The sequence below is a fragment of the Deltaproteobacteria bacterium PRO3 genome (assembly GCA_030263375.1).
Taxonomy (GTDB): Bacteria; UBA10199; UBA10199; order DSSB01; family DSSB01; genus DSSB01.
Genome location: SZOV01000015.1, coordinates 1 through 44,442 on the forward strand (window position 1 = coordinate 1; position 44,442 = coordinate 44,442).

The following is a 44,442-nucleotide window of genomic DNA, read 5'->3' on the forward strand; positions in this document are numbered from 1 at the left end:
AACTGTCCCGCCGTGGCCAATGCCGACCAGGCCGACCGCGACGAAGACGGCCGCGGCGACGCCTGCGAGAGCGGGACCAACCCCGGCGGCAGTATTCCTCCCGGCGCCTCCTTCGGCGGCGGCGGAGGCCTCTGCAGCCTCTCCCTGCTTGCCTCGCCGGCCGGCGCGCCCTGGTTCTACCTGGGCGGCTTCGCGACCCTGCTCGCGACCCACCGCCTGCTGAGGGGCCGCCGGAAGAAATAACCGGCCCGGAAAACTCTCTTTAAAAATCCGCCCCGAAGCTAAGCCTTCGGGGCGGATTTTTTTTGCCTTTTGCGAAGCCCACAACTATCCCCGGAATCGCCCGATAATTTTTCCAGCGAATCCCAAAGGATTCCCCGGCCTTATGCCGCAATGCGGCAAGGCCCCATAGGAGAGCTTTCCGATGCGGATCAAATCCCTTGCCTGTAGCCTATTTACCTTCGGCCTTGTCCTGGCCGCCTCCGGCGCCCGCGCCGAGGTCGACAACCGCTACTGCGTGGTCAAGTCGGCCAGCGACGATGCGGGCGATTTCAACAGCCTGCGCCGCAAGGTGGTGGAGGGCTTCAACCGCAGCGAAAACCGCATGTGCACCGAGAAGATCCGCTTCGACCGCGACCAGAACGGCGGTTCCTACATCGTCACCCTCGGCGCCACGATGGAGATCGACAACGAGAACGATCTCAACAAAGACGAGGACGGATTCAACTTCGTGATCGACGGCTCCGACGCCCTCAACGTCGAGATCCATGCCGAAAACCTCCCCGAATCGGACTGCGCCTTTCAGATCAACGCCCACAAGGTCAAGCTCTCGGGGATGAAGGTTTATGTCAAGAAATTGAAAAAAGCGGTCTGCACCGCCACGGGAGAAATGCTGGTCGACGACAGCGGCCTCACCATCATTGCCGAGGACGATCCCGACAAGGATCGCGTGGCCAACGAGGACGACAACTGCCCGGATCGGCTGAACCCCGAGCAAATCGACGGCGACAACGACAACGTCGGCGACGCCTGCGACAACTGCCCGCTGATCGCCAACGAGAACCAATCCGATTCCGACGGCAACGGCGTGGGTGACGCCTGCCAGCACGTGCCGACGCCGCTGCCGACGCCCTCCCCGACGCCTCCGCCCGCGTCGCCGACGCCGCCTCCGGCCAGCCCGACGCCGCCGCCGACCACAACTCCGGCCCCGACCGCGACGCCCGCGCCCACCGGAACGCCGGCCCCGACGGAAACCCCCATCGAGACCCCCGTGGTCAGCGCTCCGCCTTCCGACCCCAATGATTCCGACGGCGACACCGTCCCGAACGCCTCCGACAACTGTCCGACTATCGGCAACGGCGACCAGGCCGACGACGACGGCGACGGCATCGGCAACGCCTGCGATCCCAGCTCGAACGGCAGCAATCCGGGAGACAACTCCGGACCGATCGTCGACCTCGACGGCACCTCTACCGGCTGCGCCCTGCACGGCATGGGCGACATCGGCGGGGTCTTGAGCTCGCTGCTCTTCCTGGTGCCCAGCCTGGCCGGACTGGCCGCACGGCGCCGCAAGGGCTAGCCGGCCTTCGCGCGCACCCAGCTCAGCAAGTCGTTCGCGGAGATCACGCCGATCAGGCGCTCGTCCTCAACCACGAAAAGTTGGGCCCAAGACCCGCCCTTCATGGCCTCCAAAGCCTCCCAGGCGCTCTGTCCCGGTCCGATGCTGATTTTTTGAAAATCTCTATCCGTGAACTGCCCCACCCGGCCGTGAAGCCAATGTTCCCGGCTGAGACCCTCTAATTTGCCCAAGGGCAAGAAACCCACCAGGCGTCCCGCGGCCACCACGGGAAGCTGCGGGTAGACCTCGCGCCCGGCCAGCTCGCGCTGGAGCTGCTCCAGAGTGACATCGGGGTCCACCTGGACGAACTGGCGCTGCATGAGGTCGGCGACCTTGGCCGTCTCGAGCCTTTTCTTCAAGACGACCTGCTGCTCGCTCATGCTGGAGGCCTGCTTCAGGAAAAACCCGATCAGGATGTACCACAGTCCGCCGAAGGAATTGCCGGCCGCGAGGCTGAAGGCCCCGTAACCGATCAAGAGCCAACCGAAACCCCAGCCGATCTTCGCCGCGACGCGGGTCGCCCAGTCGAAGTCCTTCTTGATCGCCCAGAGAATGGAGCGAAACATCCGGCCTCCGTCGAGCGGAAAGGCCGGCACCAGGTTGAACAGGGCCAGGATCAAATTCATGAAGCCGAGATAATAGAAGATCAGCTCCAGCGCCCGGTTGACCTCGTGAATCTCCGTCAGGTGCCGCAGGTAGAAGAACAACAGGGCCAAGATCCCGCTGGCCACCGGCCCCACCGCCGACATCAGGAACTCGACGCGGGGCGACTCGGCCTCCTCCCGCATCTCGGCCACGCCGCCGAAGATGAAGAGCGTAATGCCGTCGATCGGCAGGCGGTAGTGCCGACCCACCAGGGAATGCGCCAGCTCGTGGAAGAGGATGGACAAAAAGAGCCCGATCGCCGCCACGAAGGCCATGGCCCAGTAGGCGCTCACCGGCATGCCCGGGTGATTGGCGGGAAAGTATCCGCCCGCCAAGCTGTAGGTGACCATGAAGAGGATCAGCAGCCAGCTCAAGTCGACGCGGATGGGGAATCCGAAGAGGCGGAAGATTTCGAGGCGTTTTCCGAACATGGTTCATCCTATTACGCGGCGAGTCATTTTTCCTAGGGAAATCAGCAACTTGCCATATCGGTTTTGAAATCGTACAATGGAGCCCTGGGGTGAATCATGGCGTCGGGAAACCTGGAAAAAACCGCGATCCCTCCCCTTGCGATCCTCGATCTCGAGGGCCGCGCCGACGCGCAACTCGAACCCAAGCTCAGCTCCGCCCAACTCAAGCAAATGTTCGAAGACATGGTGCGGGTCCGCGAGTTCGACACGCGCGCCATCGGCCTGCAACGCCAGGGTCGCATGGGAACCTATGCGCCGTCCACAGGACAGGAGGCGGTGCAGATCGGTTCGGCCGCCGCCCTGACGGCCGGCGATTGGGTCGCGCCCTCCTTCCGCGAGCAAGGCGTCCTGCTCAGCCGCGGCGTGAAGCCCACGACGATGTTCCTCTTCTTCATGGGCACCGAGGAAGGCAACCGGCTGCCGCGGAAATTGCGCAGCCTGCCCTACTGCGTGCCCTGCGCAAGCCAAGTCCTGCACGCGGTCGGCATCGCGATGGCCGCAAAATTCAAAAAGGACCCGGTCGCGGTGACCGCCTATTTCGGCGACGGCGCGACCAGCGAGGGCGATTTCCACGAAGGCCTGAATTTCGCCGGCGTCTACCAAACCCCCAACGTCTTTATCTGCCAGAATAACCAATGGGCGATCTCGACGCCGCGCACGATCCAGACGCGCAGCGAGACGCTGGCCGAGAAGGCGCTGGCCTACGGCTTTTCCGGGCGGCAGGTCGACGGCAACGACGTCCTCGCGGTGTACCGCGCGACCTCGGAGGCGGCGAAGCGCGCCCGGGAAGGCGGCGGGCCCACTTTGATCGAGTGCCTCACCTACCGGCTGGGGGTGCACACCACCTCCGACGACCCCAGCCGCTATCGGGACGAGGCGGAGGTCCAGGCCTGGCGGGCCAAGGATCCCCTCGACCGCTTCGAGAAATACCTGCTGCACAAGGGGGTTTTGGTCGCGGGCGATCGCGAGCGGCTCGCCGCCGAGATCGGCGAGCGGCTCAAGGCCGCGGCGGAGGAGGCCGAAGAGATCTGCCGCAATTTAAGCCCCGACGAGATGTTCACCTACATGTACGCGGACATCCCGGAATTTCTGAAACTCCAACGCGAGGACGTCCTCGCCCAGACGGTGTCGCTGGAGCCGGGCGGGAGGGCGCATGGATAAGCTCACCCTCGTCCAGGCCGTCAACCGGGCCCTGCTGATCGCGATGCAGGAGGACCCCGACGTCGTCCTGCTGGGCCAGGACATCGGCAAGGCAGGCGGGGTGTTCCGCGCCACCGAGGGCCTGCAGGAGCGCTTCGGCAAGGAGCGCGTCCTCGACACGCCGCTCGCGGAGGCCGCCATCGTGGGCTGCGCCGTCGGCATGGCGCTCTACGGAATCAAGCCGGTGGCGGAGCTGCAGTTCTCGGGCTTCGCCTACCAGGCCTTCCACCAGATCGAGCAGCACGTCTCGCGCTACCGCAACCGCACGCGCGGGGAATACCCCCTGCCGATGGTGATCCGCATGCCCTACGGCGGCGGGATCCGCGCCTTCGAGCACCACTCCGAGAGCCGCGAGGCCTATTACGCGCACACGCCGGGGCTCAAGGTCGTCATTCCTTCAACGCCGCGCGACGCGCTGGGCCTGCTGCGCGCGGCGATCCGCGATCCCGACCCGGTCATCTTCATGGAGCCGAAAAGGATCTACCGCAGCCTCAAGGAGGAAATCCCCGCCGACGCGCCGCTTGTCCCCATCGGCCGAGCCAAGCTGGTGAAGAGCGGCGAGGATCTCACCTTGATCTCCTACGGGGCCATGATGCCGGTGGCCCTCGAGGCGGCGGAGCAGCTGGGCGGCGACCATTCGATCGAGATCATCGACCTGCGCACGCTCAAGCCCCTCGACGAGGCAACCCTGGTCGCCTCGGTGCAGAAGACCGGGCGGGCGGTGGTGGTCCACGAGGCGCCGCGCGGCCTGGGCATGGGGGCGGAGATCTCCGCGCTGCTCATGGAGCGGGCCTTCCTCTCGCTGAAGGCCCCGGTGGCCCGAGTGACGGGCTACGACGTGCAGATGCCCTACTACCAGCTGGAGAACTACTACATGCCGAGCGTCGCCCGCGTGGTCCAGGCCCTGCGCGACACCCTCTCCTATTGATTTTGTTTGTATCGCGGCGGGACTTGCGAGATCCTTATCCCGTCGTATTTCTGTATCGCGAACGAGGTGTCCGATGCCGAAGGATTTTGTCTTTCCGGATCTTGGAGAAGGCGTCGCCGAGGGCGAGCTGGTCAAATGGCTCGTCAAGGAGGGCGACTCCGTGAAGGAAGACCAGGACGTCGCCGAGGTCGAGACCGACAAGGCCCTGGTCTCCATCCCCTCCCCCCACGCGGGGGTCGTTGAGAAGCTACATTTCAAGGAGGGGGACAAGATCCCGGTGGGCGCGGTGCTGATGAGTTTCCGGGACGGGCCCGCGGCCGCCGCGCCCGAGGCCAAAAAAGGCCCGGAGCCCAAGCCTGAACCAAAACCCGAGGGGATTCCAGACAAGGCGATCGTCAAGTCCTCGCCGCCTCCCGCGGGGGAGGCAAAGTCCGCCGCCTCAGGCCCGGCCGCCTCGAAATCGGCGCCCACCGCACCCGAAACCAGGCCCGCCGAGGACGCTTCTACTCCCGCGTCGCCCAAGCTGCCCGTCCTCGCCACCCCCTTCACGCGAAAACTGGCCCGCGAGCTGGGCGTCGACATCGAGCAAGTCCGCGGCAGCGGCGAGAACGGCCGGGTGACCGAAGAGGACGTGCGGCGCGCCGCCGCGCCGGGCGCGCCCGCCGCCAAGCCGAGCCCCCTCCCCGCCGCCAAAGCGGCCCCCGCGCCGGCACCATCGGCCGCTCCGGAGACGGCCGCGGCAGATTTCGAAAAATACGGCCCCGTCCAGCGCATCCCGATCAAAGGGATCCGCCGAAAGATCAGCGAGCACATGCTGACCGCAGCCCATCAAACCGTCATGGTTACCCACATCGACGAGGCCGAGGTCGACGCCTTGATGCAACTGCGCCAAGAGAAGAAAAAATACGCCGAGGAGCGCGGCGTCAAGCTGACGCTGCTCCCTTTCCTGATGAAGGCCTGCGTGATAGCGCTGAAAAACTACCCCTACCTCAACGCCAGTCTGAGCGGCGACGAGATCGTCTTGAAGGATTACTTTCACTTCGGCTTCGCGGTCGATACCGACGCGGGCCTGATGGTGCCGGTGATCCGCGACGTCGACCAGAAGAGCATCATGCGCCTGGCCACCGAGCTTGTCGACTTGAGCGAGCAGGCCCGCAAGCGCAGCATCCCGCTGGAGGCCCTGAAGGGACACAGCTTCTCGATCACGAATATCGGCAGCATCGGCGGCCGGGCCTTCACGCCCATCCTGCACTATCCGGATTCGGCCATTCTGGGCCTGGGAAGGACTTACCAAAAGCCGGTGGTGCGGGGCGGGGAAATCAAGGTCTCCAGCGTCCTGCCGCTCTGCCTGACCTTCGACCACCGAGTCACCGACGGGGCGACGGCGGCGCGGTTCACCAACGAGGTGATCAAGTATTTGAGCGATCCGGATTTGTTGCTTCTGGATGATGGGGATTGAGGGGGAGCGCCGAATCCGTAGGGGCCGTTCGCGCTTGTCCTCCGGAGGAGGGAACGGCCCCTACAGCAGGGACTTTGCGCAAAGGATTTTTTTCTATGGTTGTCGGTGACTTAACCGAATCCACCGAAGTCGCCGTCCTCGGCGGCGGACCGGGCGGCTATGTCGCCGCGATCCGTCTCGCCCAGCTGGGCAAGGAAGTGACCCTCATCAATGACGACGTCCTGCCCGGCGGCGTCTGCCTGCTGCGCGGCTGCATCCCCTCCAAGGCGCTCATCGAGGCCGGAAACCTCCTGCACCGCATCCCGGCCGCGGCCGCCATGGGCGTCCTGGCCGACAACCCGCGCGTCGATTGGCCTGTGCTGCAAAAGTGGAAGGATTCCGTCGTCCAGAGGCTCGGCCGCGGCGTCGAGCAACTGCTCAAACAGCACAAGGTCAAGACCCTGGCGGGCCGTGGCGTCTTCGTGGGCTCCCACAGTCTCGAGATCCGAACCGAGTCCGGACCGCGGCATCTCGCCTTCGAGCAGGCCGTCGTCGCCACCGGGAGCCGGCCGCGCCCGCTGCCCGACCTACCCTTCGACGGCGAAAAAATCATCTCCTCGGATCAGGCCCTCGCGCTCCCGGAAATCCCCCCTTCCCTCCTGGTCGTTGGCGGAGGTTACATCGGCCTGGAGCTGGGCGAGGTCTACGCCAAACTGGGAAGCCGGGTGACGGTCCTCGAGGCCCTGCCGGAATTGCTCTCCGGTACCGACCCCGCCTTGGTCCGGCCCGTGAAGAAGAAATTGGAGTCTCTGGGCGTGCAAATCCTGCTTAAGACGCAGGCAAAAAAAATCAATCCGAGCGACCGCGAGGTGGAGGTGGAATGGGCCTCGGAAGACGGGGCCGCTGGCCGGATCGCCGCGAGTCGCGTCCTCGTCGCGATCGGCCGCCTGCCGAACAGCGAGGGATTGGGCCTGGAGGCGCTCGGCATCGCACGGGATGCCAAGGGCTTCGTCAAGGCGGACGCGCAGCAGCGGACTTCCCTCGGGCACATTTACGCCATCGGCGACGTCGCCGGAGGCATTCAGCTGGCGCACAAGGCCAGCCGCGAGGGCATCGTCGCGGCCCACAACATCGCCGGCGAGGCCGACGCCTTCGACAACCAGGTGCCGGCGGTGATCTTCACCGATCCCGAGATCGCCTACGTCGGCCTGAGCGAGGCACAGGCCAAGGAACGCGGCATCGAGACCGCGACGGGGATGTTCGGCTTCCCCGCCAACGGCCGCGCCCTGACGCTGGACGACGCGGAGGGCTTCGTCAAGGTCGTGGCCGAAAAATCCTCGAACCGCATCCTGGGCGTCCAAATGGTCGGCCCCCACGTCTCCGAGTTGATCTCGGAGGCAACCCTGGGGCTGGAGATGGGCGCCTTCGTCGCGGATTTGGACCTCACCATCCACCCCCACCCCACCCTGAGCGAGGCCTTGCACGAGGCCGCGGAGGGGGTGCTGGGGATGGCGATTCACCGGTACCAGAAAAAGCCCCGCTGACCCGGCACACTCAGACCCCCGCGCCGCAATGATAGGCCTTTGTCGACGTCCACCCTGATGCGCCCTTGACCCCCCCGCAAAAGAGAGAATTCTCAATCATGGTCATCGTTATTTTTTTCAAGTATTTGAATTTCAATAATAATATCAATATCATAAACAAGTAAAATATTTGTATATACAAATTACATACTGCTTATTTACAAAAATAGTAGCAAAGACTATGCTCCACTCATGAAAACCAATCCCTTCCGGGACATGTTCCAGGAAATTTGCGGGAAGCTTGACGCCTTCATCGCCGACTACAACTCCCGTCTTTTGGAAGAAGGCGGACTTAGAATATCCCGGCAGGAGATTAAGGTCGTGGGGCAAGCGGCTTTGCTGCTGGCGGACTTGCCCTTTGCCGTCTCCGGCACCATGGACTTCGATATCTGGAATCCACTGCCCTACCTCGTACAGAAGAAATTGGACGCCTTGTTGTTCGAAAATAAAATGTACCTGGATCCGGACGGACCGAAGGCCTGGATGCCTCCCGATACGAAATTCCAACTCCTGTTCGACTTCCCGAAGCTGCAAGTATGGGTTGCGGATCCGGAATCGGTGATCGCCTCGAAAGCGAAATTCAATCGCGCCAAAGACCGGCCCCTCATCGAAACCTACCTCCGATTTTATCCGCAATCGAAAGGAAGGGTCGTCGGAAGATGAACGCGAATACGGAAAAGGTCGTGCAAAGGCTCGCCTACGAAGGATTATTGACCTCCAACACGGTGCTGCCCCGGAAACGACGCATCACCGTCCAAGAGGCCTTGGCCGCGGCTGAAGAAGAGCCGAGAATTTTGGAAGTCCTGCCCGCGGTGCTGCTCTACAAACCCTCGATCTTGGCCGGCCTTGAGAAAGACTTGAAAAAGGACCGGAAATTGGCTCGGCTAGTCGAGAATTTACGTCTCGGGACGAATCCGGAAATGGATTTCTTCGGCATCCCCGCGCGGGACTATCTCAAGGCCGCGGAGCATTTTCGGCGCTGCCTTTCCGAAAAAAAAGCCGCCCAGAAGTCCATGGTCTTGAACCTGAGAGTCTCTCCCGAGGAGCTTAAAAAAATAAAACGCCTCAGCGAAGCCATGGGCGGCATCGGGCTTTCGGAGACCATCCGGACTCTCATCCACGAAAAAGCCTTGTGACACGCATTTTCCGCCCGTGGGGAGCAAACCTTGCGTTCACCCCCACGTACGTCGGCAATCGCTCCGATGGTCATATCCCCTCCCGCTTCGCCTTGAAGTGCTCGAAGCGGTTCAAGGCGTTGAGGTAGGCCTTGAGCGAGGCCTTGACGATGTCGGTGTCGGTGCCGAGCCCTCGCACCTCGCGGCCGTCGTCCTTCAAGACCACGCTCACCTCGCCCTGCGCGTCCGCGCCCCCGGTGATCGCATTGATGTTGAAGCCGGAGAGCTCGCCGGCGAAGCCGGTCACCTTGCGCAAGACCTTGAAGCTGGCGTCCACCGGGCCCACGCCCTTCTCGGAGTCGGTCTTTTCGACGCCGTCGACCGCCACCGTCACCTCGGCCCGCGGCGAGCCGTCGGATTCGCTGGTCACGCTGTAGCGCTTCAATACGTAGCGCTCCTGCCCCCCGTGCTTCTGCTCGAAGAGGATCACCTCGAGGTCGTCGTCGAAGATCTCTTTCTTCTTGTCCGCCAAGGCCTTGAAGGCCTCGAAGGCCTTTTCGAAGTCGGCCTCCTCGAGTTCGTAGCCCAATTCCTGGAGGCGTTTGCGGAAGGCGTGGCGCCCGGAGTGCTTGCCCAGGACCAACTTCGACTGCGTCCAGCCCACCGACTCGGGCGTCATGATCTCGTAGGTGAGCTGGTTCTTGAGGAAGCCGTCCTGGTGGATCCCCGACTCGTGGGCGAAGGCGTTCTCGCCGACCACCGCCTTGTTGGGTTGGACCTGCACCCCGGTGATCAAGCTGAGGAGCTTGCTGGTGTGGTAGATCTGCTCGGTGCGAATCGCGGTGTCGCACTGAAAGAGCTCTTTGCGCACCTTGAGGGTCATGACGATCTCTTCCATTGCCGCGTTGCCCGCCCGCTCGCCGATGCCGTTGACGGTGCACTCCACCTGCCTCGCGCCCGCCCGGATCGCGGCCAGGCTGTTGGCGACCGCGAGGCCCAAGTCGTTGTGGCAATGCACGCTGATCACGGCCTGCCCGATGTTGAGGACCTTTTGTCTCAAGTGGGTGATGAGGTTGTAGAACTCCTCCGGATAGGTATAACCCACTGTGTCGGGGATGTTGACCGTCTTGGCCCCCGCCTCGATGACCGCCTGCACGACCTCCGACAAGTAGCCCCAGTCGCTGCGGGTGGCGTCCTCGGCGCTGAACTCGACGTCGGGTGTGTATTGCAAGGCGTGCTTCACCGCCGCGACGGCGTCCTGCAAGACCTGCTCGCGGCTCTTTCCCAACTTGTACTTGAGATGGAGGTCGCTCGTCGCGATGAAGGTGTGGATGCGCGGCTTCCGGGCCTCGCGGATCGCGCCCCAGCAGGCGTCGATGTCCTTGGGCGTCGCGCGGCTGAGCCCCGCGATCGCCGGCCCCTCGATCTCGCGGGCGATGGCCTCCACCGCCGCAAAGTCGCCCTTGGAGGCGATGGGAAAGCCCGCCTCGATGATGTCCACGCCCAGCTTGGCGAGCTGCCGGGCCATGCGGAGCTTTTCGTCCAAGTCCATGCTGCAGCCGGGCGATTGCTCGCCGTCGCGGAGCGTCGTGTCGAATACCTTGACCATTTCCATAAAAAAACCTCGATCGTTCGTCAAAAGACGGTTGTTGTCAGTATGCCGTCAAGACTCCCGGGGAGTCCAGTTTTCGCTGCCATCTGCTATTCGGCGCGAAATCCGTATCCGGCTCCCCGAACGGGTCCTGTCCGGGCTGCACCCCCACCGTGCTCGCAAGCCGCGCGCGGCGGGGGCGCCCGCACGCCCACCCGTTCGGGGAGCCGAAGCGGATTTCGAACTATTATTAATAGGCAAAAGAACCGCTCACGGTTTTGGCCTACTCTTTTTGGTTGGTGATGAGCCGCAGTTCCTGCGGCCCGGGGGGTGCTTCGTTGGCCTCGCCGGCCAGCAGCGGGCCCTCGCCGCGCGCCTTCTTGGACAGCTGAAAGACCTCTTCGACGAGGCCGGAGGCTACGTAGGCCAAGGCGGCGAAGAAGATCATCTCGTTGGGCGCGCTGGCGATCACGAAAAGGACGACCGCAAGCAGGACCAGCATGAAGAAGGACTCTTTGCGCTTGAAGTTGAGCTTTTTGAAATTGCGGTACGGCACCGTGCTGACCATCAAGAGGGCCAGGCCGATGGTGAGGCAGAGCAGCAAAACGCTGGAGACGTCGACGTCGCCCTTCCAGCGGTGGTGGAAGATCACGTAGGAGGCGACGACATAGGCCGCCGTCGGGATGGGCAGGCCCTGAAAGTGCTTCTTCTCGACGTCCGAGACCTGAACGTTGAAGCGCGCCAAGCGCATCGCGCCGCAGGCGAAGAACAGGAAGGCCGCGGCCCAGCCGATCTGATTGAAGTGGCTGAGCGTCCAGGTGTAGGCGAGGATCGCAGGCGCCAGGCCAAAGCTGGCCAAGTCGCAGAGCGAGTCGTACTCGATGCCGAAATCGCTGTGGGTGCGCGTGAGGCGCGCGATGCGCCCGTCGAGGCCGTCGAAGACCCCGGCCAACAAGATCATCCAGGCCGCGGTCAGGTGGTCGCCCTGGATGGACTTCACGATGGAGACGAAGCCGCAGAAGAGCGAGGCGGTCGTAATCATGTTGGGGAGGATGTAGATCCCCTTGCGGATGCCGACTCGTTTGACGCGGATTTGGTTCATTTCGTCTATCTCATTTCGGCCAGGGAGCTTTCCCCGGCGAACACCTTCTGCCCCGGCTTTACCAAGACCTTCCACTCCGGAGGCAGACATACCTCCATGCGGGAGCCGAAGCGGATCATGCCGTAGCGCTCGCCGCGGGAAACCGGCGTATTTTCCCGCAAATAGCAGACAATGCGCCTGGCGACAAGCCCCGCAATCTGGACGAAGGCCACTTTTCGGCCCTGGGGGGTCCTGAGGACGATGGCGTTTCGCTCATTTTCCAGGCTGGCCTTGTCCAGGCTGGCCACGAAGAATTTGCCCGGAAAGTAATGAATTTCCTCGACTTCTCCGTCGCAAGGGATGCGGTTGACGTGGACGTTGAAGGGACTCATGAAGATGCTGACCTTCTGGTGAGGCTCCTTCATATAGGCCCCGCTCGGGAGGCTCTCGATTTTCAAGACGGTGCCGTCCGCGGGGCTGACCAAGAGGTCGGTATCCGCCGGCGGGGTCCGAGCCGGGTCGCGAAAGAAATTGAGGCAAAACAGGAAGGCCAGGCCGAAGGCGATCGCGAGGGGCCAGAACAGCCAAGCGCCGATCAGGGTCAGGGCCAAAGAGATCAGCAAAAAGGGATAGCCCTCGCGGGCGATGGGCAAGGGTCCGCTCTTCATGATGGGCGACAAGGCGGCGTGGCTTACGGAGGATTCGGTGGACATATCAGCTGACCGCCTCGCCCGGGAAAGGCATAAGGACGTTCTTGCCCTTCTGCATGGCAATGTTGCCGGTACGCACGACCTCGAGGATCTCGAAAGGCTGAAGTTTTTTCAAGATGCCTTCCATCTCTTGGTGCTCGCCGACGAACTCGAGGATTTGGATCCTCGGGTCGGAGGCGTCGACGACCTTGCCGTGCGCCTCGTCCGCGAGCTTGGCCAAGTCGGCCTTGTTCTTGTCGCTGACCCGCAGTTTGACCAGCATCAGCTCGCGGCGCACGCAGGCCTCGCTGGAGACATCGATGACCTTGAGCACGTCGATCAGGCGGTTGAGCTGCTTGAGGATCTGCTCGATGATCAGGGCGTTGCCGTGGGTGATGATCGTCATGCGGCTGACCCGCGGGTCGGGGGTCGGCGCGACCGAGAGGGCGTCGATGTTGAAGCCGCGCCCCGCGAACATGCCGGAGACGCGCGCCAGCACGCCGAACTCGTTCTCGACCAGGACGGAAATGGTATGGGTGTTCTCGTGGTGGTTCATTTTTAAGCCAATACGATGTCGCTGACCGCGCCGCCCGCGGGCACCATCGGATACACGTTGTCCTCGAGCGTGGTGACGAAGTCGATCACCACGGGGCGGTCCCGCACCTTCAGCGCCTGCTCGATCACCGGCACGACCTCGTCCTTGACCGAGGCGCGCAGGCCCACGGCGCCGTAGGCCTCGGCCAGCTTGACGAAATCGGGCTGCACGTTGAGGTCGACCTCGGAGTAGCGGTTTTCGTAGAAGAGCTCCTGCCACTGCCGCACCATGCCGAGGAAGTGGTTGTTGAGGATCGCGATGATCACGGGCGTCTTCCACTCGACGGCGGTGGCCAGCTCTTGGATGTTCATCTGGACGCTGCCGTCGCCGGAGATGCAGATCACGGTCTTGTCGGGATAGGCCAGCTGCGCCCCGATCGCGGCGGGAAAGCCGAAGCCCATCGTGCCCAAGCCGCCGGAGGTGCACCAGCGATGCGGCTCTTTAAAATGGTAGAACTGCGCGGCCCACATCTGGTGCTGGCCGACGTCGGTGGTCACAATCGCCTCGCCCTTCGTCATTTGGTAGAGCATGTCGATGACGTATTGGGCCCGGATCTCTTTGGGCCCCTGCTGGTAACCCATCGGCGCCTTCTCGCGCCACTGCCGGATCTGCTCCCACCAGGGGCGGATCTGCTGGTGGTACTTCTGGATAAAGGCCGGGTCGGCCTCGGCCATCTTGAGCATCTCGCCCAGCACGTACTTGACGTCGCCGACGATGGGCACGTCGACCGCCACACTCTTGCCGACGTTGGCGGGGTCGATGTCGATGTGGATCTTCTTGCTGTGCTTGGAGAACTCGCTCAGCTTGCCGGTCACCCGGTCGTCGAAGCGGGCGCCCACCGAGAAGAGCACGTCGCACTCGTTGATCGACATGTTGGAATAATAGGTACCGTGCATCCCCAGCATCCCGAGGCTCAAGTCGTCGGTGCCGGGAAAGGCGCCTAAGCCCATCAGGGTCATGGCCACCGGGATTTTCGTGAGATAAGCGAATTTTTTCAGCTCGTCGGAGGCCCGGGAAAGCACCGCGCCGCCGCCGACGTAGAGGAGCGGCCGCTTGGCCTCTTTCAAGAGCTCCCAGCCCTTCTTGATTTGGCCGGAGTGCCCTTGGATGACGGTGCGCGGCGAGCGCACCTTGACCTGGTCGTAGGGAATATATTCGGCCTGATGAAGCTGCAGATCCTTCGGCAGATCGACCAGCACCGGGCCGGGCCGGCCGGTGCGGGCGATGTGGAAGGCCTCTTTCATGATGCGCTGGAGGTCGCGGACGTCCTTCACCAGGTAGTTGTGCTTGGTGCAGGGCCGGGTGATGCCGACGATGTCGGCCTCTTGGAAGGCGTCGTTGCCGATCATCGAAAGCGGGACTTGGCCGGAGATGACCACCATCGGGATGGAATCCATGAGCGCCGTCGCGAGGCCGGTCACGGTGTTGGTCGCGCCCGGACCGGAGGTGACCAAGGCCACCCCGGGCTTGCAAGTGACGCGGGCGTAGCCGTCGGCGGCGTGCACCGCCCCCTGCTCGTGGCGGACCAGGACGTGGCGGATCTCGGGATGCTTGTACAGCTCGTCGTAGACGTGGAGGATGGCCCCTCCGGGATAACCGAAGATGAGGTCGACCCCCTCGTCCTTGAGGGCCTGGATGAAGATTTGGGCGCCGGTGAGTTTCATGCTGTTTTTTGACCTTGTCGAAAAATCCTTTATGCCACGGCGGAGAAAGATGTCAAATCCGCAAACTCATTCAAGAAAAGCTCTCTCAAGCCCGCAGCCGGGAATCCTTAGCGCAGCTTCTCGAGGATGGCCTCGATCTTGGTTTTTCCCTTGAGTTTCTGAAGCTGAAGGCGCTTTTTTTCGAGCTTTTCTTCCGTATTGAGGTAAGGTTTTTTGGTTAATTTTTTTAATTTCTGTTCTAATTTCAGATGATTATCCCACAACTCTTTAAGCTCGGGATTATATTTTAAATGCCGCTGCAAGAGCGCCTCGTCGTGTTCGTCCATCCTTCACTCCTTTTGCTTGAGCCGGCGATTTTCGGCCTCGGAGACCCTGAGATAACGGACCTGCAATTGACTCCCCTCCACCGCCTTCCCTTCCCGGAATTGGCTTAAGGCCAAGCGCCCGACCTCCGCGGCGCTCACCCGCGCCGCCTCCCCGCCTTCCAATATGCGACCCAGGCCCGCGAAGCGCCCCGGATAAGCCGACAGGGCGTCCCCTAAAAACCATTTTTCGCCGGGGATCTCTCCCAAGTGTTGCAGAAAGGACTCGATCGGCCAAGCCCGATCCGCAAGGACCTTGACGGGGGCCTCAGGGACCCCGGCATAGGCACCCGCGTAGACCTCGCCGCAGCGGGCGTCCAGGCAGGCGATGACCGTCCGCCCCGCCGCCAGCTGCGGCCGGACCAAGGCCAACAGCGTGGAGACGCCGACGACCGGCTTTCCCAGGGCGCGGGCCAGACCCTTGACCGTGCTGATCCCGATGCGCAGGCCGGTGAAGGATCCCGGTCCGGCGCTGACCGCAAGCAGGTCGAGCTCGGCTAAGCGCCAGCCCAAGGCGTCGAGGGCGTTTTGGATGGAGGCGATCAGGGTCTCGCTGTGAGAAGGCGGCCGCGCCTCGAAATTTTCGCGCAGGCAGCGCTCTTCCTCGAGCAGGGCCACGCTTTGGCTTGCGCCCGAGGTGTCGAGGGCCAGGATCCGCATCAGAACCAGCCCTTCACCTTGTCGAAGATGTCCTTGAGCCCCCAGACGGCGTCGATGTCGTTGACGGTGACGACCACCATCAGGGTGAGCAGCATGAACATCCCGATCTGCTGAGCAATGAGACGCTTGCGCATCGAGAGCGCCTTGCCCGCGATCCCCTCGTAGACCATGAACAACAAATGGCCGCCGTCCAGGACGGGGATCGGCAAGAGGTTCAAAACCCCGAGTTGGATGCTGAGGAAGGCCAGGAGGTAGAGAAAATTCCCCAGCCCCTGCTGCGCGGCCTTGGCCGAGATCTGGGCGATGCGCACCGGACCGCCGAGTTCTTTATAAGAGGCCTTCAGCGTGACCAGGTCTTTGAGGACCTTGAAGGTCATGCCGAAGAGCATGAGGTTTTCCTTCACGCCCTTTTGGAAGGCCTCGCCCAGGCCATATTGCCGCTTCACGAAGTTGTCGGGGTTGGACGCCTTGGCCACGCCGATCACGTACTTGTTGAGGTTGGGGTTGAAGACCGGGCTGATCTTCAATTCGACCTTCTCGCCCGCGCGCTCGACGGTGAAGCGGCTCTCCTTGCCCTTGGATTGGTTGACCAGGTCGGCCATGGCGTTCCAATCGGCCACCGGCGTCCCGTTGATCGCGACGACCTTGTCGCCCGCCTTCATCCCCGCGGCGTGGGCGGGCGAGTCCGGCGTGAAGGCGCCGACCAGCGGGTCGACGTCGACGAAGAAGACCGGCTCGAGGCCCAAGTAGCCTCCCATGCCGCCCTCCAGGGCCTGCAGGGTCGCGGCCTTCTCCAAGGTCTGGTCGCCGCGCTTCAGCTGCAGCCTCACCTCGGTGCCCGCGGGCTTGCTGATCTCGCGCATCACCTGGTCCCAGCTGGCGGCCGGCTTGCCGTTGACGGCGAGGATCAGGTCGCCCTTCTCGACCCCGGCCTTGGCGGCGGAGGAATCGACCTGGACGCCCAGGACCTGCGGGGGCTGGGAGAGGTATTTCGGCTCTTGCCGGCCGATCATGAAGACGATCGGCATGAGGATGAAGGGCAAGAGGAGATTCATGCCCGGCCCGGCCAGGACGACCTTCATGCGGGTCCACAGCGACTTGCTGCTGAAGGCGCGGGGGTCGTCGAGCGGAACGATCTCGCCTTCTTCGAAGTCCTCCTGCCCGCTCATCTTGACGTAGCCGCCGAGCGGCAGGAGCGAGAGGCAGTACTCGGTCTCGCCGACCTTGAAGCCGATGTGGGGCCCGAAGCCTAGCGAGAAGCGCTCGACACGGATACCGCTGAACTTGGCGACCAGGAAATGGCCGAGCTCGTGGATGAAGATCAGGAGGCCGAGGCCGACTATGAAATACAGAATCGTCATAAATTTATAATCCTATCTAATTCTTCTCTTCTCAGGCCGCCGCCAGCTCCGAAGCCCGCTGTCGGGCCCACTGGTCGACGGCGACGATCTCCTCGAGGGACTTGGGCGTTACGCGCGCGTGGCCCTGCAGGGTCTCTTCCACCACCTTGGGGATCTGCAAAAAGGAGATCTTGCGGTCCAAAAATTGCTGTACCGCCACCTCGTTGGCGGCGTTGAGCACCGCCGGCATCGTGCCGCCCTCCGCCATCGCCCGCTTGGCCAATTTGAGGCAGGGAAACTTCTCCTCGTCGGGCTGGAAGAAGGTCAGGCCCGCCAGCTGCGTCAGGTCGAGCGAGGGCAGGTCGTTGGGCAGCCGGTCGGGGTAGCTGAGCGCGTAGGCGATCGGCACCCGCATGTCGGGCAGGCCCAGCTGGGCCATCACCGAGCTGTCCTGAAACTCGACCATCGAATGGATGATGCTCTGCGGGTGCACGCAGACCGCCAGGGCCTCGGGCGCGACGTCGAAGAGCCAGCGGGCCTCGATCAGCTCGAGGCCCTTGTTCATCAGGGTGGCCGAGTCGATGGTGATCTTGGCGCCCATCGACCAGTTGGGGTGCTTCAAGGCCTGCTCGACGGTGATGCTCGCAAATTCCTCTTTGGGCTTGTTGAGAAAAGGCCCTCCGCTGGCCGTCAGGATGAGCCGGCGGATGCGCTTGGGGTCCTCGCCGTTCAGACACTGGAAGATCGCGGAGTGCTCGCTGTCGACGGGGAAGATCTTGACGCCCCGCTGCCGGGCGGCGGCGTTCATGAATTCGCCGGCCACCACCATGGTCTCTTTGTTGGCGAGCGCGATGTCCTTCTTCGCCTGGATCGCGGCGTAGGTGGGCTCGAGGCCGGCGGCGCCGACGATGGCCGACACGACCGTCTGGGCCTCTGGATGGGTCGCGACGCGCACCGAGCCCTCGCGGCCCCAAAGAATTTCCGGGGCCTCGGCGCCCAACGCCTCGCGAAGCCGCACGGCGTCGGCCTCGGCCGTCACCGAAACCAAAGAAGGACTGAATTCGCGAATCTGCTCGAGCACCCGCTCGACGTTGCGTCCGCAGGCCATGGCCACGACTTGAAGCTGCTGCGGGTTGCGCCGGACCACGTCGAGGGTGGAGGTGCCGATCGAGCCGGTGGAACCCAAAAGGGCGATTTTCTTCATTCAGGATCTCCAGTACGCCGCATAGTAATAGACGATCGGCGAGGTGAAAAGCAATGCGTCGATCCGGTCGAGCAGTCCGCCGTGGCCGGGGATGAGGTTCCCGCTGTCCTTGACGCCGACGCTGCGCTTGAGCAGCGACTCGGAGAGATCCCCCAGCGGCCCGATCAACCCCACGCCGACGCCGACGATCAGGCAGTCTTGGATGCGGATCTGGCTCGAGATGAAGACCCGGCAGGCCAGGGCCCAGAGGACGCTCATGACGATGCCGCCGAGGAGTCCCTCGACGGTCTTCCCCGGCGAGATGTGGGGGGCGAGCTTGTGCCGCCCGAAGAGGCGTCCGGCGATATAAGCGCCCGTGTCGGCCCCGAAGGTCGAGCCCAGGACCAGGAAGAGCCAGAGCGGGCCGTCGGGAAGGTCGCGGATCAGACCCAAAAAGGACAGCAGCAGGCCGCAGTAGACCGCCGTCAGGAAGGTGGAGGCCACCTGCCCCAGCACCACCTCGATCGAATGGCGATGCCAGAGATAGAAGACGAAGCTCGCCATCAGGGCCGCGGGCACCGCGACGACCAGCGTCGCGAAATCGCGGGGTCCGAACATCGCCGCGACCGCAAGGCCCAAGGCCAATAGCGTCGCGAAGGCCGGCGAGCTGGAGGGATGCGCCGGCAGGATCATACGCGCGCACTCGTGGGCGGCCAGCGCGACGATCGCCGCGATGACCGCCTTCAGCGGGACCGCGGGCAGGTAGAGGATCAGCAGGATGACCGCGGCCGCGAGGATGACGCCGGTGATGATTCGTGTCCACATAGAATCGTCGCTTTTCCTATAAAGTCGCCCGCACCTGCTCGGTGGTGAGGCCGAAGCGTCGCTCGCGGCTTTGGTACTCGCGGATCGCCTCCTCGAGCTCCTGCCGGTTGAAGTCCGGCCAGAGGGTGTCGGTAAAATACAGCTCGGTGTAGGCCATCTGCCAGAGTAGGAAATTGCTGATGCGGTGCTCGCCGCTGGTGCGGATCAGGAGGTCGGGGTCGGGCAGCCCCTCGGTGTAAAGCTGACGGTCGAGCTCGTCCTCGCGGATGACGCGGGAGGCGTCGCCCTCGGCCAGGGCGCTGCGAACCATCTGGTTGACCAGCTCGGTCAGCTCGCTGCGCGAGCTGTAGCTGAGCGCCAGCACCAGGGTCATCTTCTCGCAGTGCCGGGTCTCGGCGATGGTCTTGGTCAATTCGCGCAAGACCCCCTCGGGCAGACGGTCGATCTGACCGATCACCCGCAGGCGGATGTCGTTTTTGATCAGCTTGGGGCGCTTCGCCACCAGGAAGTGCTTCAGTAGGTCCATCAGGCCCAGGACCTCGTCGGAGGGGCGATTCCAGTTTTCTTGGCTGAAGGCGTAGAGGGTGAGGTACTCGATGCCGATCTCGCGGCAGGCCTCGACGATGCCCTCGACGGTCTCGCTGCCGCGGCGGTGCCCCTCGAGTCGCGGCAGGTCGCGATTCCGGGCCCAACGCCCGTTTCCGTCCATGATGATGGCGATGTGCCGTGGGAGCTTGGCTTTATCCACTCAGACTTCCATCACTTCTTTTTCTTTGTGCTCGAGGGACTCGTCGACCTTCTTCACGTAGGAGTCGGTGAGCTTCTGCACCTCGGTCCCCAGGTGTTTGGCCTCGTCCTCGGGCATCTTCTTGTCCTTCTCGAGGGCCTTGAGCTCGTCCAAGGCCTCGCGGCGGACGTGGCGGATGGCGACCTTGGCCTCTTCGCCGTACTTGCGCGCGAGCTTGACCATCTCCTTGCGGCGCTCCTCGTTGAGCGCGGGGATGGGGATGCGGATCAGCTTGCCGTCGTTGGCCGGGGTGAGGCCCAGGTCGGACTTGATGATCGCCTTCTCGATCAGCGGAATCGCGGTGGCGTCCCAGGGGCTGATCGTGATCATGCGCGGCTCGGGGACGCTGAGCGTGCCGACCTGGTTGAGAGGTGTCGGCGTTCCGTAATAGTCGACGCGGATGTCATCGAGCATCGAGGTCGAGGCCCGACCGGTGCGGACTTTGGCGAGCTCGCCGCGGAAAGCGGCCAGGCATTTTTCCATGCGATCTTTGGACTTGTTCAACACGGGATGCGACATGCGTATTCTCCTAGACGACGGTCGTTCCGATGTTTTCTCCCAGGACGACCTTGCGGATGTTGCCTTTTTGAAAGAGGTCGAAGACCACGATCGGCATCTTATTGTCCATGCACAGCGAGATCGCGGTCGAATCCATCACCTTAAGGTTTTTATTGAGGACGTCGAGATAAGTGAGCGAGTTGAAGCGCTTGGCGCCGGGGTTGAGCTTGGGGTCGCTGTCGTAGACGCCGTCGACCTTGGTGCCCTTCATGATGACGTCGGCGCCGATCTCGACGGCGCGCAACGCCGCGGCCGTGTCGGTGGTAAAGAAGGGGTTGCCGGTGCCGGCCGCGAAAATGACGACGCGGCCCTTCTCGAGGTGCCGGACGGCGCGGCGGCGGATGTAGGGCTCGACCAGCTGGTGGATCTCGATGGCGGAGAGCACCCGCGTGAAGACCCCGGTCTTCTCGAGGAAATTCTGCAGCGCCATGGCGTTCATGACCGTCGCCAGCATGCCCATGTAGTCGCCGGTCGCGCGGTCGATACCTTCTTTCTCGCCGCCCATCCCGCGGAAGATGTTGCCGCCGCCGATGACGATGGCGATCTCGATGCCGAGCGCGGTCAGGTCTTTCAGCTCCTCGGCGATCGCGCCGACCACTTGGGAGTTGATGCCGTAACCCTCGCTGCCCATCAGGGACTCGCCGCTGAGCTTGAGCAGGATGCGTTTGTATGCGGGTTTCGCCATGGGATTATTTTCCGAGCTGCTTCGCGACCTCGGCCGCGAAGTCTTCTTCTTTCTTGGCCATCCCCTCGCCCACCTGGAAGCGGACGAACTCGACGATGCGCGCGGAAGGATCGCTCTCTTGCAAGTGCTTCAATACGGATTTCTTGCCGCTGGGGTCTTTGATGAAGGCCTGCTCTTGGAAACAGACCTCGGCGGCGAACTTGCCCAACTTGCCCTCGACGATCTTCTCGAGCATCTCCTTGGGCTTGCCGCTGTCGGCGAGCTGGGCCAGGTAGATCTCGCGTTCCTTGGCCTTGACGTCCTCGGGGATCTGCTCGCGGTGGACGAAGCGCGGGGCCGAGGCGGCCACGTGCATCGCCAGGTCCTTGAGCAGCTCGTCGCCCAGCTTGGCGGCCTCGCCCTGCACCTTGACGAGGGCGCCGATCTTGTTGCCCATGTGCAGGTAGGCGCCGAATTTCTCGTTGGGCTGGGCCTGAAGGATCGCGAAGCGACGGATGGAGATGTTCTCGCCGATCTTGGCGACCAGCTCCTTGGTCAGGGTTTCGTAGTTGGAGGCGGCGCCGGCGGGCGTCTGCTGCAGCAGCGCCGCGAGGTCGGCCGGCCTCTGCTTGGCCACATGTTGGGCGACGCCCTTCACGAAGTTTTGGAAGTCGGGGGTCTTGGCGACGAAGTCGGTCTCGGAGTTGACCTCGACGATGGCCGCCACGTTGCCTTCGACGGCGACGTCGACCAGGCCCTCGCTGGCCAGGCGCCCGGCCTTCTTGCCGGCCGAGGCCATGCCCGCCTTGCGCAGGTGTTCGACGGCCTTTTCCATGTCGCCCCCGCTTTCGTTGAGGGCCTTCTTGCAATCCATCATCCCTGCGCCGGTCTTCTCGCGCAGCTCTTGGACCATTTTTGCGGTGATTTCTGCCATAGGGAACTCCTGAATCGGTTGGCGCGGACTTGTGCGAACCGCGCGAAAAACGGGGCGGCCCGTTTGGGCCCGCCCCCGCGAATTACTCTTCGGTCTCGGGTTTGGCTTCGGGAGCGGCCTCGGGCTCGACGCGGGCGCTGTAGCTGCCCTCCTCGATCTCCTCCTCGCCGGCGGCGGCGTCGCCGCGGCCGACATAGGCGGAGGCCTTCTCGCCCTTCGCCTCGCGGACGGAGGGCTTCTCCTCGTCGCCGCGCTCTTGGCCGCCGCGGCGGGCCTGGGCCTCGCGGAGACGCAGTCCCTCGAGAACCTTGTCGGCGACCGCGCTGACGAAGAGCTTGATCGAACGTAGGGCGTCGTCGTTGCCGGGCACCAGGTGGTCGATGGGATCGGGATCGCAATTGGTGTCGCCCAGGGCCACGATGGGAATGCCCAAGACGTTGGCCTCGTGCAACGCGATGTGCTCGAGGTTGGGGTCGATCACGACCATCACGCCGGGAAGCCGGGTCATGTCTTGGATGCCGCCCAGCGAGCGCTGCAGCTTCTCGATCTCGCGATCGATCATCAAAATTTCTTTCTTGGAAAGAACGGCAAAAGTTCCATCCTCTTTCTTTTTCTGCAGATCCTTGAGCCGGTCGATCGAGGACTTGATGGTGCGGAAGTTGGTCAGCGTGCCGCCCAGCCAGCGGTTGGTGACGTAGTACATGCCGCAGCGCTTGGCCTCTTCCTCGATGACGTCCTGCGCCTGCTTCTTGGTGCCGACGAAGAGGATGTCGCTGCCGTTGCCGACGGCCTCGGCGATGAAGTCGAGGGCCTCGCGGAACAGCTTGACGGTCTTGGAGAGGTCGATGATGTGGACGCCGTTGCGGACCCCGTAGATGAAGGGCTTCATTTTGGGATTCCAGCGGCGGGTGAGGTGGCCGAAGTGCATGCCTGCTTCGAGCAGGTCCTGCATCGAGACGTTATTCATATTTTTCCTTTCGGGTTATGCCTCCACGGCCTCCTTCGTCCTTCCCTGATCCCTCGCGGGACACCCGAGGCTTGGACTTTGGGCGGAAGCCGTGTGTGAATTTGGTTGAAACCTTGAAGCCCGAGGCGCCGTCTTAGGGAAGGACCTCGAAATTAAAGGGTTTTTCCCCCTAGCATGCTCGTGCTATGATGACAACAGGAGTTTTATGAGCCGAGCCTTTTCCAAAAACCTCTTTATATTATTGGTCTTTTTCTCAAGTGCGCTGGTCGCGGCGCCGGCCCGCGCTCAGTCCCAAGACTTCGAATTTTACAAGAAATACGGTCACGCCAGCAAACAGTGGAACGACTACGTCCAGCAGGGCTTCGCCGCCTACGACCGGCAGAACTGCGAGGAGGCCATGACGGCCCTGAAACAGGCCATCGCCGCCCAATGCCAGGACGCCCTGGTCTATTACAAGCTCGCCGTCTGCTCGGAGGTGGCCGGCACGCCCTACACCGCCCTGCAGTACTACCAGCTGGCGGAGGAGAAGCTCGGCAAGCTCGAGGTCCTGCACCCCTACCAGAAGGACATCTTCGAGAGTTACGGCCGCGCCCTCTTTCAGGCCAAGCGCTTCGACGAGGCCTTTCCCTACCTAGTGCGCGCCGCGGCGGTGGGCACGCCGAGCTTCGGCCTCTATTACATGGTGGGATTTCTCTACGCGAAGAAGGGGGACACGAAGGCGGCGGTGGAATTCTTCGACAAGGCCCTGGCCCAGGACACCAGCAAGGCGCCGCCGCAGATCCTCGCGGTGGTCTATCGGGAGGTGGCCAAGTCTTATGCCAAGGAGAAGAACAACCAAAGGGCGATGGAGCTGCTAAAAATGGCCTTGGCGATCAATCCCAACGACACCGAGGCCAACCAGCTGAGGACTCAGCTCAGCCATATCCAAGCCCAAGAGACGCTCCTCCAGATGATCCATAGCGCCGAAGGCAAGGTCACCGGCCAAGAAAGCGCCCCCGGCACCTCGAAGCCGCCCCCGCCAGCGGCCTCGAAGCTGCCTCCCTTGGAGGGTCAAACGTTGAAAGACCCGACCCCGCCCTTGGGCACGGCCTCGGGGAGCTCCGCGCCGACGCAACCCGCACCCAGCGGGGGAAATACGGGAAGCGGAACGACCTTGCAGCCTTTGCAGCCCCTGCCGCCGGCGCCGTCGGGGAAATAATTCCGCTCTTTTACGGCGCCCTGCCGCTGGACCCGCTGATCGACACTGTCGCGTTGTTGTCCGACGCGGCGCTCCCGCCACCCTTGCCCAGCAGCAAGGCGCCGGTAGCCCCGCCCGCCACGGCCACGCCGACCAGGCCCCAAAGCCAGGGGCTCTTCCAGATGGATTTCTTCTTCTTGGTGCCGATGACGATCACGTCGCTGTCGGCGTATTTCTTGGGGTCTTTGGCGAGGTCGACCCGGGCGGCCTCGTTTAAGTCTTTCGCGATGTGGTTGGCGGCCGACCGGGTGTCCTTGGGCAGGTCCAAGACCTCGACCGACTGGTTTTTGTGCGAGGCTTGGTACTTGATGTCGATCATCCGCGCGGAGATCTTGTTGTTCCAGCCGATCTCCTCGACGCTGACCAGAACCACCTTGTCGAGGCGCAGGGCCTTCCCGACCGCCCCGCCCAGCCGGACCTGCTCGTCGACGTCGGAGAGGGAGGCGACGGTCAGGCCGTGGCGGTTTACGGAAGGATCGGAGACCTTCTCGAGGGAGAGCTTTTCGCGCAGGCCCTCGGGCTTGAGGTTCAATTTCATGGCCTGAGGCTTGTAACCGGGCGCGCGCAGGATCACGAAGTGCTCGCCCACCGTCCAGCGCTCGAGCTTCAGCGGCGTCGTCCCCTTGGGATTGCCGTTGAGGATCGCCTCGACCTTGGCGGGCGAGGACTGGATCTCGAGAGACGCGGACTTCGCCTTTTTCAAAAACTCGGCGCGGGCCTTCTGAAAGAGGGCGACCGTCTTGGGCGGGTACTGCAGCTCGGTGATCTCGCGCTCGGGGTCGAGGCGCACCGCCTCCTGAAAGGCCTCTTGGGCCCGCTTCGGGTCGTTGTTGCCCAGGTGGATATTGCCCAGCATCAGGTAGGCGTCGGTCAGCAAGAAGGGATCGGTCAGGGCGCCCTTGGCCGAGCGATAGCCCTGCGTCGTGCTTTCGAGCAGGGCGATACCTTCCTTGAAGTTGAAGGTCTTGTAGAACTCCTTGGCTTGGTCGAGATAGCGGTTGAGGCCCAGGGTATCGCCGCCCGAACCGGACAGGTTAGGGGAAGATTCGAAGAAGGCGTAAGTGGCCGGCTTGGGCAGGACCTCGAAGCCGCTCTGTCGCGTCAGCTCGTCGCGCATGGTGTCGGCGACCTTCTCGACCGCCTCGGGCTTGACCTTGCCGTCGTAGAGCTCGACGACGCCGACCTTGAGCTTGGCCGGCGAAGCGCCCGCCGCGGGACTTGCCTTCGCCCAAAGGCCCGGGGGCAGCAAGAGCTGCGCGGTGAGAAAATAGATGAGATAGGAAGATTTGCGAACGACCGCTTGCATGGAACCTCCGTCGGTACTTACCCATACGTGGCGTCGCCGCGAGGCGGGAAAAACACGTCCGTTCCCAGTAATCCAAGGCCCTATTTCGGTCAATACAAAATCCTTGCCGTGGGAGCCACCGACTCCCTACATTAACCCCATGCCCAAGACCAAGGTCCACAAACTGGCCGTGATCGGCGACCCCATCTCCCATTCCCTGTCCCCGGCCATGCACAACGCCGCCCTGCGCAAGCGCGGCGCCCCCTACCGCTACGAGGCCCTGCGGGTCCGACCCGAAAAATTGGAGGCCTTCCTGAAGGGCAAGGCGCGGGGCCTGGCGGGATTCAACGTGACGGTGCCCCATAAAGAGGCCGTCCTCCCCCACCTCCATCGCCTGGCCTACGAGGCCGAGCTGATCGGGGCGGTCAACACCGTCGTCAACCGCGACGGCGAGCTGGTCGGCTTCAACACCGACGGCGCGGGCTACCTGATGAGCCTGCACGCCGACAAGAAATTCGACCCGCGCGGCAAGCGCGTCGTCATCCTGGGCGCCGGCGGGGCGGCCCGCGCCCTCGCGGTGGTCTTGAGCCTAGCCCGCGCCCGCTCCGTCACCGTCGCCAACCGTACGCCCAAGCGCGCCGAGCAGCTGGCGCGCGAGCTCGCCTTCCGCTTGCCGAAGTCCAAACTTCTGGCCTGCCCCCTGGAGGGAAAGGACTTGGAGTCCGCCTTGAAAAGCTGCGACCTGCTGATCAACACGACGCGGGTGGGCCTGGGCGGCACCTCCTTCGTGGATTTTCCCTGGGAGAAGCTCCCGCGCCGGGCCCTGGTGAGCGACATTGTCTATACCCCTCGCATGACGCCCTTCTTGAAGGCGGCCAAACGGCGCGGACATCCCATCCATACCGGCGAGGGGATGCTGGTCTTCCAAGGAGCGCTGGCCTTCGAAATTTGGACGGGCCTGAAGCCCGACGTCCGGCTGATGCGCCGCGAGCTGCTCCGCCGGCTGGCGGTGAAAAATCGGGGCTCCGCCCCGGTCCGAAAAAAAAGGCCCCGCCGCGGCGGGGCCTTGAGACCCTTACCCAAAAAATCCCGCCTTAAGGGCAGACGAAGCTGAAGTTCCCGCTCAGGCCGGTACCTTCGATCGCCATGCGGCCTTCGACCGTGCCGATGCAGGCGGAGGGATCGCTGAGGACGAACTCGGCGATGTTGAAGCCCTCGGTCGCCGCACCGGCGACGGCTTGGAAGATCGGCGTCAAGGCGTCGGCGGTCTCGGCCTTCGCGAAGATCCCGCCCTTGGCATTGGCGATCGTCTGCAGATCGGCCAGGCCCTGGACGGAGAAGCCCGTGCCCAAGCCGACCACGTTGGCGATGACGTCATTGGCTTGCAGGCAGTTGACCACGTCCTCGACCGTGCCCGCGTCGGTGTTGTCGCCGTCGGAAAGCAGCAGGAGCGACTTCACGAAATCCGAGGGCAGTTGCTGCGCACCGGCGGTATTTTGACCGAAGCGCTGGCAAAGCTCGGTGGCCGAGGCGAAGAGCGGCGTCGAGCCGAAGTCCCCGACCTTGGCATTGATCTCGGTCTTGGCATTCGCGACGTTGGCGTCGATCGCCGCGGCCCAATCCGCCAGCACTCGGGTATAGCTGTAAGGCGGGTTGGTGGGATCCCAGCCCAGGCCCGAGGTGGTGAAGTCGTAGGCCGCGAAGAGGTTTTCTTGGGATTTCTGGCTTAGGATGTCGAGGAAGTCGCCCGCCGCCTCCTTGCGCAGGCCCGCGGGATCGCTGATCGCCATGCTGCCGCTGCTGTCCAACAGGATGCCGACGCCGAGCTTGCTGTCGTCGGCGGCCTGCGGGGCCTGGGAGCTCAGGTTGCTCAAGTTGCAGGTGAGTCCCGCCGGCTGGTCGATGAAGCATTGAATATCACCGGTCGCCGCCATCGCTTGGCGGATGATCAGATTCATGAGGGCCAGGCGCAGCCGCGGGCTGAGCCGGGAACTCTCCTCGAGGGCCAGGATGGGATTGCCCGCCGCGTCGGCGACGACGAAGTTGACGTTGAACTTGCCGCTCGCGGCAAAGTCGGCCGCCGGGCTGGCGGTCCCGAAGGTGGTGAGGGTCTTGGCGTCGGCGAAGGCGCCGTTGCCGCCTCCCTCCCCGCCTCCACAGGCCGAGAGTCCGCCCGCCAAGGCGCCGAGGGCAAAAGCTGTACATGAAATGCGTCGTAAGGTCGAAAGCATCGTTCCTCCAAGGATGGTTGGTGTCGTGACGTGCCCCGCGCGCACAGACCCGGCGGGCCTTTGCGGAGTTAAATTATTTTTCGTTTTTCTCGGAGGTGGGAGGCGCCAGAGTGGCCACCTCGGCGGGGCCGGCGCCAGGGAGGCTGCGGCGGGCGCGCACTTTTTGCTCCCGCGGGGAAACCGCCTCGCGCGGGGCGCTCAGGCGCCAGATCCGAGCGATGTCGGGGCGGCGCAGAAAGCTCTCCCGCTGCTCGGCGCCGAGGCCCGAGGCGATGCGCTCGACGACGGCACGGGCCTTTTGCAAAAAGGCCTCGGCGGAACCGAACTCTTTCAAACGCCGCGCGGCGAGGCTCATGTGGAACCAGAACTGAAGCCAATCCTCGGCGCGGCCGAGCTTCTCCCCCTCGTGGGAAAGCAGGTGGAGGTCGTCCTGCACCCATTTTCCCGAAAAGGCGCCCAGCGAGAAACGACACAAGTACACCGAATGCTCGAGGGCCGGATAGCCCTTCAGGTCTTCCCAGGCCGAGACCTGGTCGATGAGCGATTGGGCCTCGCGGATCAGGTAATGCTCCATGAGCGGGGCGGAGATCGAAAGCAGGACCTCGAGCTTGCCGGCCAGGTCGCCCTGGGCCTCGAAGCCGCGCGCCGCGTCCTCGAAGATGCGGAAGGCCGCGGCCATCCGGCCCAGGACGATCTCGAGCTTGCCCTGCAGGAGCTGCTCGTAGGGCGCCAAACGGGAGAGTTCGGGCGCGGCGAGCAGCCCGCGCACCTTCTTGAGCGAGGCGTCCGCTTCGCGCATCAGCCCCATGCCGATAAAGACCTGCGTCATGTGCAGCCGGATGACCGTCTGCTCGAGCGGCAGCTGCTCGCCGGCGAGGCGCCCCCGGCATTGCTCGAGCAACCCCAAGGCCTCGCCGTACTTTCCCTGCTCGACCAAGGCCGCCGCGAGACTTTGCGCGGTGCGCACCCAGGCGGCCGAGTCCTTGGTGCCGTCCAAGGCCTGCAACGCCGCCCGGTACGGGGCTTCCGCTGCGTCGAAGCGCCCGAGGTGGCAGTCGAGGTTGCCCAGTTGGCGGCCCGCCTGCGCCGCCTGGTTGCCGTCGGCGGCGAAGCTCAAGGCGCGCTGCAAATACTTGCGGGCCTCTTCGAACTGGCCGGCGGCGGAAAGGACTTGGCCGCTGCGCAGGTTCCAGAGGAAGCTCTCCGTCCCCAGGCCGGCGCGCTCGGCGTGATGGGCCAGGAGCCCGGCCAGGGTGTCGGTGTCTTGTTGCGAGGCCATGTAGTCGAAGAGCCTGCGGTGAAGGGCGACGCGCTCCTCGTCGGAAATTTCTCGCAAGACCGATTCCGCCGCGCCGGGATCGGCCCAGCGCCAATAGGGCGGCTCGCCCCCGCTGCGCAGCGCCTTATCCTCGGCCAGCAGGGAATGCAGCGCACCCTCGAGGGCCGAGCCTTCGATTCCGGTGACCGCCTGCAAAAAAGCGGCGCTCATCCACCCGGGATGGGCGGCCAAGGCGCGGGAGACGGTTTTTTCGACGGAATCCATCGCTGCCGCCAGTGTAACCTGTTTGCAAGACCTAGCCAAGGATGGTGAGATTGGAAAATTTCGCGAGCAGCTTCTTGCGGTCGCCCGACTGGAAGGCCACCGTGACCTTCCGGTCGTCCGCCCCGCCCTCGCAGAGCTGGATGGTGCCGACGCCGAAGACGGGGTGCCTCACCTTGGCGCCCACCTTGTAGGGGTTGCTGGGATCTTCCTTGGGCTTGGCGGGGGCCTTCAGCCAGGTGGCCCGCGGCAGGTCCTCGTCGTCGTCGCGATAATCGTCCCGACCCCAATCCGAGGGAGGGGGCTCGATGCGCTCGAGCAGCTCCGTTGGGACGTCCTCGAGGAAGCGCGAAGGCAGGTTGAACTGCTCGTTGCCGAAGACACGCCGCCGCTCGGCGTTGCAGAGGAAGAGGCGCTTGCGGGCCCGCGTCATGCCGACGTAGGTGAGGCGCCGCTCCTCGTCCATTTCCTCGGGGGTGTCCAAGGAGCGAATGTGCGGCAACAGGCCCTCCTCCATCCCGACGAAGAAGACCACGTCGAACTCGAGGCCCTTCGCCAGGTGCAGGGTCATCAGCGGCAGGGCCTGGCTCTTGTCGTCCAACTTGTCGATGTCGCTGACCAGCGAGACCTGGTCGAGGAAGCCTTGCAGGCTGGGCTCGGTCGTTCCGGCCTCGTAGTCGGCGACGACGTTGACCAATTCCTCGAGGTTCTCGATACGGCCTTCGGCCTCAAGGGTGTCCTCGGCGCGCAGCTCTTCCAGATAGCCGCTGCGCTCGATCAGGGTCTGGACGAAGTGCGAGAGGCGCTCGCCCTTCATCATGGCCTGCAGGTTGAGCAGGAGCTGGTGGAAGGCGAGGATCTTCTTGGCGGTCGTGCCCGTCACCCCCGCCTCCCCCGCCAGCGGCAGCGCGTCGAAGAACGACAAGCCCCGCTGGGCCGCGAATTGCTCGAGCTTCTCCACCGTCACCTTGCCGATGCCGCGCCCCGGCACGTTGATGATGCGCCGCAAGTGCAGGCCGTCGGCCGGATTGGCCAAAACCCAGAGGTAGCTCAGGATGTCCTTGATCTCCATGCGGTCGTAGAAGCGGGTGCCGCCGTAGATGACGTAAGGAATATTCTGCCGGCGCAGCTCGTCTTCGAAGACCCGGGACTGGGCGTTGGTGCGGTAGAAGACGGCGAAATCCGCCAACCGCAAGTCCCCGGCCTCGCGCAGCCGCTGGATCTGCTGGACGACGAAGGCGGCCTCCTCTTTGTCGGTGCGGCCGGTGTAGTAGACGATGCGCTCGCCGGCCTCGTTCTCGGTCCAGAGGGTCTTGTCCTTGCGGTGGGCGATGCGCCGGACCACCTCGCCGGCGGCCTTGAGGATGTTCTTCGTCGAGCGGTAATTCTGCTCCAGCTTGATGACGGTCGCGTTGGGAAAATCTTTCTCGAAATCGAGGATGTTGCGCACGTCGGCCCCGCGCCAGCGGTAGATGGACTGGTCGTCGTCGCCCACCACGCAGAGATTTTGCCGCTCGCCGGCCAGCAGCTGGATGAGCCGGTACTGGGCGCGGTTGGTGTCTTGGTACTCGTCGACCATCAGGTAATGGAGGCGGTCGCGATAGGCCTGCAGCACCTCGGGATGGCCCTCGAAGAGCTTGACCGGGAGCAGCAGCAGGTCGCCGAAGTCCACCGCGTTGTTGGCCTTCAATTTCTTGGCGTAGAGCTCGTAGACCCGGGCGACCTGCTCGTTGAAGAAGTCCTCGACGGGATAGGCCGCGGGCTCGATCAGTTCGTTCTTCGCCGCGTCGATCCGGGATTCGACCGCCCGAGGGTTGAAGATCTTGGGGTTGAGCTTCAGCTCCTCGAGGCATTCCTTGATCAGGGTCATCTGGTCGCCGTCGTCGTAGATGACGAAGCTCTCGCCGTAGTCGAGCCGGTTGGCGTGCTTGCGCAGAATCCGCACGCCGGCGGAATGAAAGGTCGAGATCCAGGTGTCGTCGGCGCGCTGCCCCAGCAGGCCGGCGACCCGCTCCTTCATCTCTCCGGCCGCCTTGTTGGTGAAGGTGACGGCGAGGATGTTCCAGGGGCTCACCCGCTTCTCGCGGATCAGGTGGGCGATGCGGTGCACCAAGACTCGTGTCTTGCCGCTGCCAGCGCCGGCGAAGAGCAAGAGGGGTCCGTCGACGGTCAGCACCGCCTCGCGCTGTTGGGGATTGAGATGGTTCAAGTTCATATTGGACTCGCGGCTTCGACGGATTCCCGGATTTCACGGTTATAGCAAGACAATATGTCCCTTCGCGAGACGAGTCCCAGCACCTTGCGGGACTCGCCTCCTTCCAGGACCGGCAGATATTCGATATTCTCGTCTCCGATTTTCAGTAACGCTTCCTCGAGGGTGTTTTCGGGCGTGACCGTCAGAACTTCCCGGGTCATGATATCTCCGACCACGACCACGTCGGCCACCTCTTCTTCGAAAACGACGGCCTGAAAGTCCTGCAAAGACACGATCCCCACCAAACCACCGTCCGGACCGAGAACGGGATAAGCATACTGTTTCGAATTGGGCAAGAGAGCGAGAAGCTCCCTCAGTCTGGTCTGAGGCGATACCGACAAAAAATCAGCCCTGAGAATTTCGCGAACCCGCTTCCTGCGCAGTACGTTGCGTCTTTCACCGTAGAAAACGCCCTTTTTGATCAACGAACGAGTGAAAACCGAACCCTTCATGACGATTTGGACGAGGATGGTGCTGATCGCGCAGGTGATCATCAACGGCAGGACAATGCTGTATTTCCCGCTCAGCTCGAATATAAGGATCACCGAGGTCAAAGGGGCCCCCGTCACCCCGGCCATGAGGGCTCCCATGCCAACCAAGGCGTAACTACCGGCCGTCGCGGTCGATTCTGGGAATAGCCGATGGGCTCCGTATCCGAAGGTATTACCGATCATCGCGCCTATGAAGAGGCAAGGAGCAAAAACGCCTCCCGTCCCGCCCGAGCCCAGGGTTAGGGAAGTGGCGACCATTTTCAATATTCCTAAGGCGGCGATGAAATACCAAAGGTATTGCCCTTCGAAAACGGCGTTGACCGTGGGATAATTGCTGAACCCGTGAAGTTGGGGAAAATAATAGGCGATCAAGGCCAGAAGAAAGCCCCCCAGCATGGGCTTGAGGAAACTGGGCATCTTTAAGCGCGAAAAACCTTCTTCGAAGCGCTCCAGACAAATCATGAACAGCATGCAGGCACCGGCGATCAAGAGAGCCATGGCCATATAGATGGGAATTTCCCAGGCGCTCTTGAGGTGAAAGGAGAAGGCCCCGCTGGTTAGGGCCGGAAACCCCGACACCTCCTGGAGGAGAGCGTTTGAGACGACGGTGGCAATGACCGAGGAAATCACGATCGGCGTGAAATGACGGACGGCTACGTCGCCGTGAAAAATCTCTAGAGCGAAGATCGCGCCGGTAATCGGAGCGTTAAAGGTAGCCGCGATCCCGCCCGCGGCCCCGCAACTAATGATCGTCTTGGCCAATTCTCCTTTCTTTTTCAGCAGGCTGCTTACAGCCGATCCTACCGTGGCTCCGATGTGGGCGATAGGCCCCTCCCTGCCGGAAGATCCCCCGCTTCCGATGGTCAACGCGGAAGTCAGGGCGCGCAACAATATGACTCTTTTCGGAAGCGGTTTCCCGAATTGCATCGCTTCCATGACGTCGGGCACCCCATGGGAAGCCCCTTCCTTCTTGAGAAGGAACTTCGCCGCCAAGCCGACAAGCAAACCTCCCAATGCCGGCATCAGGATTCTTCGCCACCCCGGCGCCAAAACCACCGCGGTGAAAGGGTTTTCGACTCCGCCGAAAAAACCATCCTGCATGAACCCGATCAGCCAGCGGTAAAACACCGCCGCCAGGCCGGACAAGACACCCACGAACAGACCCAAACCGATCAGTTGCGGACCTTGTTCCTTGAGCGCCTTCATTCCACCGTCACGCTCTTAGCCAGGTTGCGGGGTTGGTCGACGTCGTGACCGCGATGGTCGGCAATATAGTAAGCGAAGAGCTGCAGGGGCACGGCGCTGAGAATGGGGGTCAATAGCGGATGGGCCTTGGGCAGATAGATCACGTCGCCGGTCAGCTCGCGGATCTTCTTGTCGCCCTCGGTCGCCAGGGCGAGCACCGCGGCCTGGCGCGAGAGGACCTCTTGGATGTTGGAGGCCATCTTCTCGTAGTACTCGTCTTTCAGGGCGATCGCGACCACCGGCGAGCCGTGGTCGATCAAGGCGATGGGCCCATGCTTGAGCTCGCCCGCCGGATAGCCCTCGGCGTGGAGGTAGGAGATCTCCTTGAGCTTCAAGGCGCCTTCCAGGGCAATCGGAAACTGGGGCCCGCGGCCGATGAAGAGACAGTCGTCGCTGTGGGCGTACTTCAGGGCCAGCTCGCGGATGGCCTCGGACTGCTTGAGCACCTCCTCGATCTTGCCGGGCACCTCGAGGAGCTCGTGCAGGAAGGCCTCGGCGTCCTCCTTCTTAAAGGTCCCCTTCTTCCGCCCCAAGAGCAGGCCCACCAGGTGCAGGGTGACGATCTGGGCGGTGAAGGTCTTGGTCGCGGCCACGCCGATCTCGGGGCCGGTGTAGGTGTAGAGTACCGCGTCGCTCTCCCGGGCGATCGAGCTGTCGACGACGTTGGTGATGGCCAGGACCTTGGCCCCCTTGGCCTTGGCGTTGCGGATGGCGGTGAGGGTGTCGGCGGTCTCGCCCGACTGGCTGATCGCCACCACCAGGCTGCGCTTGTCGAGGATGGGGTCGCGGTAGCGGAACTCGCTGGCCTGCTCGACCATCACCAGGGTCTTCAGGTCGCGCTCGAGGAAATACTTGCCGACCAGGGCCGCGTGCCAGCTGGTGCCGCAGGCGACCAGGTAGATCTTGTCGACTTTTTCGATCTCGGCCTTCGACTTGAACAGCTCGGCCGCCCCGTCGCCGTAGACGTTGGACTTCACCAGGTCGAGATGCCCGCGCAGGGTGTCGGCCAGGGCCCGGGGCTGCTCGAAGATCTCTTTGAGCATGAAGTGCTTGTAGCCGGCCTTCTCGGCCATCGCGAGGGTCCAGGTGATCGTCTTGGCCTCGCGGCGCACCGCCTTGCCGCTTAGGTCTTGGACCTGGACGCCCTTGCGGTCGAGGACGGCGACCTCGCCGTCCTCGAGGAAGACGACGCGCTTCGTGTAGGGCAACAGCGCGGGTACGTCGCTGGCGACGTAATTCTCGCCCTCGCCCAAGCCCAGGACCAGCGGGCTGCCGCTGCGGGCGGCGTAGAGGGTCCCCGGCTCGCCCTCGCAGAGCATCGCCACCGCGAAGGAGCCGCGCAGCCGATGGAGGGCCTTGCGGAAGGCCTGGACCGTCGGCGTACGAGGACCCAGCTCTTCGTCGATGAGGTGAGCGATGATCTCGGTGTCGGTCTCGGAGGAGAAGTGGTGCCCCTTCTTGAGCAGGGCCTCGCGGAGCTCGGTGAAATTTTCGATGATGCCGTTGTGGACGACCGTGACCTTCCCGTAGCGGTGCGGGTGGGCGTTGGCCTCGCTGGGCCGGCCGTGGGTCGCCCAGCGCGTGTGGCCGATGCCGAGGCTGCCCTCGGGGCCCTTCGCCTGGACCAGCTCGCGAAGCTTGGCGAGCTTGCCCTGGGAACGCAGGATCTGCAGGCGGTCGCCGGCGACTACGGCGATGCCCGCCGAGTCGTAGCCGCGGTACTCGAGGCGCGAGAGGCCGTCGAGCAGGATCTCCGCCGCGGGTTTACCTCCGATGTATCCGACGATGCCGCACATATGGGTAGGACCTAATCCTTCCGGAACTTCTTCTTATACCCCTGAATGTTCTTCTGCGGAACCCGCGAAATCGCCAGGGCCCCCGGCGGGACGTCCCGCGTCACCGTGGTGCCCGCGCCAACGTAGGCACCCTTCCCCACCTTCACGGGCGCCACCAGCTGGGTGTCGCTTCCGATGAAAACCCCGTCGGCCAAAACCGTCTGGAATTTGTTCTTCCCGTCGTAATTGCAAGTGATGGTCCCGGCGCCCACGTTGACGCCCTTCCCGATCACCGCGTCGCCCAGGTAGCTGAGGTGGTTGGCCTTGCTGCCCTTTCCCAGCCGCGTCTTTTTTAATTCGACGAAGTTGCCGACGTGGGCCTCGGCGTCGATCAAGCTGCCGGGGCGCACCCGCGCGTAGGGCCCGACCACCGCCCCCGCCTTGACTTGGCAGTCCTCGAGATGGGTGTAGGCCTTCAAGGTCACGCCGTCGCCCACCGTCGCGTCGATCAGGACGCAGCCCGGTCCCACCACGCAGCCCTTGCCCAGGCGCGTGTTGCCGATCAGATGCACCCCGGCCGAAAGAAAACTGTCCTCGCCGATCTTGACGCCCGCGTCCACGTAGACAGCGTCGGGGTCCTGCATGCCGACGCCGTTCTCGAGGTGGGCACCGACCAGCTCTTGGTTGCGTATCTTTTGGAGATAGGCGAGCTCGCCGCGGGTATTGCCTCGCAGGATCTCGGCGCCGTCGGAGACCGAGACGCTATGCACGGGAATCCCCTGCCGGGCCGCGCAACCGACGACGTCAGTCAGGTAATATTCCTTCTTCACAGGATCCGGCCGGATCTGCGCCAGGGCCTTGCGCAAAAAGCCCGCCTCGGCGCAGTAGATGCCCGCGTTGATCTCGTTGATCTGGCGCTCCTCGGGGCTCGCGTTCTTCTCCTCGACGATTCCGTAAATGCGCCCCTCGCCGTCGCGCAGGATACGCCCGTAGCCGAAGGGATTGGCGACCACCGAGGTGACCAACGAGAGCGGCCGCGCCGCGCCCAGGCGCAACAGGCGCTTGAGCGTCTCGGGCCGCAGCAGCGGGACGTCGCCGCTCAAGATGAGGACGTGGCCGGAGAAATTTCCCAGGGCCTTGAGCCCGACTTGGACGGCGTGGGCGGTCCCGCGCCGCTCTTTCTGATGAGCAAAGACCAGCCCCTTGCGGCCCCGCAGCCGCGCCTCGACCTTGTCGCGGTCGTTGCCGAGGACGACGGCGATCTTCCGCGGCTGAACCGATTGCGCGGTGTCGAGGACGTAATCGATGAGCGGCCGGCCGCAGAGGGGGTGCAGGACCTTGGTGAGCCGGGACTTGAGCCGGGTGGAATTTCCCGCCGCGAGCACGATGACCGAGAGACCCTTCATGGTTTTTGGGCTTAGACGGATTTTAGAGAAAGATCAATCACTAAGCCTTCGGCAGGCCCAGCTCATAGAAGGGATCGGTGATCTCGTCTTCCTGGCGGAAGTCCTCGACCGGCGACAGGGAGATCAGGTCCTGGATCTCCTCGCGGCTGAGCAGGGCCGGCGCCTCCGGCTTGACCGCTGCGGGTTCCTCCAAGCGTGGCTCCGAGACAGCGACCGGAAACGGCACAGGCGACGAAGGCAGGATCGGCGGCTTCGCCAAGGTCTTTTGAAACTCCTCCCAAGCGGTGAAGCGCCATCCGCCCGCGGCCTCGGCCCGTCCATGGAAGAGGCTCACCCGCACGCCGTTCAAATAGCTCAGGAGATAGCGGACGTCGGGATCGATCTCGAGGGCGAGGATCCAGACCTTCATCAGGAGGGAGCGATTTTCCAAGACCTGGGGAAAGAGATGGGGCCACAGCGCCCGGTTGCGTTGGATCCAGTCGTAGTCCGGGAGAAGCTTGGAGACGGTCTCGGCGTCACAGCGCCGCTTCACCCAAAGAAATACCAGCTCGCCGGAGGGATGCAGGGCCACCCAGTCGACGCACCCTTGACCCTCGCGGATCGGGAAGTCCCGGTCCACCGCCTCGAGACCGCGCTCCAATTTGGACAAACAGGCCGGAACCGCCTCGCGCAGGGCCTCCAGCTCGTCGCGGCGGCCGCGCACGACCTGAAAGGTCTTCTTCAGCGCCTTCTTGGGCCGCTTCAACATCTTGGAGACCGGTTCGCGCTGCCAAAATTTCTTACTCATGGGCCTGCCGCTCGAGCTTCGCGAAGTAGGAAGGAATGTCCGCGTCGCGGCACTGCCGTTTCTCCCAGGCCCGGTAGCGCACGAAGAGCTTGGCCTCGATGCCGCGCAGGCAGGCGGTGACGAAGGCCTTGGGGTGCGAGAGCACGGCCGGCCTTTGGATCGCGATGGAGTGCAGCAGGTAGCGGTCGAAGGGGATGTAGCCCAGGCTGTTGAGCCTCACGCCCGAGAGGTGCTTGGCGACGACTTGCCGGAGCTTTTTCATCGATTGCTGAAATTCGGTCTCGTCGCGCACCCGGTTCATCACGACGTTTAGCTCGCGGGCCGGCGCGCCGTCGTCCTGGGCGAGGCACTTGACCAGACCGTAGGCGTCGATCAAGGCGGTAACCTCGGGGTTGGTGACGACGATACGGTCGTGGGCGGGCTTCATCCATTGCAGATTGGCCGGGGAAATCCCCGCGGCCAAGTCGACCAGGACCATGTCGTAGTCCGGCTCGAGGCAGGCGAGCTCGCGGGCCAGGATGGCGATCTCGTAGGGCTCGAGGTTGGAAAGCCGGCTCGAGCCCATCCCGCCGGGCAAAAGCTTCACCCCGCCGGGGCCGGGCAGGATCACCTCGCGGAGGCCCTTGCGCCCCGCCAAAACGTCGCCGATGTCGCCCTGCGGCTCGAGGCCGAGCAAGAGGTGGTCGTTGGCCAGGCCGAAGTCGGCGTCGACGATCAAGACGCGCAGGCCGCGCTGGGCCAGGCTGATCGCAAGGTTGGTGGTGAAAGTGGTCTTGCCGGTGCCGCCCTTCCCGCTCGCGATGGCGAGCACTTGGCATTGGGCGGGGGGCATCGAGGCCTCGGGGCGCTCGGGGGCGTCTCCGAATTCGAAGGGAACGGCGACGGTTTCATCCGTCAGGGCGAAGGCGGGCTCCCCCGAGCTTAGACCGGCCTCCGCGACAAGATCGATGGACCTTGAACTCAACTAGACCTCGACGATCTGGGATTTTTTTGGAATGCGCGGGCCATTTGACACGATTGGCCGCAAAAAGCAAGGTCCAATCGGCTCGGGACTCACGTTGACAAAGGGATGGGGGCTGTCTAGGAACCCTCCATGCGAAGATTCCCGCATTGGCTGCTGTTCGCCGGCCTGCTCGTCGCCTGCGCCGCGCCCAAGTCGATGCCCGCCGACATCGACCGACTGAAAAGCCCGTCCGAGCTGGGCGAGGCCTCGCGCCGGGCCTACCTGGCCGCCCGCGACGCCGCCGCGAAATCCGACAAGCTCAAGCGCGCCCACGAGGGCATCGTATACGCCGACAAGTGCCTGAAGGCCGATCCCCAGGCCGCCGACTGCCTCTACTTCCACGCCCTCAACACCGGCGTCTACATCAAGAACCACATCCCCAACTACCAGAAGGGCCTAAAAAAGATGGTCGCGAATTGCGAGGCCTTGAACCAAATTCGACCGGATTTCGAACACGCGGGCTGCTACCGCATCCTAGGCAACATCTTCGCCCAGGCCCCCTCCTTTTCGCTCAACCCCAAGAATATCACCCAAGACCTGGACCGCTCGGTGGGCTACCTGCGGGAGGCCGTGAAAATTTCCCCGGATTATCCGCTCAATCGCCTCTTTTTGGCCCGCAGCCTCGAGCAATCCGGCGACACCGAAGGGGCCCGAGCCGAGCTGAAGGCCTTCGACGCCCTCCCTAAGGACGGCCTCGCCCAGGACTATCCCGACTGGAAGAAAGAGCGGGATTCCCTGGCACAGAAGTTGCTGTAGATTTTTTCGAAGATTGTGTTAACGCCAACGAAACGGAGGATCCCCTTATGGCGAGCGTCAATAAAGTCATCTTGATCGGCAACCTCGGCAGCGACCCCGAGGTCAAGTACACGCCCAGCGGCGCGGCGGTGTGCAATTTCAACATTGCCACCAACGAGTCCTGGACCAACAAGGACGGCAAGAAGGAAGAGCGCACCGAATGGCACAAGATCGTGGTCTGGAGCAAGCTGGCCGAGCTCTGCGGCGAGTACCTAAGCAAGGGCCGCCCGGTCTACATCGAGGGCCGCCTGCAGACCCGCGAGTGGAACGACAAGGACGGCAACAAGCGCTACACCACCGAGGTGGTGGCTCAGACGATCCAGTTCCTGGGCGGACCGATGGGCGACCGCGAGGGCCGTCCCGCCGGCAATCGGGCCTCGCGCCCGGCCCCAGGGGTCGAGGCGGCCGCTCCCCTCGAGGTGGACGACGATATTCCCTTTTAAAGCAACCATTTCCGTTTTGATTCGAGAATAAGGCGTCATCGCAAACACCATGGGCTCGGGTGCGTGTATTAGGGGACACACCCATGGGCGATCCAATCTACGAACGTTTCCGCTTGCCCGGAATCTCCGTGCAGGAATGCCTGCAGGAGCCCTCCGATCCCAAGAAAGATCCGTGTAAAGTCGAGGCCCGCGAGGCCGAGACGAAGCTGAGCTTCGTCCTGGAGCGCCGCGAGGGCAAATTTCAGGTCGCTTCCGGCGATGCCGCGAGCGTGACTAAGGCCTTCCCCTCCTTCAAGCCGCCCGCGCGCGAGATCGCCGAGTACCTGACGGTCCGCGGCGAGTTCTTCAAGACCCTGGGCGACGAGCAGAAGCCCTTGGAGATCACCAAGCAATTCAAGTTCAAGCACCTGTTGGGCGAGGGCCAGACCGTGGAGGCCGCGATCGAGAGCTGGGTCAACGTCGTCGCGAGCTTCGTCTCGCACGGCCAGATGGAGCCGAAGGCCGCGAAGGCGAAGGAATTCCAAGAAGAGGCGGTCATGGTCGCCACCTATTTCTCGGTCGATCCGACGCTTCGCGCCCTCGCCGTGAAGACCCTTCAGGGTCTCAAGGGCAACGAGAAGCTGGGCGCCGAGAGCCGCAAGCGCGTCGAGTGGCTCTTGGTCGTGCTCTCGGTGCAGGAAGCGATGCTGGCGCATTTCAAGCCGACCATGGACAAGTCGCAGGCGATCAGCGACGAGCTGCGGGCGCGCAGCAGCGGACTGATCCAGTTCCTGTTCTGCAACCACATCCTGGCCGACAAGGGGACCAACGACAAGCTCGCCACGCCGTCGGTCCAGGGCAGCGCGAAGGTCTTTCACGACGTCTTGTCCAAGGTCGACCCCCACTATAATGCCGCGAAGAATTATTACGCCTACATCGCCTCCGCGATGAAGGCCTTGAAGGACACCGAGGTCCCCACCGCCTACCTCAAGGACTTCCGCACCCGCGCCAATTTCATCCAATCGGAGTACGAAAAGAAGGGCCGCGAGGAGATGCTGAGCCTCCTGGCCGGGCAGGAGGCCGAGAAGTCGCTTCGGGAATATTTGATCATCAAGTACGGCGACACGCCCGCCAAGGCGATGGTGATGGAGACCTTCCTGAAGCACATGAAGGTGAAGGTTGCCAAGGGCAAGCCCCATTTCGAGTTCAACATGGAGAAGGCCGCCAAGGAGATCCAGGACGACCACGCCGCCCTCCCCCTCGAGATGAAGGCCCGCGCCTCGGTCGCCCTGCTGGACGTCCTGCAAGGGCTCTTCGAGAAGAGCGGCAAGATGGAGATATTCTGGGACAAGAAGCTTCAGGAGACGGACAACTTTTACTCAAGCTTTCCGCTGATGGGCGCCAACAAAAACGCCCTGGAGAAGCTGATCCTCTGGGCGCGCGGCGAGGCGAAGGACGCGAAGGATCCCCTCGCCCCGCAAAAGATCCCGCATGTCGCCGTCCGCAAATGGACCCTGCTGACCGAGCTGGGCATCGGCGTCGCAGGCACCGCGACGGCGCTGTCCCTGTTGGCCGTCGACGAGAGCGAGGAGCGCTGGTGGGGCCAGGGCGCGGCGACGATCACGGCCGGGGCCGGCTTCGGCGCGGCGGCGGGCAACGCCCTCTCTTACGCCCTCGACATCGACCAGGGCGATTGGGCCTTCGACTTGGGGGGCTCCCTCATCGGCGGACTGGCGGCGGGCCTGACCTACGGTTTCTTGGTGCCGAAGCCCGGCGGCGGCCAGCTACCCCCGCAGCCCGATCCCGGACGCCGTTACCCGGTCGATCCCTACGGGCCCTAAGACGCCAAGAAGCGGTAAAAGCCTTTCATCGCAACTTTTGCCCTCGTCTTCCGAGAAAGAGGCACCTAAGCAACCCACACCTCGAAAACGGCCTCTGATCCGTTTTTGAGGAAAACTCTGTATTTTCGGGTATTTAGGTACGGGGCACACAGGGAAGCTGTCTGGCTTCCTCACAGAGATTTTCCTCATCCGCGGACACGGCGCGGCCTTCGACCTGCCGTTCCCGGACCTCCTTCCTTGTGTTTCCCGCCTAAGCACCTCACGAATAGGGCGGAAACACGATGAGCGATCCAGCCACCAAGCTACCCACTTACAATATTTTTGAAATCCGCAGCACGACCGCGGAATGTCTCGAGGCCCCGGCCGACCCCGCGAAGGATCCTTGCAAGATCCAGGCGGAAGAAGTGGAGAGCGGGCTCAGCATCTCGCTGGAGCGCAAGAACGGGACATTCCAGCCGGCCTCCGCCGATGCCGCCAAGCTGCTCAAGGTATATCCGAACTTCCGCGCCCCCGCCGCCGAACTGGCGGAATACTTGGCGGTCAAGGCGGAGTTCTCCAAGGTCTTCGGCGACGAGCAGAATCCCTCCGACATCTTCAAAAAGATCAGCATCGTCTTCGAGGGCAAGGAAGTCCCCGACAAAAATCGGGCGATCTTCAATTGGTTCAACATCACCACCAACTTCATCTCGCACGGCCAGCTGGAGCCGAAGCACGCCAAGATGAAGAGCCTGCAGGAGACCACGATCAAGGTCGGAGCCTTCGCCTTCGCCGATCCGGTCTTGGGGACGATGGTCGAGAAGGTCCTGAAGGGGCTCAAGGACAACAGCAAGCTGTCCTCGGAGAGCCGAAAGCGGGTCGAGTGGCTGCTGGGCATCTACGCGACGCGCGAAAAATTTTGGGCGGCGATGAAGCCGGCGATGGACAAGTCGCAGAGCGTCAGCGACCAGCTGAAGCCGCGCAGCGTCGACTTGCTGATCGTCCTCTTCGCCAACCACGTCCTGGCGGAGAAGGGTTATGCGAGCTATCTTTATTCCGACGAGGTCAAGGGCGCGGCGAAGGTCTACCACGACATCTTTTCCAAGATCGATCCCAACTACAACGCCGCGAAGAACTATTACGCCTTCATGAGGGACTCGGTCTCCAGCCTGCGGAGCGTGGACCTCCCCGAGGCGGCGAAGAAAGAGCTGCTGCTGCGCATCGCCTTCCTCGAAAACGAATACGGCAAGGCGGCCCAAAAGGAGATGACGGATCTCCTCTCGGCCCAACCCGCCGAGTCCGCCTTCCGCGAGTACCTCGAGATCAAGTACGGCGACACGCCGGCCCGCGCCGGCGCCCTGAAGATCATCCTCGCCGGCCTGACCTTCAAGTCCGGCGAGGAAGGCACCGGACATTCCTTCGCGATGGAGAAGATCTCCCGCGAGCTGCACCTGTGGGTCGACGGCAAGGCCGGGGACCAGCGCAAGGAGGCCCTGGAGGCGATCAATCACCTCTTGAAGGCCCTCTTCGAGAAGGACGGCAAGATCGAGGTCTTTTGGGACAAGCAGGTCCAGACGACCGACAACTTCTACAAGACGGGCAATTTCTCGATCCTGAGCAACAACAAGAAGGCCTTGGAGGATCTGATCGTCTGGGCGCGTAATGCCGCCACCGAGGAGAAGCTGAAGCTGTCCCCGGATAACACGCCGCACGTCGCCCTGCGCAAATGGACCTTGGGCACCGAGCTCGGGATCGGCGTGGCGGGGCTGGGCGTCGGCACCGCCTTGGCCTTCGCGCCCATCAAGGACCAGAACGGTCAATACTTCACGCAAGGAAGCTCGATCATCTTGGGCTCCTCGGCCCTCGGCGCGGCGGGAGGGAATCTCCTGTCCTACAAGCTCAACGTCACCAAGAACGCCTGGCTCTTCGACGCCGGCGGCGCCTTGGTCGGCGGTCTGCTGGGCGGGCTGATCTACGGCCTGGTCACCCCGCCGCCTCCGGCCTTCGGCGGCGGAAAGACCGATCCCGGTCAGAGGTTCCCGGTCGACGGCTACGGGCCTTGAGGTTTGACAAGGCCCGCCCAAGGGGCTAACGGTAGCACCTCAAAATTCATCGTTTAGAGGTGCATTCATGAGTTCTCCTGTCCACAAGGTCGTCATCATCGGATCCGGCGCCGCCGGCCTCACCGCCGCGGTCTACGCCGCGCGCGCCAACCTCGAGCCCGTCGTCATCGACGGCACCCTGCCCGGCGGCCAGCTCACCACCACGACCGAGGTCGAAAATTTCCCCGGCTTCCCCGAGGGCGTGATGGGCCCCGAGCTGATGGAGCGGATGCGCCAGCAGGCCCAGCGTTTCGGCACGCAGATCCAATTCGACCAGGTCCTCGAGGCCGACCTGGCCTCCAACCCTAAGAAATTAAAGCTGGGCCAAGGCGAGATCCAGGCCCACGCCGTCATCATCGCCACCGGCGCCTCGCCGAAGCTGATCGGCCTCGAGGCCGAAAAGAAACTGATGGGCCGCGGGGTCTCAACCTGCGCCACCTGCGACGGCGCCTTTTTCCGCAACGCCGACCTGATCGTGGTGGGCGGCGGCGACTCGGCGATGGAGGAAGCGACCTTCCTGACCAAGTTCGCGAAAAAGGTCTACGTGGTGCACCGCCGCCGCGAGCTGCGCGCGAGCAAGATCATGCAGGAGCGGGCCTTCAAGAACGAGAAGATCGAGTTTATCTGGGATTCGGCGGTGGAGGACATCCTGAGCGAGGGCAAGAACGAAGTCACCGGCGCCCGGATCAAGAACCTCAAGACGGGCGAGACAAAAGATATGAAGGTCGACGGCGTCTTCGTCGCAATCGGCCACACGCCCAATTCCGCGCCTTTCGCCAAGCAGCTGAAGACCGACGAGAACGGCTACATCCTGGTGACGAAGGGCTCGGCGACGGACATCCCGGGCGTCTTCGCGGCCGGCGACTGCGTGGACCACGTCTACCGCCAGGCCATCACCGCCGCGGGCATGGGCTGCATGGCGGCCTTGGACGCCGAACGATATCTGGCGGCGCAGGGGATTGAGTAGGCGCGTGCCTTTGCTTATTGCCCTCCCATCTATTGCACAGGCTCTCTTCCTCGCCACCACCGGCCGTGAGGCGATACCCTCCCCCAGACCTACGGCCCGGTCGGGCTAGTTGATTCGCGAGCCCGGAGCAAGTCCGGTCTCGCTAAAGCCCAGGGGGAGAAATCCTTTCTCCCCCTTCAACCCCCATC

Annotated in this window: 40 protein-coding genes and 2 pseudogenes; 17 read left to right on the plus strand and 25 right to left on the minus strand. The window is 63.4% G+C overall.

The annotated features are described in order from the left end of the window. The 4 genes and pseudogenes from FBR05_04240 to FBR05_04255 form a co-directional block, all read left to right on the plus strand. On the plus strand, positions 1-243 hold a 243-nt coding region (locus tag FBR05_04240), incomplete at its 5' end, for a hypothetical protein (GenBank protein MDL1871396.1). Positions 244-424: 181 nt separating this feature from the next. After that, positions 425-1,102 (plus strand): annotated as a pseudogene (locus FBR05_04245) (hypothetical protein). 24 nt (positions 1,103-1,126) lie between these two features. After that, a pseudogene (locus FBR05_04250) lies at positions 1,127-1,258 on the plus strand (cytochrome c). Further along, positions 1,259-1,579: a hypothetical protein gene (locus tag FBR05_04255; protein MDL1871397.1), complete on the plus strand. Its 321-nt coding sequence runs from the start codon at positions 1,259-1,261 to the stop codon at positions 1,577-1,579. On the opposite strand, the gene FBR05_04260 is transcribed toward FBR05_04255, so the two are convergent. Then, positions 1,576-2,694 (minus strand): CBS domain-containing protein, encoded by a 1,119-nt coding sequence (locus FBR05_04260; GenBank protein MDL1871398.1) that lies wholly within the window; start codon positions 2,692-2,694, stop codon positions 1,576-1,578. The genes FBR05_04255 and FBR05_04260 overlap by 4 nt on opposite strands. A 96-nt stretch (positions 2,695-2,790) precedes the next feature. Here FBR05_04260 and pdhA point away from each other — a divergent pair, with 96 nt between their 5' ends. The 6 genes from pdhA (at position 2,791) to FBR05_04290 (ending at position 9,018) form a co-directional block, all read left to right on the plus strand. Continuing rightward, a complete protein-coding gene (pdhA, locus tag FBR05_04265; protein MDL1871399.1) occupies positions 2,791-3,894 on the plus strand; it encodes a pyruvate dehydrogenase (acetyl-transferring) E1 component subunit alpha in 1,104 nt (367 codons plus the stop codon). Beyond that, a complete protein-coding gene (locus FBR05_04270; protein MDL1871400.1) occupies positions 3,887-4,861 on the plus strand; it encodes an alpha-ketoacid dehydrogenase subunit beta in 975 nt (324 codons plus the stop codon). The genes pdhA and FBR05_04270 overlap by 8 nt, the downstream gene beginning before the upstream one ends. A gap of 73 nt (positions 4,862-4,934) precedes the next feature. Then, complete coding sequence (locus FBR05_04275; protein ID MDL1871401.1) at positions 4,935-6,320, plus strand: 2-oxo acid dehydrogenase subunit E2; 1,386 nt, start codon at positions 4,935-4,937, stop codon at positions 6,318-6,320. Between the two features lie 95 nt (positions 6,321-6,415). After that, the gene (lpdA, locus tag FBR05_04280; GenBank protein ID MDL1871402.1) at positions 6,416-7,843 is read left to right on the plus strand and encodes a dihydrolipoyl dehydrogenase; all 1,428 of its coding nucleotides are present in this window, start codon (positions 6,416-6,418) and stop codon (positions 7,841-7,843) included. 231 nt (positions 7,844-8,074) lie between these two features. Next, positions 8,075-8,545 carry a hypothetical protein gene (locus FBR05_04285; GenBank protein ID MDL1871403.1) on the plus strand — a complete coding sequence of 157 codons (471 nt, stop codon included), beginning with the start codon at positions 8,075-8,077 and terminating at the stop codon, positions 8,543-8,545. Continuing rightward, entirely contained in the window at positions 8,542-9,018 is a 477-nt protein-coding gene (locus tag FBR05_04290; GenBank protein ID MDL1871404.1) for a hypothetical protein, read from the plus strand. The genes FBR05_04285 and FBR05_04290 overlap by 4 nt, the downstream gene beginning before the upstream one ends. 70 nt (positions 9,019-9,088) lie before the next feature. Here the strand turns inward: FBR05_04290 and FBR05_04295 are convergent, their stop codons facing one another. The 15 genes from FBR05_04295 to rpsB form a co-directional block, all read right to left on the minus strand. Then, a complete protein-coding gene (locus FBR05_04295) occupies positions 9,089-10,612 on the minus strand; it encodes a 2-isopropylmalate synthase (GenBank protein ID MDL1871405.1) in 1,524 nt (507 codons plus the stop codon). Between the two features lie 259 nt (positions 10,613-10,871). Next, positions 10,872-11,780 carry a CDP-diacylglycerol--serine O-phosphatidyltransferase gene (gene pssA, locus FBR05_04300; GenBank protein MDL1871406.1) on the minus strand — a complete coding sequence of 303 codons (909 nt, stop codon included), beginning with the start codon at positions 11,778-11,780 and terminating at the stop codon, positions 10,872-10,874. Next, positions 11,696-12,337, minus strand: a complete 642-nt coding sequence (locus tag FBR05_04305) for a phosphatidylserine decarboxylase family protein (GenBank protein ID MDL1871407.1) — start codon at positions 12,335-12,337, stop codon at positions 11,696-11,698. Before FBR05_04305 ends, pssA begins: the two co-directional genes overlap by 85 nt. Before the next feature lie 46 nt (positions 12,338-12,383). Beyond that, positions 12,384-12,914 carry an acetolactate synthase small subunit gene (gene ilvN, locus FBR05_04310; protein ID MDL1871408.1) on the minus strand — a complete coding sequence of 177 codons (531 nt, stop codon included), beginning with the start codon at positions 12,912-12,914 and terminating at the stop codon, positions 12,384-12,386. Between the two features lie 2 nt (positions 12,915-12,916). Then, a complete protein-coding gene (gene ilvB / locus FBR05_04315) occupies positions 12,917-14,617 on the minus strand; it encodes a biosynthetic-type acetolactate synthase large subunit (protein MDL1871409.1) in 1,701 nt (566 codons plus the stop codon). A gap of 107 nt (positions 14,618-14,724) precedes the next feature. After that, entirely contained in the window at positions 14,725-14,943 is a 219-nt protein-coding gene (locus FBR05_04320) for a DUF465 domain-containing protein (GenBank protein ID MDL1871410.1), read from the minus strand. A 3-nt stretch (positions 14,944-14,946) separates the two neighbouring features. Then, entirely contained in the window at positions 14,947-15,639 is a 693-nt protein-coding gene (tsaB, locus tag FBR05_04325; GenBank protein ID MDL1871411.1) for a tRNA (adenosine(37)-N6)-threonylcarbamoyltransferase complex dimerization subunit type 1 TsaB, read from the minus strand. After that, the gene (rseP, locus tag FBR05_04330; protein MDL1871412.1) at positions 15,639-17,000 is read right to left on the minus strand and encodes an RIP metalloprotease RseP; all 1,362 of its coding nucleotides are present in this window, start codon (positions 16,998-17,000) and stop codon (positions 15,639-15,641) included. The genes tsaB and rseP overlap by 1 nt, the downstream gene beginning before the upstream one ends. 31 nt (positions 17,001-17,031) lie before the next feature. Further along, on the minus strand, positions 17,032-18,183 hold the full coding sequence (locus FBR05_04335; protein MDL1871413.1) for a 1-deoxy-D-xylulose-5-phosphate reductoisomerase: 1,152 nt from the start codon (positions 18,181-18,183) through the stop codon (positions 17,032-17,034). Next, positions 18,184-18,987 carry a phosphatidate cytidylyltransferase gene (locus FBR05_04340; GenBank protein MDL1871414.1) on the minus strand — a complete coding sequence of 268 codons (804 nt, stop codon included), beginning with the start codon at positions 18,985-18,987 and terminating at the stop codon, positions 18,184-18,186. A gap of 16 nt (positions 18,988-19,003) precedes the next feature. Beyond that, on the minus strand, positions 19,004-19,696 hold the full coding sequence (uppS, locus tag FBR05_04345; protein MDL1871415.1) for a di-trans,poly-cis-decaprenylcistransferase: 693 nt from the start codon (positions 19,694-19,696) through the stop codon (positions 19,004-19,006). A gap of 39 nt (positions 19,697-19,735) precedes the next feature. Continuing rightward, positions 19,736-20,293: a ribosome recycling factor gene (locus FBR05_04350; protein ID MDL1871416.1), complete on the minus strand. Its 558-nt coding sequence runs from the start codon at positions 20,291-20,293 to the stop codon at positions 19,736-19,738. Positions 20,294-20,303: 10 nt separating this feature from the next. Beyond that, the gene (locus FBR05_04355) at positions 20,304-21,017 is read right to left on the minus strand and encodes a UMP kinase (GenBank protein MDL1871417.1); all 714 of its coding nucleotides are present in this window, start codon (positions 21,015-21,017) and stop codon (positions 20,304-20,306) included. 4 nt (positions 21,018-21,021) lie between these two features. Then, positions 21,022-21,930: an elongation factor Ts gene (locus FBR05_04360; GenBank protein MDL1871418.1), complete on the minus strand. Its 909-nt coding sequence runs from the start codon at positions 21,928-21,930 to the stop codon at positions 21,022-21,024. 82 nt (positions 21,931-22,012) lie between these two features. Next, positions 22,013-22,897, minus strand: a complete 885-nt coding sequence (gene rpsB / locus FBR05_04365; protein ID MDL1871419.1) for a 30S ribosomal protein S2 — start codon at positions 22,895-22,897, stop codon at positions 22,013-22,015. Between the two features lie 205 nt (positions 22,898-23,102). On the opposite strand from rpsB, the gene FBR05_04370 reads away from it, so the two are divergent. Beyond that, positions 23,103-24,095, plus strand: coding sequence for a tetratricopeptide repeat protein (locus FBR05_04370; protein ID MDL1871420.1), 993 nt, complete (start codon positions 23,103-23,105; stop codon positions 24,093-24,095). Positions 24,096-24,105: 10 nt separating this feature from the next. Here FBR05_04370 and FBR05_04375 read toward each other — a convergent pair whose 3' ends face one another. Next, on the minus strand, positions 24,106-25,440 hold the full coding sequence (locus FBR05_04375; protein MDL1871421.1) for a PEGA domain-containing protein: 1,335 nt from the start codon (positions 25,438-25,440) through the stop codon (positions 24,106-24,108). On the opposite strand from FBR05_04375, the gene FBR05_04380 reads away from it, so the two are divergent. Further along, a complete protein-coding gene (locus FBR05_04380; protein MDL1871422.1) occupies positions 25,439-26,533 on the plus strand; it encodes a shikimate dehydrogenase in 1,095 nt (364 codons plus the stop codon). The two genes, FBR05_04375 and FBR05_04380, sit on opposite strands and share 2 nt — an antisense overlap. Here the strand turns inward: FBR05_04380 and FBR05_04385 are convergent. From FBR05_04385 to FBR05_04420, 8 genes are all read right to left on the minus strand, one after another. After that, positions 26,514-27,650: a VWA domain-containing protein gene (locus FBR05_04385; protein ID MDL1871423.1), complete on the minus strand. Its 1,137-nt coding sequence runs from the start codon at positions 27,648-27,650 to the stop codon at positions 26,514-26,516. The genes FBR05_04380 and FBR05_04385 overlap by 20 nt on opposite strands. A gap of 73 nt (positions 27,651-27,723) precedes the next feature. Then, complete coding sequence (locus tag FBR05_04390) at positions 27,724-29,193, minus strand: hypothetical protein (GenBank protein ID MDL1871424.1); 1,470 nt, start codon at positions 29,191-29,193, stop codon at positions 27,724-27,726. Between the two features lie 31 nt (positions 29,194-29,224). Continuing rightward, positions 29,225-31,405 (minus strand): DNA helicase PcrA, encoded by a 2,181-nt coding sequence (pcrA, locus tag FBR05_04395; GenBank protein ID MDL1871425.1) that lies wholly within the window; start codon positions 31,403-31,405, stop codon positions 29,225-29,227. Continuing rightward, positions 31,402-33,141 carry a chloride channel protein gene (locus FBR05_04400; protein ID MDL1871426.1) on the minus strand — a complete coding sequence of 580 codons (1,740 nt, stop codon included), beginning with the start codon at positions 33,139-33,141 and terminating at the stop codon, positions 31,402-31,404. The genes pcrA and FBR05_04400 overlap by 4 nt, the downstream gene beginning before the upstream one ends. After that, positions 33,138-34,976 (minus strand): glutamine--fructose-6-phosphate transaminase (isomerizing), encoded by a 1,839-nt coding sequence (gene glmS, locus FBR05_04405; protein MDL1871427.1) that lies wholly within the window; start codon positions 34,974-34,976, stop codon positions 33,138-33,140. Before glmS ends, FBR05_04400 begins: the two co-directional genes overlap by 4 nt. 11 nt (positions 34,977-34,987) lie before the next feature. Further along, entirely contained in the window at positions 34,988-36,361 is a 1,374-nt protein-coding gene (gene glmU, locus FBR05_04410) for a UDP-N-acetylglucosamine diphosphorylase/glucosamine-1-phosphate N-acetyltransferase (protein MDL1871428.1), read from the minus strand. A 40-nt stretch (positions 36,362-36,401) separates the two neighbouring features. Further along, complete coding sequence (locus tag FBR05_04415) at positions 36,402-37,148, minus strand: hypothetical protein (GenBank protein MDL1871429.1); 747 nt, start codon at positions 37,146-37,148, stop codon at positions 36,402-36,404. Then, positions 37,141-38,112 (minus strand): MinD/ParA family protein, encoded by a 972-nt coding sequence (locus FBR05_04420; protein MDL1871430.1) that lies wholly within the window; start codon positions 38,110-38,112, stop codon positions 37,141-37,143. The genes FBR05_04415 and FBR05_04420 overlap by 8 nt, the downstream gene beginning before the upstream one ends. A 129-nt stretch (positions 38,113-38,241) precedes the next feature. Between FBR05_04420 and FBR05_04425 the strand changes: the two genes are divergently transcribed. The 5 genes from FBR05_04425 (at position 38,242) to trxB (ending at position 44,254) form a co-directional block, all read left to right on the plus strand. After that, on the plus strand, positions 38,242-38,907 hold the full coding sequence (locus tag FBR05_04425; GenBank protein ID MDL1871431.1) for a tetratricopeptide repeat protein: 666 nt from the start codon (positions 38,242-38,244) through the stop codon (positions 38,905-38,907). A 47-nt stretch (positions 38,908-38,954) separates the two neighbouring features. After that, positions 38,955-39,389 (plus strand): single-stranded DNA-binding protein, encoded by a 435-nt coding sequence (locus FBR05_04430; protein ID MDL1871432.1) that lies wholly within the window; start codon positions 38,955-38,957, stop codon positions 39,387-39,389. A gap of 83 nt (positions 39,390-39,472) precedes the next feature. Beyond that, positions 39,473-41,209: a hypothetical protein gene (locus FBR05_04435; GenBank protein ID MDL1871433.1), complete on the plus strand. Its 1,737-nt coding sequence runs from the start codon at positions 39,473-39,475 to the stop codon at positions 41,207-41,209. A gap of 281 nt (positions 41,210-41,490) precedes the next feature. Then, complete coding sequence (locus FBR05_04440) at positions 41,491-43,248, plus strand: hypothetical protein (GenBank protein MDL1871434.1); 1,758 nt, start codon at positions 41,491-41,493, stop codon at positions 43,246-43,248. A 67-nt stretch (positions 43,249-43,315) separates the two neighbouring features. Next, complete coding sequence (gene trxB, locus FBR05_04445) at positions 43,316-44,254, plus strand: thioredoxin-disulfide reductase (protein MDL1871435.1); 939 nt, start codon at positions 43,316-43,318, stop codon at positions 44,252-44,254. The last annotated feature ends 188 nt before the right edge of the window (positions 44,255-44,442 follow it).

Coding starts and splice junctions, on each gene's coding strand:
- FBR05_04260 (MDL1871398.1), bottom strand. CDS start 2,694: ATGTTCGGAAAACGCCTCGAAATCTTCCGCCTCTTCGGATTCCCCATC.
- pdhA (MDL1871399.1), top strand. CDS start 2,791: ATGGCGTCGGGAAACCTGGAAAAAACCGCGATCCCTCCCCTTGCGATC.
- FBR05_04270 (MDL1871400.1), top strand. CDS start 3,887: ATGGATAAGCTCACCCTCGTCCAGGCCGTCAACCGGGCCCTGCTGATC.
- FBR05_04275 (MDL1871401.1), top strand. CDS start 4,935: ATGCCGAAGGATTTTGTCTTTCCGGATCTTGGAGAAGGCGTCGCCGAG.
- lpdA (MDL1871402.1), top strand. CDS start 6,416: ATGGTTGTCGGTGACTTAACCGAATCCACCGAAGTCGCCGTCCTCGGC.
- FBR05_04285 (MDL1871403.1), top strand. CDS start 8,075: ATGAAAACCAATCCCTTCCGGGACATGTTCCAGGAAATTTGCGGGAAG.
- FBR05_04290 (MDL1871404.1), top strand. CDS start 8,542: ATGAACGCGAATACGGAAAAGGTCGTGCAAAGGCTCGCCTACGAAGGA.
- FBR05_04295 (MDL1871405.1), bottom strand. CDS start 10,612: ATGGAAATGGTCAAGGTATTCGACACGACGCTCCGCGACGGCGAGCAA.
- pssA (MDL1871406.1), bottom strand. CDS start 11,780: ATGTCTGCCTCCGGAGTGGAAGGTCTTGGTAAAGCCGGGGCAGAAGGT.
- FBR05_04305 (MDL1871407.1), bottom strand. CDS start 12,337: ATGAAGAGCGGACCCTTGCCCATCGCCCGCGAGGGCTATCCCTTTTTG.
- ilvN (MDL1871408.1), bottom strand. CDS start 12,914: ATGAACCACCACGAGAACACCCATACCATTTCCGTCCTGGTCGAGAAC.
- ilvB (MDL1871409.1), bottom strand. CDS start 14,617: ATGAAACTCACCGGCGCCCAAATCTTCATCCAGGCCCTCAAGGACGAG.
- FBR05_04320 (MDL1871410.1), bottom strand. CDS start 14,943: ATGGACGAACACGACGAGGCGCTCTTGCAGCGGCATTTAAAATATAAT.
- tsaB (MDL1871411.1), bottom strand. CDS start 15,639: ATGCGGATCCTGGCCCTCGACACCTCGGGCGCAAGCCAAAGCGTGGCC.
- rseP (MDL1871412.1), bottom strand. CDS start 17,000: ATGACGATTCTGTATTTCATAGTCGGCCTCGGCCTCCTGATCTTCATC.
- FBR05_04335 (MDL1871413.1), bottom strand. CDS start 18,183: ATGAAGAAAATCGCCCTTTTGGGTTCCACCGGCTCGATCGGCACCTCC.
- FBR05_04340 (MDL1871414.1), bottom strand. CDS start 18,987: ATGTGGACACGAATCATCACCGGCGTCATCCTCGCGGCCGCGGTCATC.
- uppS (MDL1871415.1), bottom strand. CDS start 19,696: ATGGACGGAAACGGGCGTTGGGCCCGGAATCGCGACCTGCCGCGACTC.
- FBR05_04350 (MDL1871416.1), bottom strand. CDS start 20,293: ATGTCGCATCCCGTGTTGAACAAGTCCAAAGATCGCATGGAAAAATGC.
- FBR05_04355 (MDL1871417.1), bottom strand. CDS start 21,017: ATGGCGAAACCCGCATACAAACGCATCCTGCTCAAGCTCAGCGGCGAG.
- FBR05_04360 (MDL1871418.1), bottom strand. CDS start 21,930: ATGGCAGAAATCACCGCAAAAATGGTCCAAGAGCTGCGCGAGAAGACC.
- rpsB (MDL1871419.1), bottom strand. CDS start 22,897: ATGAATAACGTCTCGATGCAGGACCTGCTCGAAGCAGGCATGCACTTC.
- FBR05_04370 (MDL1871420.1), top strand. CDS start 23,103: ATGAGCCGAGCCTTTTCCAAAAACCTCTTTATATTATTGGTCTTTTTC.
- FBR05_04380 (MDL1871422.1), top strand. CDS start 25,439: ATGGAACCTCCGTCGGTACTTACCCATACGTGGCGTCGCCGCGAGGCG.
- FBR05_04375 (MDL1871421.1), bottom strand. CDS start 25,440: ATGCAAGCGGTCGTTCGCAAATCTTCCTATCTCATCTATTTTCTCACC.
- FBR05_04385 (MDL1871423.1), bottom strand. CDS start 27,650: ATGCTTTCGACCTTACGACGCATTTCATGTACAGCTTTTGCCCTCGGC.
- FBR05_04390 (MDL1871424.1), bottom strand. CDS start 29,193: ATGGATTCCGTCGAAAAAACCGTCTCCCGCGCCTTGGCCGCCCATCCC.
- pcrA (MDL1871425.1), bottom strand. CDS start 31,405: ATGAACTTGAACCATCTCAATCCCCAACAGCGCGAGGCGGTGCTGACC.
- FBR05_04400 (MDL1871426.1), bottom strand. CDS start 33,141: ATGAAGGCGCTCAAGGAACAAGGTCCGCAACTGATCGGTTTGGGTCTG.
- glmS (MDL1871427.1), bottom strand. CDS start 34,976: ATGTGCGGCATCGTCGGATACATCGGAGGTAAACCCGCGGCGGAGATC.
- glmU (MDL1871428.1), bottom strand. CDS start 36,361: ATGAAGGGTCTCTCGGTCATCGTGCTCGCGGCGGGAAATTCCACCCGG.
- FBR05_04415 (MDL1871429.1), bottom strand. CDS start 37,148: ATGAGTAAGAAATTTTGGCAGCGCGAACCGGTCTCCAAGATGTTGAAG.
- FBR05_04425 (MDL1871431.1), top strand. CDS start 38,242: ATGCGAAGATTCCCGCATTGGCTGCTGTTCGCCGGCCTGCTCGTCGCC.
- FBR05_04430 (MDL1871432.1), top strand. CDS start 38,955: ATGGCGAGCGTCAATAAAGTCATCTTGATCGGCAACCTCGGCAGCGAC.
- FBR05_04435 (MDL1871433.1), top strand. CDS start 39,473: ATGGGCGATCCAATCTACGAACGTTTCCGCTTGCCCGGAATCTCCGTG.
- FBR05_04440 (MDL1871434.1), top strand. CDS start 41,491: ATGAGCGATCCAGCCACCAAGCTACCCACTTACAATATTTTTGAAATC.
- trxB (MDL1871435.1), top strand. CDS start 43,316: ATGAGTTCTCCTGTCCACAAGGTCGTCATCATCGGATCCGGCGCCGCC.